This is a genomic window from Burkholderia sp. MSMB2157WGS (genome assembly GCF_001532755.1).
In the GTDB taxonomy this organism is placed as follows: domain Bacteria; phylum Pseudomonadota; class Gammaproteobacteria; order Burkholderiales; family Burkholderiaceae; genus Burkholderia.
In genome coordinates, this window is sequence record NZ_LPJG01000018.1 from 1 (window position 1) to 40,521 (window position 40,521).

Consider the following 40,521-nt stretch of genomic DNA (forward strand, 5'->3'; position numbering starts at 1 on the left):
GACCGTGAAACGACTCTACGCCGATGATAGTGCGGATTCCCGTGTGAAAGTAGGTAATCGTCAGGCTCCCTAAGCCAAGAACCCCCGCCCGATCAGGCGGGGGTTTTTGCATTGGCGCGGCGGAAGTGCACTTGTCCAGCGACGCGCTATCCGGCACGAGCCTGGGGCGTGGAAAACGTCTTCATGCCCCTGGTCCGACCGACCGAATTCCGATATTTCTCCGTCGCAACGCCCTCGTCAGACCGTGATCCGCAAGATCGGAAAAAATCTGCCCGGAATGGCGCTCGATTCCTGTTCGCCAATCTTTTCAGCTCCCAGCGCCAGATAGAACGGCGCAGCATTGGGATCCGCTTCGATCACGAAGCTTTTGATTCCTCTCGCAGCGGCTTCGGCCCGAACTGATTCCCACAGCGCACGGGCGATGCCCTGGCCCATGTGATCGGGATGAACGAACAACCATCCGGGCGTCGGTCTATCCGAATCCAATGACGCCCGGACCCAGAACCCGATGATCGACCCGCCCGATTCCGCGACGTAACCGATCGCTCCTTCGATCGTCTCCGGCGAAATCGCAAGATCGTTTTGCCACAAGTCGAGCCATTCCTTCGGATAGCCCCAATGTGCCTTCGAAAGGCGCGCCAATTGCGTGAGTTCGTCCGCGTCCGCGGCACGCGCAGGACGCACGGTAAATAGCTCGTTCATTTCGACTCTCGTCATGGCCGATACCACCATGGTCGGCGATTTCATCAGTGCAGCATCCGGATCGCGGCGTCTCACCGCTCGATCGACAACCGGCCCGCTCGCAGCAGCATTGCCTGACGCGGCTCATCCGCACACGCTCGCCGCAGCTACATGACCTGCGATGCATGCCCGGCGATGACGCGCCAGTTGGCGCCCGATCGACGCCACAGGCGCGTATAGGCAAACGTGCCGGCGAATGCCGTGCCATCGAAACGACCGGCGAGGGTCGCTCGCGTCGTGGTCAGGATCATCCCGTCGATCGCGCATGCGCGCATTTCGTGGACGTCGAGTGTGTCGAGACGCAGTAGCTTCGCGCGATGCGCGGCCAGGTCGTCCTCTTTCGAGATGACCTGGCCGGTCGGGACCGTGAACACCAGATCGTCGTCCAGCAGCGTGTCGAGCACATCGACGTCGTTGGCCAGCATCGCGGCGCGCAGCGCAGTTTCGCTGGGTTCGATGACGGTACGGATTGCATCCATGTCAGGCCTCGCATCATTTTCGGAAGGGAAGCGGTACGGCGGCGACGAACGCAGCCTACCGCGCATTCGACAACGACTGACGCCGGACGAGCATCACCAGGCAGATGCCGATCGACGCGATGAGGTTGACGGCCGGATAGAACGCGACCGCGACACTCCATGTGCTCAGCGCCAGCAACGCCAGCGCGTACTTGAGCACGCACAGCGCGAAATAGGCGAGGCTCTCGCTCCACGGATCGCGGATCGTCTTGCGCACGGTCGGGCCGAGGCCGGCAAGCTCGATCAGCGTAACCAGGCAGATCGACACAGTCGGATCGTCGGTCAGCATCCACAGCGGAATGGCCGATAGCGCCGCGCACAGGAACAACCAGTCGAGACCCGTCCAGCCGCGCTCGCCGCGAAACAGGCTGGCGATCAGCGTCAGAAAGCATGTGACGGCAATCGCCGCCGTGCACCATGCGGACGGTCCCGCGCCCGCGACGAACTGGCCGGCGGCCGCGATCGCCGTGACGACCGACCACACGAGCCACGTGAACAGATGCGGGCGAACGGTCCGCCGGTAGATCGCGAGCGCGTAAGGAATCGCTGCCAGCAACGACACGGCCGTTCCGATCACGCCGAAGATTGAAGCGGCGCTCTCAGCGGTATTCACCATCGACGCAACCTCGTTCGGACGGGCCGACCAGTATGTGGTCAGACGGAACGGGGTGCAACGTCATGCCACGCGCCGTGGTGCGGTGAGCGCTACGCATAATCTCACCGGAACGCAAGGGCGGCCACGTGCCGAAGACGCTCGAGAGCTATCTCGGCGAGCAGACCTTGCGCAAGGGGCTGGAAAAAGGCAGAGCCGGGCGTATCGACGGCACACGACGAGACGCTCGCGCCCACCGGCATTCACGACTCCGCTTCCGCCGCATGCACGTCGCGCCGATAGGCGCCGGGGCTCGTGCCGGTCCATTTCCGGAACGCGCGATGAAACGCGCTCGGCTCGGTGAAGCCGAGCTCGGCCGCGATCTCCGCGACGCTCAGCGCGTGCCCGCGCAGCAGCGACTGCGCGAGCGCGCCGCGCAACTCGTCCTTGATCGCCGCGAAGCTTTGCCCTTCGCTGCGCAAACGCCGTCGCAGCGTCGCCGGCGTCGTGTCGAGGTACACGGCCAGCGTGTCGAAGTCGGGCCACTCGGCGGCCGGCCGCGCCTTCAGGTGCGCGCGCGTCTTCGCGACCCAGCCCGTGTCGTGCCGGTAGCGCACGAGCAGATTGCCGGGCGCGCCGCGCAGGAAGGTCTTCAGCGCCTGCTCCGAACGGATCGTCGGCAGCGCGAGGTATGCGGCATTGAACGCGAGCCGGCTGTCGGGCCGCTCGAAATGCACGGGGACGCCGAAGAACTGGTGATAGTCGCTGCGCTGGCCGGGGCTCGGGCACGCGAAATCGATGCGCTGCAGCGGGATGCGCCGGCCGATCAGCCAGCACGCGACGCCGAGCAGGATCAGCCAGAACGTCCGGTACGCAAACGCCGGGTACGGCGCGCCCGATTGCGCCAGCACGATCTGCGCCTGCCCGTCAGCCACGACAAGCTCGCCGTGCGGCTCGTCGAGCACGACCCGCAGAAACTGCAGCGCGCGCCGCAGTGCCTTGTCGAGCGTGCCGGCATGTAGCACCGCATGGCACAGCAGCGTAAAGCTGCCGCGCCGCATCGGGCGCGCGGCGAGCCCGAAGAATTCGTCGTCGAGCGCGCCGGCGATCGCGAGCCATAGCCGGCCGTACTGTTGCGGCGTGACGGGCGCGTGCACGGCCGCCGGCAGCCCGGCGGTGCGCAGCACGGGCGCGGTCGGCAGACCATGCCGGCGCAGGCACGCGAGCGCATCGTCGACGAAATCCGGCGAAATCATCTGCGGCCCCATTTCCCAGCACCCTCCCGGCATGGCAAAAACGATCACGATTCTAGATTCCGTTTGTCATTGATTGCAATGTAGCGGCTGTCTACTATCGATGTATCCCCGTCGCGCCCTGGCTCGACGGCGGCCATAACGAACAGGAGACGCGCATGCCCGAAGGAGCTACCGCCCGGCCGGTGCCGGCCTATGCCGACGCCGTGGCCCGGTTCAGTATCGAGACCGCCGCCGCGCAACTGAACGGCGATCTGGAGCGCGGCCTGAACGCGTGTGTCGAATGCTGCGACCGCCACGCGAAGGCGGACGCGATCGCGCTCGACTGGATCGACGCCGCCGGGCAGCACCGCCGCTTCACGTTCGCGCAGATGCAGGCGTTGTCGGCCCGGGTCGCTAACCTGCTGGTCGCACAGGGCGTGAAGCCCGGCGACGTGGTGGCCGGCCTGCTGCCGCGCACACCGGAGCTCGTCGCGACGATCCTCGGCACGTGGCGCGCGGGCGCCGTGTACCAGCCGCTGTTCACCGCGTTCGGCCCGAAGGCGATCGAGCATCGGCTGCGCATGAGCGGTGCGCGGCTCGTCGTGACCAACGTCGCGAATCGCGCGAAGCTCGACGAAATCGCCGATTGCCCGCCGGTCGCGACGGTGCGCGAAGCGAGCGACACGCTGCCGGACGGCGACATCGATTTCCGGGCGGCGCTCGAGATGCAGTCCGACAGGTTCGAGCCTGTGCTGCGCAAGGGGTCCGACCTGTTCATGATGATGTCGACGTCGGGCACGACGGGTCTGCCGAAGGGCGTGCCGGTGCCGCTGTATGCGTTGCTCGCGTTCGGCGCGTACATGCGCGAAGCGGTGGATCTGCGCAGCACCGACCGGTTCTGGAATATCGCCGACCCGGGCTGGGCGTACGGGCTTTATTACGCGATCACGGGCCCGTTGCTGCTCGGTCATGCAACGACGCTCTACGAGGGCGGCTTCACGGTCGACAGCACGTACGACGTGATCGAACGGCTCGGCATCACGAGCCTCGCGGGTTCGCCGACCGCGTACCGGATGCTGATGGCGGCCGGCAACGAAGCGGCCGCGCGGCTGAAAGGCCAGCTGCGCGTGGTCAGCAGTGCCGGCGAACCGCTGAATCCGGAAGTCGTGCGCTGGTTCCACGCGGCGCTCGGCGCGCCGATCCACGATCACTACGGCCAGACTGAGCTCGGCATGGTCGTGAACAACCATCACGGCCTCACGCATGTCGTGCACGTCGGTTCGGCCGGCCTCGCGCTGCCCGGCTACCGTGTCGCGGTGCTCGACGAAGCCGGCCGCGAACTCGGCCCCGGCGAGCCCGGCACCCTCGCGATCGACATCGCGCGCTCGCCGCTGCTGTGGTTCTCCGGCTACTGGCAGCAGGACACGCCGGCGATCGCGGGCGGCTACTACCGGACCGGCGACAACGTCGAGCTGGAGCCGGACGGCACCGTGAGCTTCATCGGCCGCGCGGACGACGTGATCACGTCGTCGGGCTACCGGATCGGTCCGTTCGACGTGGAAAGCGCACTGATCGAGCATCCGGCCGTCAGCGAGGCCGCCGTGATCGGCGTGCCCGACCCCGAGCGCACTGAAATCGTGAAGGCGTTCGTCGTCCTGTCGAAAGGGTTCGACGGCACGCCGGAACTGGCCGAGGAATTGAGTCTGCACGTGAAGCGGCGGCTGTCCGCTCACGCTTATCCGCGCGCGATCGACTTCGTCGACGCGCTGCCGAAAACCCCGAGCGGCAAGATCCAGCGCTTCGTGTTGCGCAAGATGGAAGCCGAGAAGGCCGCTCAACCCTGATTATGGACTGCGAATGAATATCAACGATCGCGTTTTTCTGATTACGGGCGCAGGTTCCGGCCTCGGCGCCGCGGTGGCGCGCATGGTCGTCGCGCAAGGCGGCAAGGCCGTGCTGCTGGATGTCAACGAAGAGGCGGGCGCGAGCCTCGCGAACGAACTCGGCGCGGCCGCGCGGTTCGTGAAGACCGACGTGACGAGCGAAGCCGACGGTCAGGCGGCCGTCGCCGCCGCGCGCGACGCGTTCGGCCGTGTCGACGTGCTCGTCAATTGCGCGGGCGTCGCACCGGGCGAGAAGGTCGTGGGCCGCGACGGCCCGCATTCGCTCGACCGCTTCGCGCGCGCGGTGTCGATCAACCTGGTCGGCACGTTCAACATGATCCGGCTGGCAGCCGAAGCGATGTCGAAGCAGGACGCCGACGTGGAAGGCGAGCGCGGCGTGATCGTCAATACGGCGTCGGTCGCGGCGTTCGACGGGCAGATCGGACAGGCCGCGTATGCGGCGTCGAAGAGCGGCGTGGTGGGCATGACGCTGCCGATCGCACGCGAGCTCGCGCGCTTCGGCATTCGCGTCGTGACGGTCGCGCCCGGCATCTTCGCGACGCCGATGATGGCCGGCATGCCGCAGGACGTGCAGGACGCGCTCGGCAAGAGCGTGCCGTTCCCGCCGCGGCTCGGCCGCCCGGAAGAATTTGCGGCGCTGGTGCGCCACATCGTCGAGAACACGATGCTGAACGGCGAAGTCATCCGTCTCGATGGCGCGTTGCGCATGGCACCGCGCTGACACTGGAGGAAGCGAATCATGACGACTCAGGATCCGATCGTAATCGTGGGCGCGGCGCGCACGCCGATGGGTGGTTTTCAGGGCGACCTGGCGGTAGCCAGCGCGAGCGACCTCGGCGCGGTGGCGATTCGTGCCGCGCTCGAGCGCGCGAACGTGCCGGCCGAACGCATCGACGAAATCGTGTTCGGCTGCGTGTTGCCGGCCGGGCAGGGGCAGGCGCCCGCGCGACAGGCCGCGCTGAAGGCCGGCCTGCCGCTCGCGGCGGGCGCGACCACGGTCAACAAGATGTGCGGTTCGGGGATGAAGGCGGCGATGTTCGCGCACGACCTGCTGCTGGCGGGGTCGGCGAGCGTCGCCGTGGCGGGCGGGATGGAGAGCATGACGAATGCGCCGTACCTGCTGCCGAAGGCGCGCGCGGGCATGCGTATGGGGCATGGGCAAGTGCTCGACCACATGTTCCTCGACGGGCTCGAGGACGCCTATGAAAAGGGCCGCCTGATGGGCACGTTCGCCGAGGATTGCGCGCAGGCCTACCAGTTCACGCGCGACGCGCAGGACGCGTTTGCGATTGCATCGCTCACGCGGGCGCAGCGCGCGATCGCCGAAGGGCATTTCGCGTCGGAAATCGCGCCGGTGACCGTCAAGGCCGGCAAGACGGAAAGCATCGTGTCGATCGACGAGCAGCCGGGCAAGGCGAAACTCGACAAGATTCCGACGCTGAAGCCGGCGTTTCGCGACGGCGGCACGGTGACGGCCGCGAACGCGTCGTCGATCTCGGACGGCGCGGCCGCGCTCGTGATGATGCGCCGCTCGGAAGCCGAGCGCCTCGGCCTCACGCCGAAGGCCGTGATCGTCGGGCATTCGACTTATGCGGACAAGCCCGGCCTGTTCGCGACCGCGCCGATCGGCGCGCTGCGCAAGCTGTCGGAGAAAACCGGCTGGAACCTGCGCGACGTCGACCTGTTCGAGATCAACGAAGCGTTCGCGGTGGTGCCGATGGCCGCGATGCGCGATCTCGACCTGCCGCACGAGAAGGTCAACGTACACGGCGGCGCGTGCGCGCTCGGGCATCCGATCGGTGCATCGGGTGCGCGCGTGATGGTGACGCTGCTGGCCGCGCTCGAAACGTACGGCCTGACGCGCGGTATCGCATCGCTGTGCATCGGCGGCGGCGAAGCGACGGCCGTCGCGATCGAGCGCATCGCGTAACGCAGCGCATCGTTCGCACCCACCGCCGACACGGGAGCGGCGCGTATTGCACGGGACATCCCCCGTGTGGTGCGCGCCGCCCGTTTTTATTCGACGGATCGTCGCGTCGCGTTACGACTTCACATTCGGCGACACCGCGCCGCACGCGCGAATCACGAGCTGCACGACCTGCTCGGTCTTTTCGTCGAACGCCTTCTTCGTGAACGCGCGCTTGCCGCTCAGCGCGCGAATCTGCGCATCGAAATCCGCATAGTGCTGCGTGGTCGCCCAGATCAGGTACATCAGCGCATGCGGGTCGATCGGCGCGAGCAGGCCGCGCGCGATCCAGCCTTCGATCACCTTGATGCGCGTGTCGAACCACGGCTTCACGCGTTGCGACAGGATGTCCTGCATGTGCTCCGCGCCGTGGATGATCTCGTTGGCCCAGACCTTCGAGCCGAGCGGGCGCCGCTGCGACAGCGCCATCTTCGCGCGCACGTAGCCGCCGATCGCCTCCACCGGATCGTCGCCGGCCTCGAACGAGCCGGCCGCGCGATGCCAGTCCTCGAACAGGTCGTCGAGCACGCGGCGGTACAGCGCGAGCTTGGTCGGGAAGTAGTAGTGCACGTTCGCCTTCGGCAGGCCGGCGCGCTCCGCGATCATCGCGGTGCTGGCGCCGGCGAGCCCGCGTTCCGCGAATACGGCTTCCGCGCACGCGAGCAGATGCGCTTCGTTGGACTCGCGAATGTGCGCCTTGCGTCGCCGCAAAGGTGCCGGCGTTTCGTCCCGGTCGGTGGCTGCGATTGTCGCCTCGTCATGTCTCATCGTTACCCTCGCGCGGCGGGCATGCCGCGTTGGGCTTCATTCTAGCCGCTGATTCGCGTCGCGCACACGCGCGGAGATGCCGCCGCTCCACGACGATGCTGCGTTGCGATGGCACGTTTCTCGCTCAGGTGCGTCGCGCAAGAAAGACGTTGCGCTGGTCATTTTGATCGTCTAAAACCTGTCCAATCGGACAGGATTTAACGCGTTTCGCGAACCGGCGGAGCATGCACCGCGTCCGGGCGGCGTGCCCCGAAACAGGCCTCGCGTGCACCGGCACGGACCGGGCCGACGACATCACCGACCCCACAGGAGCGATACGAATGAACGCAGTATCGGAAACAGTGAAGCGGGCAGCTTTCGACACGTCGATCAAGGTCGACGGCAAGCGGTTGTGGGAAAGCCTGATGGAGGTCGCGAAAATCGGCGCGACACCGAAAGGCGGCGTGTGCCGACTCGCGCTGACCGATCTCGACAAGGCCGGCCGCGACCTGATCGTCGGCTGGGCGAAGGCCGCCGGCTGCACGGTGACGGTCGATACGATGGGCAACGTGTTCATGCGCCGCGCGGGCCGCGTGGCCGACGCGGCGCCGGTCGTCACGGGCTCGCACGCGGATTCGCAGCCGACCGGCGGGCGCTTCGACGGCATCTACGGCGTGCTCGGCGGCCTCGAGGTGATTCGCAGTCTCAACGATCACGGCATCGAAACCGAGCATCCGGTCGAGGTCGTGATCTGGACCAACGAGGAGGGCTCGCGCTTCGCGCCCGCGATGGTCGCGTCGGGCGTGTTCGCGGGCGTGTTCCCGCTCGAATACGGGCTGTCTCGCAAGGACGTCGACGGCAAGACGATCGGCGAGGAACTGGCGCGCATCGGCTACGCGGGCGACGTGCCGTGCGGCGGGCGCAAGCTGCATGCGGCATTCGAGCTGCATATCGAGCAGGGGCCGATTCTCGAAGCGGAATGCAAGACGATCGGCGTCGTGACCGACGCGCAGGGGCAGCGGTGGTACGAGATCACGTTCACCGGCCAGGAAGCGCACGCGGGACCGACGCCGATGCCGCGCCGCCGCGACGCGTTGCTCGGCGCGTCGCGCGTGGTCGATCTCGTCAACCGGATCGGCCTCGATCATGCGCCGTTCGGTTGCGCGACGGTCGGCATGATGCAGGTCCACCCGAACTCGCGCAACGTGATCCCCGGCCGCGTGTTCTTCACCGTCGATTTCCGTCATCCGGACGACGCCGTGCTCGCGAAGATGGATGCGGCGCTGCGCGACGGCGTCGCGCGCATCGCGGCCGACATCGGGCTCGACACCGAACTCGAGCAGATTTTCTATTACAAGCCGGTCGCGTTCGATCCGGCATGCGTGGCGGCCGTGCGCGACGCGGCCGATCGCTTCGGCTACTCGCATCGCGACATCGTGTCGGGCGCGGGCCACGATGCGTGCTATCTGGCGCAGGTCGCGCCGACGTCGATGGTGTTCGTGCCCTGCGTCGACGGCATCAGCCACAACGAGATCGAGGACGCGACGCCCGCATGGATCGAGGCCGGCGCGAACGTGTTGCTGCACGCGATGCTGTCGCGCGCATGCGAGCCGGCTTCATGACGGACCGACCGTAGCAGCCGCGAGGCTGCCTGTCGTTTGAAATTCGGCCTAAGCATGACCGCCCCGACTGTGCATTCGCAGCCGGCGGGGACGGCTTTGTCTCCACCCAGTCGAAGGAACGCGTATGACCACCAAGCCAACCGGCGATATCGCCGCGCATCGCCTGTCGTCCACGCAACTCTCGTGCGAGTTCGCCGATATCGCGCCGCTGCTCGATCCGACTGCCGCGGCGGCCGCCGCGAGCCGCTGCCATTACTGTTACGACGCGCCGTGCGTGCACGCGTGCCCGACGCAGATCGACATCCCCAGCTTCATCCGCAAGATCGGCAACGGCAACCTGAAAGGCGCGGCGATGGACATCCTGTCCGCGAATCCACTCGGCGGGATGTGCGCGCGCGTGTGCCCGACTGAAATCCTGTGCGAAGGTGCATGCGTGCGCAACCATCAGGATGCGCAGCCGGTCGCGATCGGCGCGCTGCAGCGGCACGCGACCGACTGGGCGATGCAGACCGGCGCCGTGCAGTTCCGGCGCGCGCCCGAGACGGGCCGTCAAGTGGCGGTGGTCGGCGCGGGGCCGGCCGGGCTCGCGTGCGCGCACCGGCTCGCACTCGCCGGGCACCGCGTCACGCTGTTCGACGCGCGCCCGAAGGCCGGGGGCCTCAACGAATACGGAATCGCCGCATACAAGACCGTGGACGATTTCGCGCAGCGCGAGGTCGAGTGGCTGCTGTCGGTGGGCGGCATCACGCTGGAGACGGGCGTGGCGCTCGGACGCGACGTGACGCTCGACGCGCTGCGCGAGCAGCACGACGCGGTATTCCTCGCGATGGGGCTCGGCGGCGTGCGTGCGCTCGCGATCGACGGCGAGCAACTGGGCGGCGTGATGAATGCGGTCGATTTCATCGAGCAGGTGCGGCAGGCCGACGAGCTCGCGAACGTGCCGGTCGGGCGGCGCGTGGTCGTGATCGGCGGCGGCAATACGGCGATCGATGCGGCGGTGCAGAGCCGCAAGCTCGGCGCCGAGCGCGTGACGATGGTGTACCGGCGCGGCGTGGACGCGATGAGCGCGACGTGGGCCGAGCGCGAGTTCGCGCAGAAGAGCGGCGTCGCGCTCGTCACGCACGCGAAGCCGGTGCGCATGGCGGGCGCGAACGGGCAGGTGACGGGCGTCGAATTCGAGGCCGCATCGGGCGAGCGCTTCACCGTCGACGCGGACATGGTGCTGAAGGCGATCGGCCAGACGCTCGTGCCGGACGGTATCGCGGCCATGTTGCTGACCGCGGACGGCGCGCGTATCGCGGTGGATGCGGACGGGCGCACGGCGCTGCCGGACGTATGGGCCGGCGGCGACTGCGCGGCGACCGACGGCGTCGACCTCACGGTACAGGCCGTGCAGGACGGCAAGCGCGCGGCTGCGTCGATCGACGCGACGCTCGCCGCGCGTGCCGCGAAGGCGGCCTGAACGCGCGGCGCACCGCCGGCACACCGAACACGACCCCCTTCTCACGGAGCCGAACATGGCCGATCTTCGCTGCACCCTCGCAGGCATCACTTCGCCGAACCCCTTCTGGCTGGCGTCCGCGCCACCGACCGACAAGGCCTACAACGTCAATCGCGCGTTCGAGGCCGGCTGGGGCGGCGTCGTCTGGAAGACGCTCGGGCTCGATCCGCACGTCGTCAACGTCAGTTCGCGCTATGGCGCGGTGCAGTGGAACGGCCAGCGCATCGCGGGGCTGAACAACATCGAGCTGATCACCGACCGTCCGCTCGGCGTGAACCTGGGAGAAATCGCGCAGGTGAAGCGCGACTGGCCGGACCGCGCGCTGATCGTGTCGCTGATGGTGCCGTGCAACGAGCGCGACTGGAAATGGATCCTGCCGCTCGTCGAGGATACCGGCGCCGATGCGGTCGAGCTGAACTTCGGCTGCCCGCACGGGATGAGCGAGCGCGGGATGGGCGCGGCGGTCGGGCAGGTGCCCGAATACGTCGAGATGGTCACGCGCTGGGTGAAGGAAGGCACGAAGCTGCCATGCCTCGTGAAACTCACGCCGAACATCAGCGACATCCGGATGGGATCGCGCGCCGCGTACAAGGGCGGCGCGGACGGGGTGTCGCTGATCAACACGATCAACTCGATCGTCGCGGTCGATCTCGACCAGATGGCGCCGGTGCCGACCGTCGACGGCAAGGGCACGCACGGCGGCTATTGCGGCCCGGCGGTCAAGCCGATCGCGCTGAACATGGTCGCGGAGATCGCACGCGATCCGGAAACGCCGAACCTGCCGATCTCGGGCATCGGCGGCATCTCGTCATGGCGCGACGCGGCCGAGTTCATGGTGCTCGGCGCCGGCAGCGTGCAGGTGTGCACCGCCGCGATGCATTACGGCTTCCGGATCGTGTCGGATCTCGCCGACGGGCTGTCGAACTGGATGGACGAGAAGGGCTACGCGACGCTCGACGACATCCGCGGCCGCGCGGTGCCGAACGTGACCGACTGGAAATACCTGAACCTGAAGTACGACATCAAGGCGCGCATCGACCAGGACCGCTGCATCCAGTGCGGGCTGTGCCATATCGCATGCGAGGACACGTCGCACCAGGCGATCACGGCGACGAAGGACGGCGTGCGGCATTTCGAAGTGATCGATTCGGAGTGCGTCGGGTGCAATCTTTGCATGCATGTGTGTCCGGTCGAGCAATGCATCACGATGGAGCGCGTCGATTCGGGCGACTACGCGAACTGGACCACGCATCCGAACAATCCGGCGAGCGCGGACGCCGGTGCGAGCGGCGGCCCGGCGGCCGCGCCCGAGAAGCACGCGAAGGCGGCCTGACCGGTGGCCGGTGGCGCGGGAGGTGCCGCGCCGCCGCTTTTCGTTTCATCGGGCCGGCATCGCACGATGCCGGCGCCGACGTTTTCGTGGAGTGCGATCGATGAAATACGCAGCGAATCCCGCCGATCCCGACAGCGCCGCGGCGCACGGCGGCAGCCTGTACAACGACGACCTCGCGCCGACGACGCCGGCGCAGCGCACGTGGAAGTGGTACCACTTCGCGGCGCTGTGGGTCGGGATGGTGATGAACATCGCGTCGTACATGCTCGCGGCCGGGCTGATCCAGGAAGGCATGTCGCCGTGGCAGGCGGTGACGACGGTGCTGCTCGGCAACCTGATCGTGCTCGTGCCGATGCTGCTGATCGGTCATGCGGGCGCGAAGCACGGAATTCCGTACGCGGTCCTCGTGCGCGCGTCGTTCGGCACGCAGGGCGCGAAGCTGCCGGCGCTGTTGCGCGCGATCGTCGCCTGCGGCTGGTACGGCATCCAGACCTGGCTCGGCGGCAGCGCGATCTACACGCTGCTGAACATCCTGACCGGCAATGCGCTGCACGGCGCGGCGCTGCCGCTCGTCGGCATCTCGTTCGGGCAGCTCGCGTGCTTCCTCGTGTTCTGGGCGCTGCAGCTGTACTTCATCCTGCACGGCACCGATTCTATCCGCTGGCTCGAAAGCTGGTCCGCGCCGATCAAGGTCGTGATGTGCGTGGCGCTCGTGTGGTGGGCGACGTCGAAGGCGGGCGGGTTCGGCTCGATGCTGTCGGCGCCGTCGCAGTTCGTCGCTGGCGGCAAGAAGGCCGGGCTCTTCTGGGCGACGTTCTGGCCGGGCCTGACCGCAATGGTCGGCTTCTGGGCGACGCTCGCGCTGAACATCCCCGATTTCACGCGCTTCGCGCATTCGCAGCGCGACCAGGTGATCGGGCAGTCGATCGGGCTGCCGCTGCCGATGGCGCTGCTGTCGGTGGTGTCGGTCGTCGTGACGTCGGCGACCGTCGTGATCTACGGCAACGCGATCTGGGATCCGATCGACCTGACGAGCCGGATGACCGGCATCGGTGTCGGCATCGCGCTCGTGATCCTCACGCTCGACACGATGTGCTGCAACCTCGCCGCGAATCTCGTTGGTCCTGCTTACGATTTTTCGAGTCTGTGGCCGAAGGCGATCTCGTATCGCGCGGGCGGGATGATCACCGCGACGATCGCGATCGTGATGATGCCGTGGAAGATCCTCGCGACGACGGACGGCTATATCTTCACCTGGCTCGTCGGCTATTCGGCGTTGCTCGGGCCGGTCGCGGGCATCCTGATGGTCGACTATTTCCTGATTCGCGGCACGCAGCTCGATACGCGCGCATTGTTCGACGAGGGCGGCGACTTCAGCTACGCGCGCGGCTGGAACCCGGCCGCGCTGGTCGCGCTCGCGGTCGGCGTGCTGCCGAACCTGCCGGGCTTCCTGCATACGGCGTTTCCGGCGTCGTTCCCGAACGTGCCGGCGTTCCTCAACACGCTTTACACGTACGCGTGGTTCGTCGGCCTCGTGCTGGCGTCCGGCGTGTACGGCACCTGGATGAAGCGGCGCGCCGGACAGCGCGCGCAGATCGCGAGCGCATGACGCGCGAGCCGGAGGCGACTCGCGCGCGGCATGCGGCACCCGACAGTCAACTAGGAGGCAACGAAATGGCAATCCTGATTCGTGGCGGCACCGTGGTCGATGCGGACCGTTCCTATCGTGCGGACGTACTCTGCGCGGACCCGCAGGACGGCGGCACGATCCTGCAGATTGCGGAGCGGATCGACGCACCGGCCGGCGCGACCGTCGTCGACGCGCACGACCAGTACGTGATGCCGGGCGGCATCGATCCGCATACGCACATGGAACTGCCGTTCATGGGCACGACCGCGAGCGACGATTTCTATTCGGGCACCGCTGCCGGGCTGTCGGGCGGCACGACGAGCATCATCGACTTCGTGATTCCGAGCCCGAAGCAGCCGCTGATGGATGCATTCCGCGAATGGCGCGGCTGGGCCGAGAAATCGGCGTCCGACTACGGGTTTCACGTCGCCGTGACGTGGTGGGACGACAGCGTGCACCGCGACATGGGCACGCTCGTGCGCGAGCACGGCGTGTCGAGCTTCAAGCATTTCATGGCGTACAAGAACGCGATCATGGCCGACGACGAGATTCTCGTGAACAGCTTCACGCGTTCGCTCGAACTCGGTGCGCTGCCGACCGTGCATGCGGAGAACGGCGAACTCGTGTTCCAACTGCAAAAGGCGCTGCTCGCGCGCGGCATGACGGGCCCGGAGGCGCATCCGTTGTCGCGGCCGCCGGAGGTGGAGGGCGAAGCCGCGAACCGCGCGATCCGTATCGCGCAGGTGCTCGGCGTGCCCGTGTATATCGTGCACGTGTCGGCGAAGGATGCGGTGGATGTGATCACGCGCGCGCGCAGCGAAGGGCTGCGCGTGTTCGGCGAAGTGTTGCCGGGCCATCTCGTGATCGACGAGGCCGTCTATCGCGATCCGGACTGGACGCGCGCGGCGGCCCACGTGATGAGCCCGCCGTTTCGCTCGGCCGAGCATCGCGAGGCGCTGTGGCGCGGGCTGCAGTCGGGGCAGCTGCATACGACGGCGACCGACCACTGCGTGTTCTGCGCGTCGCAGAAGGCGATGGGCCGCAACGATTTCACGAAGATTCCGAACGGCTGCGGCGGTGTCGAGGATCGCATGTCGGTGCTGTGGCATCACGGCGTGAATCATGGCCGAATCACGCCGAACGAATTCGTGCGGATCACATCGACGAACGCCGCGCAGATCTTCAACCTGTATCCGCGCAAGGGCGCCGTGCAGGTCGGCGCCGATGCCGACCTCGTCGTGTGGGACCCGACCGCGACGAAGACGATTTCGGTGAAGACGCATCACCAGCAGGTCGACTTCAACGTGTTCGAGGGGATGACCGTGCAGGGTGTCGCGACGCACACGCTCACGCGCGGCGCACTCGCGTGGGCCGACGGCGAATTGCGCGCGGTGCGCGGCGCGGGCCGTTACCTGAAGCGCCCGCCGGGGGCAGGCTACTACGAGGCGGCACGGATCGCGAACCGTCTGCGCGAGCCGCATCCGGTCGAACGCGCGGGTTGAACGACGCGTGTCGTGCGGGACGTGTCCGTTCGAACGGCACGTCCCGCGCGCATTTTAGGCAGGTAAATAGCATAACTGATCAAGCAGTCGAAGCACGAAAATAGAAACGATCGATGCCATTGATGTCGACGATTTTGGCGACGTTGCCGGCGCACGTATCGTGCGAGTAACATCCACCCACCCGATCACGCGGGTCGCGGGCACGGGTCGCCCGCCGAACAGTTCAAATAGTGAGAAAGGAGCACAAGGTGGATATTCTGCGCAGTCTCCTCGGTATGCTGTTTCTGTTGCTGGTCGCGTATCTGCTGTCGAACAACCGCCGCGCGGTCAGCGTGCGAACCATGATCGCCGCGCTGCTCACGCAGTTCGCGATCGGTGCGCTGGTGCTGTTCGTGCCGTCGGGGCGCGCGGCGCTGGCCGCGGCCGCGAACGGCGTCAATCGCGTGCTCGACATGGGCAATCACGGCATCGCGTTCGTGTTCGGCGGGCTGGTCGACGCGCGGATGTTCCAGTTGTTCGGCGATGGCGGATTCGTGTTCGGCCTGCGCGTGCTGCCGATGATCATCTTCGTCACCGCGCTGATCTCGGTGCTGTATTACATCGGCGTGATGAAGTGGATCGTCGCGATCCTCGGCGCGGGGCTCGCGAAAGTGCTCGGCGTGAGCCGCATCGAGGCGTGCTCGGCCGTCGCGACGATCTTCCTCGGGCAGAGCGAGATGCCCGCGCTCGTGAAGCCGTTCGTGCGCAACATGACGAGCGCCGAGATCTTCACGGTGATGGCGAGCGGCATGGCGTCGGTCGCGGGCTCGGTGCTGGTCGGCTACGCCGGCCTCGGCGTGAAGATGGAGTATCTGCTCGCCGCATCGTTCATGGCGGTGCCGGGCGGGCTGCTGTTCGGCAAGCTGCTGTTTCCGACCGTCGAGCCGAGCCGCGTGGTGGTCGACGGCCTCGATTTCGACGACAAGCGGGCCGCCAACGTGATCGAGGCGGCCGCATCCGGCGCATCGGTCGGCCTGCGGATCGCGATCAACGTCGGCGCGATGCTGATCGCGTTCGTCGGGCTCATCGCACTGATGAACCTGATCGTCGGCGGCGCGGCCGCGTTCGCGGGCTTTCCGCAGGTCACGCTGGTCGGCATCATCGGCCACCTGTTCGCGCCGCTCGCGTGGATCATCGGCGTGCCGTGGCACGATGCGGCGCTGGCCGGCAACTTCATCGGCGAGAAGCTGATCTTCAACGAATTCGTCGCGTACGGCGACCTGTCGCCGTACCTGAAGGGCAGTGCTCACGTGGCGGCGGCCGGCCTCCAGGTGCTCGACGCGAAGACGCTCGCGATCGTGTCGTTCGCGCTGTGCGGCTTCGCGAACTTCTCGTCGATCGCGATTCTCGCGGGCGGCTTCAGCGCGGTCGCGCCCGAGCGCCGCTCGGACGTCGCGCGGCTCGGCTTGCGCGCGCTGACGGCGGCGACGCTGTCGAACCTGATGAGCGCGGCGATTGCCGGCCTGTTTTTCTCGCTGCATTAGCGCCTGTTCACGCTGATAACAGGCTCCAAGCCATGCAGTGGACTCCGATCGATCGAAGCGAGGCAACGATGTTTCTACCGCAGGAATTCATTCGCAGGAAGCGCGACGGGCAGCCGCTCGATCGCGACGGCATGGCCGCGTTCGTGCGCGGCGTGACCGACGGCAGCGTGACCGAGGGCCAGGTGGCCGCGTTCGCGATGGCCGTGTATTTCAACGACCTCAGCACGGACGAACGCGTCGCGCTGACGCTCGCGCAGCGCGATTCGGGCGACGTGCTCGACTGGCGTGCGCTCGATCTCGGCGGGCCGGTGATCGACAAGCATTCGACGGGCGGCGTCGGCGACGTCGTGTCGCTGATGCTCGGGCCGATGGTAGCCGCGTGCGGCGGCTACGTGCCGATGATCTCGGGGCGCGGGCTCGGCCATACCGGCGGTACGCTCGACAAGCTCAGCGCGATTCCCGGTTACGACGTGATGCCCGATACGGACGCGTTTCGCCGCACGGTGCGCGAGGTCGGCGTCGCGATCATCGGGCAGACCGCGCGGCTCGCGCCGGCCGACAAGCGCATCTATGCGATCCGCGACGTGACGGCGACCGTCGAATCGGTCGCGATGATCACCGCGTCGATCCTGTCGAAGAAACTCGCGGCAGGGCTCGACGGGCTCGTGATGGACGTCAAGGTCGGCTCCGGCGCGTTCATGCCGACTCCGGAGAAATCGGCGGAACTGGCGCGCAGCATCGTCGACGTCGGCAACGGCGCCGGCATGAAGACGACCGCGATCCTCACCGACATGAACCAGTCGCTCGCGCCGTGCGCAGGCAACGCGCTCGAGGTGGCGTGCGCGATCGACTACCTGACGGGCAAGTCGCGCCCCGCGCGCTTGCACGACGTGACGATGGCGCTGTCGGCCGAACTGCTCGTCACCGGCGGGCTGGCGCGAGATGTCGCCCACGCGCGCGAGCAGCTCCAGCACGCGCTCGATTCAGGCGCGGCGGCCGAGCGTTTCGCGCGCATGGTCGTCGCGCTCGGCGGCCCCGCCGACCTGATCGACGCACCGGCGCGGCATCTGGCGCGGGCCGCGGTGATCGTGCCGGTTCCGGCGCCCGCGGGCGGCGTGGTGCAGCGCGTCGATTGCCGTGCGCTCGGGCTGGCGGTGGTCGCGCTCGGCGGCGGCCGCACGCGTGCGGAGGACGCGATCGACGTCAGCGTCGGCCTGTCGGCGCTCGCGGAGATCGGGCAGCGTATCGGGGCCGGCGAGCCGCTCGGCTTCGTGCATGCCCGCGACGAAGCGGCCGCGGCCCATGCGGCGGATGCGATTCGCCGCAGCTACGTGCTCGGCGAGACCGGCGAAGCGCCGCCGACCCTTTACCGGCAGATTGGCTGACCCTGCCCCGGAGACCTCGATGGAACGAGACGAACTGATCGAACAGGCGAAGGCGGCGCGCGACCGCGCGTATGCGCCGTATTCGCGCTTCAAGGTCGGCGCGGCGCTGCAGGCGCGCGACGGGACGGTTTTCCACGGCTGCAACGTCGAGAACGCGTCGTACGGACTGTGCAATTGCGCGGAACGCACGGCGTTGTTCGCGGCGATCGCTGCCGGTTATCGGCCGGGCGATTTCGCGCGGCTCGCGGTCGTCGGCGACACGGACGGACCGATCGCGCCGTGCGGCGCATGTCGTCAGGTGATCATCGAGATCGGCAAGCCCGACATCGAAGTGATTCTCGCCAACCTGAAAGGGGCCGTCGAGATCACGACGGCCCGCGCGTTGCTGCCGGGCGCGTTCACGCTGTAACGGCGCGCCGCAGGCGGCGCCTTACGCGCTGTCGCGGGCGTCGCGGATCGGGATCACGGTGCGTGCGCCGCACTGGCGCAGCAGGTCGCGCAACTCGTTGATGACCGGAAACACTTCGTGGTTCCAGTCGGCGCCCTGGCGATCGTGCGCTTCCTGTTCGCGTTCGACGATCCAGCGATCCTCGCGGAAGATGCGCTCGGTGAACCACACGAGCAGCGGCCATGCGAGATCGAGTGCGAACGGGATGCCGGGCTTGTGGATCGACAGCAGCCCGAACGTGCGGTTGGTGCGCTGCTCGGCGTCGAGCGGCACGTAGACGATCCACAGATCCATCACGAGCGTGCCTTCGCTCGAGCGAATCTGCAGCGTCTGGTACGGATAGCCGGTGCGCACCGTCATCACGCTCTTGTTGGCCTGGTCGCCGGGCTTCTTGCTCGAACCGAACACGAGCGCCTCGCCGACCGGCTGCTTGCCTTCCATCCGCGCGAACGTGTAGTCGACCTCGACCCAGTCGTCGCCGCGGCGGCGGCCCACCGAGCGCGCGCGCATCTGCCCCATCTGCTTGCGATGCAGGAACTGATGGTTCATGTCCATCAGGTTCTCGTGCATGAACGAGTAGTGGCACTTGACCTCGCGGCCGAAGCGGCGCGTCTTGTACGCGCGGTTGTCCGCGGATTCGAGCGTGGGGAACGGTCGTGCTTCGGCGAGCGTGGCATCGCCCGGGAACACGAAGATCAGCCCGTGCGCTTCGCGACACGGATACGCGCGCACGCCGTTGGGCAAGCGCTCGCGACCGAGGTAGGGTACGTCGACGCAGCGGCCGCTGTCGCACGCGTAGGTCCAGCCGTGGTAGCAGCAGCGCAGCGTCTCGCCGCTCACCACGCCCGCGTGCAGCGGCACCTGGCGGTGCGCGCAACGATCTTCGAGCGCATACACGGCGCCCGATTCGGTGCGCACGAGCACGATCGGGTCGCCGGCGAAGCGCACGCCGAGCGTCTTGCCGCGCTTGAGCTCGCGCGACCACGCGAGCGGGTACCAGTGATCCGGATGAATGGGCACGCGGCGCAGGTCGCGCACGACCGCGCCGGTGGACGGTTCTTCGAGGGTATTGCTGTCAGGCAAGGGCACTGCGCGCATGCGTGACGCCTCCTGGCTTGGCGGGTGGTCCGGACGCCGCGTCATGCGGCGAGGATCAGGAGAAGTCTACGCGAAGTTGCCGGCCGCGGCGGACGCGATGCGGGTTTGCCCCGCCATCGCGCGCACCGATTCGTTGATGCGGCGCAAAGAGGGCAGCCGCCGGTGCGTGGCGGGGCGGGCCGCCGCGGCCGTGCGGCGGGCGGCATCCCGTCACGCAGCCGGGCGGTGGTCGCGAGCGGCTCGCAAGCGGCTCACGAGCGCGCTTCGCGCCACAGTACCGCGTCGGCACGGTACAGCGCCGGGAAGCGCTGCTTCAGCCCGGCGACCTTCGGCAGGTCGTTGAACGCGATATACGGCGCATCCGGATGCAGTTCGAGGTAGTTCTGGTGATAGGCCTCGGCTGGATAGAACCCCTTGTACGCCTCGACGCGCGTGACCACGGGCGCCGGAAACACGTGCGCGGCGCCGAGCTGCGCGATGTACGCGGTCGCGACCGCGCGTTGCTGCGCGGTGGTCGGGAAGATCGCGGACCGGTACTGCGAGCCTTCGTCGGGGCCTTGCCGGTTCAGTTCGGTCGGATCGTGCGCGACCGAGAAGAATACCTGCAGCAGCCGGCCGTACGTGATCTGGGTCGGGTCGTAGACGATGCGCACCGATTCCGCGTGCCCCGTCAGCCCCGAGCCGACCAGCGCGTAGTGCGCGGTTTCGGACGCGCCGCCCGCATAGCCTGCGGTGACCTGCTTCACGCCCTTCACGTGCTCGAACACGCCCTGGACACCCCAGAAGCAGCCGCCGGCGAGCACGGCCGTCTCGTCGTGCGACGCGCCGGGCGTTTCGTCGAGCGCCGGCGCGGGCACGGTGCGCATCGGCTCGGCGGAATTGACGATGCGCTGGTAGCCGAACACGGCGGCTGCCGCGACGGCGATGGCGCCGATGCGGCGCAGCATGGCCGCACGCCGTCGTGCGGCGGCATCGCGAATAGGGATCGGGTTCATCTTTTGCTCCTTCGACATGCGTCGAGAAATGTGTCCAGAAATGCGGCAGCCGCGATCAACCGAAAGTGAATGCATACGCATCGACCCCCGGATCGAGGAACTCGATCGAGAACGTGCGATCGGCGATCGCGCCGGGCTGTCGGACGAGCTGGTACAGGCGCTGGCCGGTGACGGTGCCGTAGCCCTGCGCGTCGACGTCGGCGCCATGTGCGGCGCCGGGCGCCGCGCCGTCGAGCGTCACGCGAAAGCGGACGGGCCGGCCGTTCGTGCCGGGGCCGAGCACGAGATGCAGATCGCGCGCATGGAAGCGGTAGACGATCCGGCCATCCGGCGCGGCGAGCGACGCGCGTTCGGCGCCGACGTTCCACGTACCCGCGAGGCCCCAGCCGTTGAGATCCGGCCGGGCCGGCACGTCGTAGCGGTGCGCCGCGTCGCGCACGACGCCGCCCGGCGACGCGAAGCTTTCCGCGCGCGCATAGCCGACATAGGTTTCGGGCGAGCGGACGTCCACGCTGTCGGCGGCCGCGAGCGCACCCTTCGCGGGCGCGCCGGCGAGCCCGAGCGGCACGTTCAGCGCGTCCGGATGACCGGCTTCGGCGAGCAGCGACTGGATCGCGCGTTCCGATTGCGCGTATTCGCCTTCGCCGAAGTGGTGATGACGGATCCGTCCTTGCGCGTCGATGAAGTAGTGCGCGGGCCAGTATTCGTTGTTGAACGCGCGCCAGATCGAATAGCCGTTGTCGATCGCGACCGGGTAGTCGATGCCGAGGTCGTGCACGGCCTTCTTCACGTTGCCGATGTCGCGCTCGAACGCGAACTCCGGCGCTTGCACGCCGATCACGACGAGCCCGTACGGCGCATACTTGCGCGCCCACGCGGTCGTGTACGGCAGCGTGCGCAGGCAGTTGATGCACGAATACGTCCAGAAGTCGACCAGCACGACCTTGCCGCGCAGCCCGGCCGCCGTCAGCGGCGGCGAGTTCAGCCATTGCACGGCGCCGTCGAGCGACGGCAGCGTGCCTTCGACCGGCAGCGCGGCCGCGGGGGCGCCGGCCGCACGCATCATCGCGCCGCCGGCCTGCGCGCCATCGGTTGTTGCGGCGGCCATCATTGCACTGCCCGTCGCGTTGTCGTCTGCACCGGCCGCGGCCGGTGCCGCCGGCGCGCCGTTCGAGCGTCCGCCGAGGCGGTCGACGAGTTTCGTTTCGAGCCCGCCGGTGGTGACGGTCGACAGTTGCGCGAGGGCGCCCGTGTCGAGACCGAGCGCGATCGCGCCGACACCGGCCAGGAGCGCCGCGCCGATCCCGCGCCGGATCCATTCGCCGGCGCCGAGCGAGCGCTTCATCGCGGCGAACACCTTGCCGCCGATCACGAGCGCAACGCCGAGCGACGTCGCCGCGCCGGCCGCATACGCGACGAGCAACAGCGTCGTGCCGACGCTCGCGCCGCGCAGCGCGGCGCCGGTCAGCACGAGGCCGAGGATCGGGCCGGCGCACGGCGCCCACAGCAGGCCCGTCGCGACGCCGAGCAGCAGCGACGACGCCGGGCCGGCCGGGCGGCCGTCGCGTTGCGCGAACCCGGTGAGCCGGTTGCCGGCGGCGACGAGCGGGCGCGTCAGGTGTTCCGCGAAGCGCGGCATCAGCAACGTCAGGCCGAACACCGCGAGCAGCACGATCGCGATCCAGCGGCCGGCCTGGTTGGCCTGCGCGACCCAGCCGCCGCCGACGGCGGCGAGCGTCGCGACGACGGCGAACGTGAGCGCCATGCCGGCGAGCAGCGGCAGGCCGGTGCGCACGAACGGCTGGTCGGCGCGCGCGAACACGAACGGCAGCACGGGCAGGATGCACGGGCTCAGGATCGTGAGCACGCCGCCGAGATAGGCAAGGACGATGAGCAGCATGGTGCGTTCTCCAGTCGGACGGGAGTGGGGCCTGGTCAGGCGGCGGCCGGGTGGAAGGCGAGCGCGACGCCGTTCATGCAGTAGCGCAGGCCGGTCGGCGCCGGGCCGTCGTCGAACACGTGGCCGAGATGGCCGCCGCAGCGGCGGCAGTGCACCTCGGTGCGGACCATCCCGAACGACGCGTCGGTGTCGGTGCCGACTGCGTGGTCGAGCGGTTTCCAGAAGCTCGGCCAGCCCGTATGACTGTCGAACTTGGTGGCCGACGAGAACAGCGCGAGGTCGCAGCCGGCGCACGCGAACGTGCCGTGCCGGTGCTCGTCGTTCAGCGGGCTGCTGAACGGCCGTTCGGTGCCGGCTTCGCGCAGGACCGTGTATTGGGCGGGCGTGAGCCGGCGATGCCATTCGGCGTCGCTGTGCGTGATCTCGAAAGGAGCGGCTTTGGGCGAGCCGGCCGGCGGCGCGGCGAACGCGCGGCCGACCAGCGCGCGGCGGCCGGCGGACGACAGCGCCGCGAGCGCGGCGAGGCCGGTGGCGCCGGCGAACAGCAGGTGTCTGCGGGTGGGCATGATGGGCTCCTGGAAGCGGGTCCTGAAAACATGCGCCCATCGTAGGTGGCGGCCGGTGTCGAAGTCCTCACGGAAAGTTAAATGAATCGTGATGATTGGCCGGCGTTCCGGTCAGGGCGGCTGAAATCCGTTCGAGCCATGTCCGGGAAGGGTTTGCGGGGAATCGACGGTCCGGCAACTTCCACGGAAATCCTGAGCGAACCGCAACTTTTTAGTGTCTTTTCAATGTTCGCGGTGTGGGTCGGCCCCTGCTTGGGATACGCGGGCCTGGGCGACAAGATCTCGATGTCCGGCAAGCAAACTCGTCAAGGAGAATTTCGTCACGTTCCCGGCGGGTTACGGTTCCGCGCTGAATGCGGCGCTCGAGGATCTGTGCGCCCAGGAGGGCGTTGCGCCGCAGATAGGGCCTACCGCATCGCAGATGACGACGCTGGTGTCGCTGGTGGCAGCGGAACGCGGCGTCGCCATCGTGCCCGGCTTCACGTCGACGCTACGACGCTCGGGCGTCGCCTACGTGCCGCTGGCGACGCCGCATGTTCTCGAGTTGGTCGTCACATGGTCCGAGCCGTTCTCGTCGACCTGCGTCGGGCAGTTCATCGAGTTCGTCAGGTCGGCCGCGGCCGGCTAGGTGCGGCCGGCTAGGCTTCCAGGCCCTTCTGCACGTACCACGACAACGGCAGTGTCAACAGCAGGATCGAGGCCAGCGCGAGCAGCGCGGTCGGGACGCCCGCGATGTCGCCGAGACGGCCGAAAAGCATCGGCGACAGCGCGCCGCCGCCGATCGTACCCGTATAGAACAACGCGAACGCCTGCTCGCGCTTGCCGACACCGGCCAGTTCCGGCACGACGCCATAGAGCACGGACGATGTTCCGTTCAGCGCCAGTCCAAGCAGCGGCAGCATCGCCATCATCGCGAAGAGCGGCGAGAACACGGCGAGCACGATCAGCAGCGACGTGGCGGACTCCGTGAGCCACACCGTCTTCATCATCCCGATGCGTGCGCCCAGATAGCCGCAGAACAGCTTGCCGAACGCACCGCCCACGAACAGCAACGTGAGCGCTAGACCGATACCGGCCGTGCCGGCCCCCTTGCTTTTGAGCAGGAACGGCAGAAACGTCAGAAAGCCCATCCGCACGGCACTGTCGAGGGTGCCGGTCGCGAGCAGCGCACGCAAGCCGCCGGACGAACCGCTACCGGAGGCCGCTTTCGGCGTCTTGTCGCGTGCCGTGCGTGACGAGTCGCGCGACGGAATCAGCCACCACATCAGGCCCGCCGAAACCACGCCCAGCAGGCCGATCAGCGTGGCGCCGGTGCGCCACGTCACGACCGTCAACAGAAGGCCGATCAGGCCTGGTATCAGCGTCTTGCCGATGTCTCCGGAGAAGTTGTATTGGGCCAGCGCCTCCTTCACGCCTCCGCCTGCCTCGTAGGAATCGGTGACCATCGACGATGCCAGGGGATGCTGCGTGCTGGCGCCCAGGCCGCCCAGCGCCAGCGCGATCAGCAGTACCGTCAGCCCACCGGCCTGACCGGCGATCAGGTAGGCAATGCCCGCGAGGGCGGTCCCGGCCACCAGCATGCGCTCGCGCCCCCATCGTCGCGCTGCCTGGCTCGCAAGCAACTGAAAACTCGCCATCACGCCGGAATAGAGCCCGCGTAACAAGCCGATTTGAGCGTAATTGAGCGCGAACTGGGCCTGCCAGATCGGAAGCAGTACGTAAATGACGTCGGTCAGCCCGTCGTGTACGGCGTGCGCGCCGCAGGCGGCGATCAGCGAGCGACGACGGGACGGATCGGGGACATGCAGTGCCTCACGAGAGACTTCGCTTTTCAAATCGCTCATTTTGTTGATTATGTGCCGGATGTTGGTCGCGGTTCGCGATCATTCCCGGAGACCAAGCGGCGGCGGAGTAGCGAGTTCGTCGAGATGGAAGTATCGCGAATTTGCCGCGGGCGATCGGCAAGTCAGACACGCCGATCCGTCCTTCCGGCTATCGACGATATCGACGTGCTCGCCGATTGCGGGCAGTGCTGGCTACGCGTAGGAACGCGTCGATGATAAACCAGAACGTCCTCCGGTCGGCCTCGCGTGATTGGCCGGCGAGGCCGAGCCGTCGATCCGCTTCCACGAAGCGGAGGGAATGGTCCACCGCTGGCCTGGCGACGGCACCGCGCTGCTGCCCCGGCCCTCGCGTCATCCGGCCTCGTCCGAGAGCGACACGGGCGCAGCATGCCGACCGTCGCGCTCTGCCGCCGCCTCCTGGCTGCGGCGGAAACCGGTATCGGCTCCGAGCGCGTGGAGGATCGATCGGCCCTTCTTCGTCAGATATGCGCGCCGACGGCCGGGAGCGGCATGTTCGAGCATGACGAGTTGTCGTTCGAGCAACGCATCGAGTTCGGCGCGATTCATGTCGAGCTGATCCGGCGCCTCGTACACCAGCATCAGCGTCGCGAATTCGTGCGGGCTCAGCATGGCCGCCTCCCGTCGCGCACGGCACCGCCGCTGGCAGGCGTCGCGAAGAAAAACGAAATATGGTGCAGCGCGCGTCCACGGGTGGCGACTCGACGGCGCGGCAGCTTCGGTCGACCGATCGCGGCGGGTGGGTCGATGCGACGTAACGCGAGCGGCTTGCGCGCGGCGCGTACTCGGGCACCGATCGGCGCGAAGCGACCGTTGCCGTTGCGCGCGACCCGCAGGCCGGCCGACAGACCCGCGACGACGCGGACGACGCGTCGTGGCCGGCGGCCGCCTTCCGTCAGTCGATCGGAGGTGAGGAAAGGATCGTTCATGATTCGCTCCCGGTTGGACCTCGCACGGAGGACGAACCGGACCACGCGCTCCAGTTCGTCGATCCGCGAGAGGCCTCGCTGACAAACAAATCGAAACACGCAGCGCGTAAGCCGCGGCTGCTTGAGCGATACCAAAATAGGATGGCAAGCGCGGATTTCAAGCGCCGTTTTGCGACGATTCGCGCGGCCCGGCGCGGCGACCGTCGAGGCCGCACAGGCGCTCGTCGCGCGGCATCGCGAGACGCGCGGCGGCCGGACGAGCGCGGTTTTCGGCTTGAAACATTTTGTTACATATGCGCTTTCGTCGCCCTCTTGAAGCGCGCTTGCCGCGCCACTATTTCGCTTTTCGCCAATCGATGGCACGCCGGCGCGCCGCAGCCTTCGCGCGTGCAGGTGCTGGCGGATTCCCTTTTCCAGGTGATCTCATCGCTCAGGAGATGAAAATGCAGATTCGTCCCCTCTACGACCGGGTTATCGTCAAGCGAATCGAACAGCAACGGACGACAGCCTCCGGCATCGTGATTCCCGATTCGGCGGCCGAACGGCCCGAGCAGGGTGAAGTGATTGCGGTCGGCAGCGGCCGGCTGCTCCAGGACGGCTCGCAGCGCCCGCTGCAGCTCCAGGTCGGCGACCAGGTTCTCTTCGGCAAATATGCAGGCCAGACCGTGAAGGTGAACGGCGAGGAACTGCTCGTGATGCGCGAAGAGGACGTCATGGGCGTACTCGAACCCGAATCTCAGGCTGCCAGGAAAGCGGCCTGAATACCGATTCGACCGCGTCGCACGGGTAGGTGCCCGATGCGCGCGGCATCTCGTTCAACGACTGTATCCGGAGCAAGAAAATGACCGTAAAAGACGTGAAATTCCGCGATGGCGCCCGCCAGCAGATCGTCAAGGGCGTGAACGTGCTGGCCGACGCGGTGAAGGTGACGCTCGGCCCGAAGGGCCGCAACGTCGTGATCGAACGCAGCTTCGGCGCGCCCGTGATCACGAAGGACGGCGTGTCGGTCGCGAAGGAAATCGAGCTGAAGGACCGCTTCGAGAACATGGGCGCGCAGATCGTCAAGCAGGTCGCGTCCAAGACGGCCGACGTGGCCGGCGACGGGACGACCACCGCCACCGTGCTCGCGCAGGCGATCGTACAGGAAGGCATGAAGCACGTCGCGGCCGGCATGAACCCGATGGATCTGAAGCGCGGCATCGACAAGGCCGTCGGCGCGGTGCTCGACGAGCTGCGCAAGCTGTCCCGGCCGATTTCGACGCACAAGGAAATCGCGCAGGTCGGCGCGATTTCCGCGAACTCGGACGATGCGATCGGCAAGATCATCGCCGACGCGATGGAGAAAGTGGGCAAGGACGGCGTGATCACCGTCGAGGACGGCAAGTCGCTGGAGAACGAACTCGACGTGGTCGAAGGCATGCAGTTCGATCGCGGTTACGTGAGCCCGTATTTCATCAACGATCCGGCGAAGCAGGCGGCCTATCTCGACGATGCGCTGATTCTGCTGCACGACAAGAAGATTTCCAGTGTCCGCGACCTGCTGCCGATTCTCGAAGCGGCGTCCAAGGCCGGCAAGCCGCTGCTGATCGTCGCCGAGGATGTCGAGGCCGAAGCGCTCGCGACGCTCGTCGTGAATTCGATGCGCGGCATCCTGAAGGTCGCCGCCGTCAAGGCGCCGGGTTTCGGCGACCGGCGCAAGGCCATGCTGGAGGATCTCGCGATCCTGACCGGTGCGACTGTCATCTCGGAGGAAACCGGCAAGCAGCTCGACAAGGCCACGCTCGAGGATCTTGGCAGTGCGAAGCGTGTGGAGGTGCGCAAGGACGATACGATCATCATCGACGGCGCGGGCGACGCAGCGCGCATCGACGCGCGCGTGAAGTCGATTCGCGTGCAGATCGACGAAGCGACGAGCGACTACGATCGCGAGAAGCTGCAGGAGCGTGTCGCGAAACTCGCGGGCGGCGTGGCGGTGATCAAGGTCGGCGCGGTCACCGAGGTCGAAATGAAGGAGAAGAAGGATCGCGTCGACGATGCGCTGCATGCGACGCGCGCCGCGGTCGAGGAGGGCATCGTGCCGGGCGGCGGCGTCGCGCTGCTGCGTGCGCGCGCGGCGCTGTCGGACATCCGGGGCGCGAATGCGGATCAGGACGCCGGCATCCGGATCGTGCTGCGCGCGCTGGAGGCGCCGCTGCGCATCATCGCGGCCAATGCGGGCGACGAACCGTCGGTCGTGGTCTCGAAGGTGCTCGAAGGCACCGGGAACTTCGGCTACAACGCGGCGACCGGCGAGTACGGCGATCTGGTGGACGCGGGCGTGGTCGACCCGACCAAGGTCACGCGTACCGCGCTGCAGAACGCCGCGTCGATCGCGAGCCTCGTGCTGACGACCGATGCGACCGTCGCGCAAGCGCCGAAAGAAGACGGCGCCGAGCCGGCTCCCGCGCCCGAACTCGGCTACTGACCCGCATCGCAGGCTTGCCTGCGATCGTCGCACAGCCGCTGGCCGGAGCGGCTTTTCCCGGCGCGCGCGACAACGGGGGGCGCCGCGCCGCCTTTTCATGTTTGCGAAACCGACCATGAAGCTCGAACTTTCGATCGATTCCAGGCCGCTGCACGTCGAACTCGACGACGTCATCGCCGGCCTGCTCGCCGCGCGGCTCGGCCTGCCGCCGGAAGGCGATCATCGCGTCGCGATCGGCCGCTATCTGGGCGACGCGGCCGGGCCGTGGACGCTGGATGACGATCATATGCGCAAGCGCGTGATGCGCCGCCTGATCCTCGACATCGCCGATCCGACGCTGGTCATCCAGTACCTGATGGCCGATCAGACGGACCAGACCGGGCCCGGCGAAGCAGGCGAGTGACGTACGCCGAACGCGCGTTCGCCCGTCCGCCCGTCCGACGACGCATCCGGCGCGCCTCCTGTCGCTGCGCCGGCGCGTCGGCATCGCCGTCTCGCGCCGGGAAGCCGCGACTCAGGCGCCGTCCGGCTTGCCCGGCTTGCGGCCCTGGGGAGCCGGCGGACCCGCGCCGAGCTCGGCACCCGTCACCGGGTCGCTGTCCGGATCGGATGCGAGTCGCTGCGCCATCGCCTCGATGGCGTCCGCTTGCTGCGCGTCGAGCATGCCTTCCGCAATGCCGCTGCCGCCGTCGACCGCGGGTTCGGCGGGGCGGATTTCGAGTTCGCCGCCGTGGTTCCATGGTCCGACCAGCGGCGCCGCGTCCGGCTGCATCCGGAAGTACACGTGATCGTACGGCGCCTTCGGCGGCAGCTTGCCCGGCGGGAAGTTCGCGGTGATCGCGTACAGCGCTTTCTCGAACGACATCTGGTGCGACACCTCGCGCGTCATCAGGAAGCCGAGCGCGTCGCGGATATCCGGATCGTCGGTCACGTTGATGAGCCGCTCGTAGATGATCTTCGCGCGTGCTTCGGCCGCGATGTTCGAGCGCAGGTCCGCCGTCGGTTCGCCGATCGTGTCGATGTACGCGGCCGACCACGGCACGCCGCCCGAATTGGTCAACGGTGCGCCCGCGCCGTACAGCACCTGCGTCACGTGGCTGTCGTTGCCCGCGCCGTGCAGCTTGCGGTACAGCTCGGCCTGTTCGTCGACCGCTTCCGCCAGCTCGCCCTTGGCGCCGCGATTCAGCATCGCGGCCATCGAGCCGATCACTTCGAGGTGGCTCAGCTCCTCGGTGGCGATGTCGAGCAGCATGTCCTTGCGGCCGGGATCCTCTTCGGTGATCGCCTGCGTGAAATAGCGCATCGCGGCGGCGAGCTCGCCCTGCGGGCCGCCGAACTGCTCGAGCAGCAGGTTGGCGAGTCCGGGATTCGGCGCGCCCACGCGCACCGTGTACTGAAGCCGTGTGTTGTGGATGAACATGGCATCTCCGTTGAAAGGGTTGCGCGACATTCGCCCGGTGGAAACAGCATGAATCGATCCCATGGTCGGCCGACGATACCGGGCATGCGCGATGCCGGCCGATGGGGGCCGCGACAGGTGTGGCTTTTCGTGGGTGCTGGTGCGGTTCGTCGTGCGGCACGCGTGCATCGTGCCGACTGGCGAGAGTCGGCGCGGACATGGACCCGCGCCGGGCGACGAAGCAGCGATCGTGCGATCGGCTCGCGACGGGCAGCGTCTCGCGGGCGACGCTGCCTGCCCCCGATGCAAGGCGCCGCATGCGAACACGGCAGTGATGGCGGCGACCCGGGCGCGCGTCGCGTGACCCGCGGTCGGCGTCGCCGGATTTTCAAGCGGTTGTCATTTCGGCTGCATAGGCCGTGTCACGCCGGCGCGTGACGTGCGTTTCGTGAATGGCGACGCGCGGCGACGGACATGCCGTGTTGCTGGCCGGGCCGATCGGCGCGATGGCGTTGCGGTTGGGCTGCACCTGAATGGCCGGAGCGTCAGCGTCCGGACGATCGTGGCAGGCCATGTTCTCCGCGATGACGCGCGAACCGGATGACGCCAGGCGCGCGCCGGCCGGCATGCCGGTCATCTTGCTTTCAGCATTTCGTCGGCGAGCCGATAGGCGCTGACCGCGCGCTTCAATTCGTAGTCGGCGATCGTCGACACGTTGCGCCCGGCGTCACGCGACAGCAGGCCCTGCAGCGCGGCGGCGGCGAAGAAATCGCGCAGGTCCGGCGTCGCGGATTTCGGCTCGGGCGGAGCGGCTTCGACGATCGGCCCCGCTTGCCAGAAAACGGGCGACGGCGTGGCTGCCTTGGAGACGGCGGCGGTTTGCTTGATGCTCACATCCTGGGAAAACGGCGTCATTTCTTCCCCTTCGATCAAGTATCTGTTGGCGAAGCAGCGTAACGTCCCCGATTGCGCAGGCGAGCATCGTTTCGTGTAGTTCCTGAGCGGTACTAACCGCTTGATCGACGCGAATATTCGCCGGTAATACGGCATCCGTCAAAGGAAATAAATTGAATTCGACGGGCCGACGCACGAGCATGATTCGTTCCCGCTGGCGATCGATGGGAAGCATCGCGTTTCGCCAACCGATGTGGATGGTATGTCGGCACGAATGACGCCCCGGTGACACACCCGTGTGCGGGCGTGACGCTCCCTGCACGAGGATTGCAAGCCTTCCGTCAGGCGCTCGGTCGCGCTTGCCGGTGCCGTACAATTGCAGATGAAAGCTCAGGGGGAAGTATCACGCGCGGGATCGTGGCGCGACCGGACGAGCGCGACGCGACCCGGCACCGATCGGCGCCAGGCACACGATGTTCCGCAACACCATCAGGAGAATTCAATGGCACGGCAAGCGCCTGCGCACAAGGAGCGGCCTCTGTCGCCCGCGACGTTGAAGAGCGATCTGTCGTTTCCGGTCGTGGGCATCGGTGCGTCGGCAGGCGGTACGATGGCCTTGCAGACCTTTTTCGAGAGCGCGCCGACGGGCATGGACATGGCGTTCGTCGTCGTCGTCCATCTCGCGCCGGAACAGGTCAGTCATATGGACACGGTCCTGCAGCGCACGACGGGCATGTCGGTGCATCAGGTGACGTCCACGGTACCGATCGAGAAAAACCACATCTATGTGATCGCACCGGGCATGCAGCTCGAGATGTCGGACGGTTGCCTTCGTTGCCGCAGCCGGGACCCGTCCGACGAGATTCCGTTCACGATCGATCACTTCTTTCGGACGCTGGCGGACGCGCACGACTGGCGCGCGATCGGCATCGTGATGTCCGGCACCGGCTCCGACGGCGCAGCGGGCTTGAGCCGCATCAAGGAGGCGGGCGGCATTACGCTCGCGCAGACGCCGGACGACGCCGAGCACGCGGAGATGCCGCAGCACGCGATTGCGATGGCCCGCGTCGATATCGTGCTGCCGGCGGCCGAGATGCCGCAACGGTTGCTCGAACTCTGGTCGAATGCGCGCCGCATCGAACAGCAGAGCCTCGAATTCGCGCAATCGCTGCACCACGTCGATCGGCCGACGATCAACGATCCCGAACGCGCGCTCTCCGACATTCTGATGCACCTGAGGGTACGCACGGGCCACGATTTCAGGCTGTACAAGCGGGCGACCGTGCTGCGGCGTATCGAGCGGCGTATGCAGGTCAACGGCCAGCGCGATCTCCTCGCGTACCGGGATTTCCTGCGGGCCACGCCGGAAGAAGCGAACGCGCTGCTGGCTGACATGCTGATCGGCGTGACCCAGTTCTTCCGCGATCGAGAAGCCTTCGATTTCCTCGAACGGGAAGTGATCGGCTCGTTGTTCGCGTCGGAGTCCGGCGAGGAGCAGGTACGCGTGTGGGTGGCCGGATGCGCGACGGGCGAGGAGGCGTACTCGATCTCGCTGCTGCTGGCGCGGGCGCGCGAGGCCGCGATGTCGAGCCAGGCCATCCAGGTCTTCGCGACCGATATCGACGAAGCGGCGATCGTCCGCGCGCGGACCGGTTCCTACCCGCTGTCGATCGCGAGCGATGTGCCCGCCCCGCTGCTGCAGCGGTATTTCACGCGGGAAGGCGCGCACTACGTGATCGCGAAGGCGGTGCGCGAACGCATCCTGTTCGCGGCGCACAGCCTGCTGCGCGATCCACCGTTCTCGCATCTCGACCTGATCTCGTGCCGCAACGTGCTGATCTATCTCGAGCGGGCGGTGCAGCGGCAAATCCTGGAGCTGTTCCATTTCGCGTTGCGCCCCAACGGCTACCTGTTTCTCGGCACCGCGGAATCGGCCGATGCGGCGGACGATCTGTTTGCCGTCGTGGACAAGAAACGCCGGATCTACCGCGCACGCGTCGTCACGCATCGCGCGAAGCCGGCCACGGGCTTTCCGCCGCTGTTCCAGGTCGAATCCGGCGCATCCGACGAGCGGGCCGCGCCGCAGCCGCCGTTGCGGGTGCCGGCCAGCCCGGCACAGCGCAACTTCTCCTATTCGGAGCTCCATCAGCGCGCGCTCGAAACGTATTCGCCGCCGAGCGTCATCATCGACAAGGAATCGAACGTCGTTCATCTGTCGGATAACGCCGGCCGGTTCCTGCGGCACGTCGGCGGCGAACTGTCGAGCAACATCATGACGCTGGTGCTGCCGGATCTGCGGCTCGATCTGCGCACCGCGATTTTCCGTGCGCTGCAAACGGGCACGAGCGTGGAGGCGCGCCGGGTGAAGTGGGCGCACGACGCCCGCGTGTCGTGGATCAACATGACGGTCAGGCCGTTTCACGACAAGGTCGCGAATGCGGAATTCCTGCTCATCGTGTTCGACGAGGTGGCCGGCCGCATGACCGAGGAGGATCAGGTCGAGACGAGCGGGCAGGATCCGGTTCTGGCCCAGCTCGAACAGGAACTGCAGCACAGCCGCGAGCAACTTGCGACGATCATCGAGCAGTACGAAACGTCCGTCGAGGAATTGAAGGCGTCGAACGAGGAGCTGCAGGCGATCAACGAAGAGCTGCGCTCCACGAGCGAGGAACTGGAAAGCAGCAAGGAGGAACTGCAGTCGGTCAACGAGGAGTTGACGACGGCCAACGCCGAAATGCAGGCAAGGATCGAAGACACCGCGAAAGCGAACGACGACCTCCACAACATCATCGCGTCGAGCGAGATCGCGACCGTGTTCGTCGACAAGGAAATCCGGGTCAAGCGGTTTACGCCCAACGCCACCGCGATTTTCAACCTGATCGATACGGACCTGGGCAGATCGCTATTTCACATTACTCACGCACTGCGGTATCCGACGCTGGCCGACGATGTCCGGCAGTCGTTTCAGTCGCTGCGGTTGATCGAGCGCGAGATCGAGAGCGAGGCCGGCCGGTGGTATCTGATGCGGTTGCTGCCCTACCGGACGGCGGACGATCACATCGACGGCGCGGTGATCACGCTGATCGACATCACCGACCGGCATCACGCGGAAGAGGCGGCGCGGGCGGGCGAGCAGCGCCTGCGTCTGGTCGCGCAATCGACCAAGGACTACGCGATCATCATCCAGGACGGCAACGGGTCCATCGTGAGCTGGAACGCCGGTGCGGAGCGCATATTCGGCTATACGGAAGAAGAGATGATCGGCCAGGACGTCGAGCTGATCTACGAGCCGAGCGACCGGCAGGCGCTCGTGCCGATGCGCGAGCGCGACATCGCGACCCGCGAAGGGCGCGCGGACGACGAACGCTGGCACCGGACCAAGGACGGGCGACGGATTTTCTGTAGCGGCGTCGTCACGCCGATTTCGGATACGTCGTTCAACGGCTTCGCGAAGATCGTGCGCGACATGACGCTGCGCAAGCAGAGCGACGACGCGAACCGCGAAGCGCTCGCGCGGGAACAGGCGGCCCGCGAGCAGGCGCTCAGTTCGAATCAGCTGAAGGACGAGTTCATTGCGGTGCTGTCCCACGAGCTGAGGCATCCGCTCAACCTGATCGGCGTCAAGTCGGAAATGCTGCCGCGCCTGCCGGAGACGCGCGACATTCCCGCCGTGCGCGAAGCCGCGGATTCGATTCGGCAGGCCGTGCGCGCACAGGCGCAGATCATCGACGACCTGCTCGATCTGTCGCGCATCCAGACCGGCAAGCTCGCGCTCGAGCTGGGCCGGGTCGACCTGACGGCGATGTTGCGCAGCATCACGGATACCTGCGAGGTCGACGTGCACGCACGCGGCCTGGTCTTGCAAACGGAGCTGCCGACGGAGCCGGCCATCGCGCTGGCCGATCCGGTGCGATGCGAGCAGATTTTCTGGAACCTGATGTCCAACGCGCTCAAGTACACGCAACCGCACGGCCAGATCATCGTGCGTCTCGTGCATGAGGGCAAGATGCTGCGCGTCGACGTGATCGACGACGGGCAGGGGATCGACGGAGATACGCTTCCGCATGTCTTCGACATGTTCCGGCAGGCGCCGCGGGACAGGACGCGGGGCGGTCTCGGCATCGGGCTGGCGCTGGTTCGGCAACTCGTCGAAATGCACGGCGGCCGGATCGCCGCGATGTCCGATGGCCCGGGGGCCGGCACCACGATGACGGTATGGCTGCCAGCCGCATCGACCGAGCGCGCGGCGTCTGCGGGCAGCGGCGTGCCGGACGGGAATATCGCCGGCCTGCGCGTGCTGCTGGTCGAGGACGATCAGGAGACGGCGATGTCGCTCACCGCGCTGCTGGAGCTGGCGGGGGCGGAGGTCCAGGCCGCGAAAAGCGGAGCCGCGGCGTTGACGATGCTGCAGGAGGCGCCCGTCGACGCGATCGTGTCCGACATCGGGCTTCCCGACATGGATGGCTACGAGTTGCTTCGGCGGATCAAGGCCGATCCCCGGTGGGCCACGCTCCGGACCGTTGCGCTGACCGGCCGCAATCGCCTGGACGATGTCCGGGCCGCGACGGAGGCCGGTTTCGACAGCCATCTGTCGAAACCGCTCGATTTCGGGATGTTGCTCGCGGTACTCGGCGACACGCGTCGCGATACCCGATGACGGCCGACGGCCCGAGCGTGCGTCGCGGGTCGTTCGGGCGTGGCTCGCCGCCGCGGCATGTGCGGCAATCGCCATTCGACCCGCATTGCGCCGGCTGCGTTCGCCAGTGACGGAATCGCGGTTCAGGCACCCGATTTGCGGCTGTGTCCGCAAAGGGGGGTCTATGGATCGTCGAGATATCGTCGTAGTCGCATCGTCCAGGGGCGGGCTCCCGGTTCTCCGGACCCTCGTGGCGGGCATCGCCGCGGACTTTCCGGTGCCGATTTGCATCGTGCAGCACATTGGTCGACATCGGACGATTCTGCCCGAGCTGTTGTCGCGATGGAGCGCGCTGGATGCACGCGAGGCGCGACACGGGCAACCGCCACAGGCCGGCAGAATTTACGTGGCCCCGCCCGACAGACACATGATCGTGCGCGGCGGCAATCTTTGGCTGCTCGATACGGCCGCCGAGAACTTCACCCGGCCGGCTGCCGATCCGCTGTTCCGGTCTGCCGCCCGCGAATACGGGCCCGGTGCGATCGGCGTGGTGCTCAGCGGCGACCTCGATGATGGCGCGGCCGGCCTGGCGGCGATTCGCGCCCGGGGCGGGTACGGTATCGTTCAGGATCCCGACGAATGTGAAGCGCCGTCGATGCCGCGCAGCGCACTGGCCGCGGCGGGCGCCGATATGGTCGCAAGGGCCGGAGAACTGACGCAGGCCATTCATGCAGCGGTCTACGGCGCACGTGTGAAGGAGCGGCGAAAGATGGCAGACTTGCGCGACTTGGACCACCTGGACCACGAGAGCCGGATTGCTGAGGAGGGCCTCGTCGAGCCCGGGCGGCTTGACGAAATCGGCACGCGTTCGGCGCTCACGTGCCCTACTTGTCACGGCGTGCTCTGGCGCATGCGCGACGATCGTCCGTTGCGATACCGATGCCACACCGGGCATGCGTTCTCCGCGCTTTCTCTCGACGACGCGGAAGCCCAGAAAGCGGAGGATGCGATCTGGGGGGCGATCCGTGCGGTTCACGAGCGCATGATCTTTGCGCGCGAGCGCCAGGAATGGGCGCGCCGAACCGGCAACGCCGAGGACGTCGCGATCGAACAGATCCGCATCGACGAGAACCAGCGGCTCGCGGACGTGCTGCGCGATGCGGTCGGCGCCGCGCTGGGCGGGGGCGAGCCGGACTGAGCAGCGGCTCGCGGCCTCCGCGCCGCGGCTTTTATCCGGGCACGAACACGCCCAGCGCCGCGATCGCCATCGCGAGCGTCGCGATCCATCCTCCCCACGCAAGCGGGCCTCTGACGGCAAACTCGCCCATGACTCGCTTGCTTCCCGCCATCAGCATCATCACGACCATGATCGGAACGGCGCTCACCCCATTGATGACAGCGCTCCAGTAAAGCGCGCGGATCGGGTCGAAATGCATGAACGTGAACGCGATTCCGCCGACGATCGCCAACACGATCACCGCATAGAATTCGGGCGCGACGCCCAACTGCAGCGCGAGACTGTTGCGCCAGCGAAACGTGCCGGCCGCCGCATAGGCGGCCGATCCCGCGAGCACCGGCAGCGCGAGCAGGCCGGTGCCGACGATGCCGAGCGCGAACAGCACGTACGCGAAGTGACCGGCAAGCGGCTCGAGCGCCCGCGCGGCGTCCGCCGACGTCTTGACGTCGATGTGATGCGCGTTGAGCGTGGCCGCTGCCGTCAGCACGATGAAGAATGCGATCACGTTCGACACGCCCATGCCGAACCACGTATCGAAGCTGATCCGGCGCAACTGCGCGGGCGCCTGGCCCGGCATGCGTCGCAGCGGCCGCTGGTTCGGCGCGGCGCGCAATTCCTCGACCTCCTGGGACGCCTGCCAGAAAAACAGATACGGGCTGATGGTCGTGCCGAGCACGGCGACGACCGTGGTCAGATAGGCGGCGCTCAGTTGCGCATGCGGCATCACGATCGCGCGACCGACCTCGGCCCAGTCGACGGGCACGATGAGGGCGACCGCGACATAGGCCAGCAGCGTCAGCGCCGTCCATTTGAGCAATCGCGCGTAGCGGTCGTACGGGACGAAAACCTGCAGCACGACCGACACGCCGCCGAGGCACACGATGTAGAGCTGTTGCGGGCCGGGCAGCAACAAATTGACTGCCGCGCCCATGGCCGACAAGTCGGCCGCGATGTTGATCACGTTGGCCGTGATCAGCAGCACGACCGTCGCGTACAGCAGCCATTGCGGGTAGTGCGTGCGCATGTTGGATGCGAGACCCTTGCCCGTCACGCGGCCGATGCGTGCGCTGACCAACTGGATGGCCGTCATCAGCGGGTACGTCAACAACAACGCCCACAGCAGTTCGAAGGCGAACTGCGCGCCCGCCTGCGAGTACGTGCCGATGCCGGAAGGATCGTCGTCGGCGGCGCCGGTGATCAGGCCGGGGCCGAGGCGGCGGACCCACGTGACGGCGTTCGGGTCCGGCTCCGTCGGCTCGGGCTGAAGCAAATCGTTGTCGTTCATGATGGCGCGCCTCCCGAGGAGTGCAGCAGGCGCAATCGCCGTGCCCGCTTCACAGGTGTCTCGCGCGGGCGGCGCAGGCGGGCGTTACGGTCCGTTCGGCGTCGCCGTGTTGCCCGCGTCGACCTTGATTGTCTGTTCCTTCGATACCAGCCGGCCGCCGACCATGCTTCCGCCGCCGAGGCGCAACTTCAGGAGCGCCGGTTCGTTTGCATCGAGTCCCGACAGATAATCCAGACCGTACAATCCCGCGCGATCATGGAACGGGATGAACCAGGAAGAGCAGAACGCCGACGTGGGAATCGGGCACCGGGTGTGGATGTCGAGCCGCCGGGCAGAGAACGGATAGTCGTCGATATCGGTTGCGCTCACATCGAATCGCTTTTGGATGGTGAGCGGCGTGACGGTGTAGCGGAGGTAGACGTGGTGGGCCCACAGCGTATTGTCGAACGACGCCAGATCTTCGGCGGTGTACGCAACGATCGTGAGGCCGTTCCGGTCCCGGTGCTGGATTTCGTATCGGCTGACATCTATCGACTTGCAGCCGGCACACGCGATTGCCGCACCCAGCGCGAAACTGATCAAACGCATCCGGTCATGCATGTCGTCCTCCCGCGCCTCGCGGTTTCGGTTCGCCTGCAATACGATGGTGCGCGACGTGGCGTTACGTCCGGCTACCTGCACCGTCGGCGGCCGAGACCGTTGCGTGCATCGCCTGGTCGAGAAGGGCGTGCGCGGCTTGCCACGCGCGCGCGGGCGGCGCAGGCGGGCGTTACGGTCCGTTCGGCGTCGCCGTGTTGCCCGCGTCGACCTTGATTGTCTGTTCCTTCGATACCAGCCGGCCGCCGACCATGCTTCCGCCGCCGAGGCGCAACTTCAGGAGCGCCGGTTCGTTTGCATCGAGTCCCGACAGATAATCCAGACCGTACAATCCCGCGCGATCATGGAACGGGATGAACCAGGAAGAGCAGAACGCCGACGTGGGAATCGGGCACCGGGTGTGGATGTCGAGCCGCCGGGCAGAGAACGGATAGTCGTCGATATCGGTTGCGCTCACATCGAATCGCTTTTGGATGGTGAGCGGCGTGACGGTGTAGCGGAGGTAGACGTGGTGGGCCCACAGCGTATTGTCGAACGACGCCAGATCTTCGGCGGTGTACGCAACGATCGTGAGGCCGTTCCGGTCCCGGTGCTGGATTTCGTATCGGCTGACATCTATCGACTTGCAGCCGGCACACGCGATTGCCGCACCCAGCGCGAAACTGATCAAACGCATCCGGTCATGCATGTCGTCCTCCCGCGCCTCGCGGTTTCGGTTCGCCTGCAATACGATGGTGCGCGACGTGGCGTTACGTCCGGCTACCTGCACCGTCGGCGGCCGAGACCGTTGCGTGCATCGCCTGGTCGAGAAGGGCGTGCGCGGCTTGCCACGCGCGCGCGGCCGCCGCGGAGTCGTTGAACGCCCGCGCTTCGACCGTGGCGCCGTCCAGCAGCATCATGAAGACGGTCGCCAGCCGGTTTGCGGTTTCGGCCGGCACGAGCGCTCCGATCAGTTCGGCGATCCATTTGACCATTTTGCGACGATAGCGGATCGCGACATCCGAGATCGGTGTATAAGCGGTGCCGAATTCGGCCAGCGCACGCTCGAACAGGCAGCCGGCAAATTCAGGTGTCCTGAACCAGGCTGCGTACCAGTCGAAGATGGTCTTGACGCGCTCGACCGGATCGACGACGTGCTGCAATTGCGCGGCGATGCTGCCGACGATCAGGTCGTAGCGCTGCACCAGCACTTCGCGGATCAGCTCGTCCTTGCTCGCGAAATGCCGGTACAGCGTCATTCGGGCGACACCGGAATCGTCGATGATCCAGTCGACGCCCACCGGGTGGAATCCGTGCCTGGAGAACAGTTCGGTCGCTTTGTCTACCACCAGTTGGCGTTTGTTGGCTCGCACGAACGGCTTCCTCCTCGATATTTCAACGGCATAGACCGATTATTCTAGCATCATGCCGGTCGATGAAATCGGCTTCCCGGATCTGTTTGACGGCAGTTCTGCCCCGCCAGTCTTCGCTGACGAGGCGGTTATCGAGTCGTCTTGACTATTGGATAGACCGATATGTATCATTTGAGCCCAGAAAGCAGCGATCGATATTGAGTGGATTAAAGAGACAGAACGGGGGCAGGTTCCCGCGAGCAGTTTTCCGCCGTATCAGCCGCTGCAACGATGTTTCAAGACGAAAAGAGAACCTGAGAGAACCTTGGTACGCGGGCCCGCGGACGATGTTCGCCGCACCCCGCACCGGCCGGGGCATGCTCGCGGGCGAGCGCGCGAAGCAATACGGCGCCAATGAAACGTGAGGAAAATACCCATGTATCGCCGTTTACTCGCACCGGGGCTGCTGTTGCTGTTGGCCGCGTGCGCGCAGGATCCGTCGGTCACCGCCGGCACGGTACGGATCTGCGACGACACCGGGTGTTCCGATCGCCCTAAAGATCAGGTGTCCTATAAAAAGGACGACGCGGAAGACCGCGAGGACCCGCGCATCGCCGCGCTCAAGCAAACCGCGAAAACCCAGCCGAAGGCCGCCTACGATCTCGGCCTGCGCTACTTCCG

Annotated in this window: 35 protein-coding genes and 2 pseudogenes; 18 read left to right on the forward strand and 19 right to left on the reverse strand. The window is 67.1% G+C overall.

What is annotated here, in order from left to right; genetic code table 11:
• Positions 1-237 precede the first annotated feature (237 nt).
• The 4 genes from WT53_RS12830 to WT53_RS12845 form a co-directional block, all read right to left on the reverse strand.
• Positions 238-702 (reverse strand): GNAT family N-acetyltransferase, encoded by a 465-nt coding sequence (locus WT53_RS12830; RefSeq protein WP_179949018.1) that lies wholly within the window; start codon positions 700-702, stop codon positions 238-240.
• Between the two features lie 146 nt (positions 703-848).
• Positions 849-1,220 (reverse strand): nuclear transport factor 2 family protein, encoded by a 372-nt coding sequence (locus tag WT53_RS12835; protein WP_034209434.1) that lies wholly within the window; start codon positions 1,218-1,220, stop codon positions 849-851.
• A gap of 55 nt (positions 1,221-1,275) precedes the next feature.
• Positions 1,276-1,875 carry a hypothetical protein gene (locus tag WT53_RS12840; RefSeq protein ID WP_034209433.1) on the reverse strand — a complete coding sequence of 200 codons (600 nt, stop codon included), beginning with the start codon at positions 1,873-1,875 and terminating at the stop codon, positions 1,276-1,278.
• Between the two features lie 239 nt (positions 1,876-2,114).
• Complete coding sequence (locus WT53_RS12845; RefSeq protein WP_034209432.1) at positions 2,115-3,119, reverse strand: AraC family transcriptional regulator; 1,005 nt, start codon at positions 3,117-3,119, stop codon at positions 2,115-2,117.
• 143 nt (positions 3,120-3,262) lie between these two features.
• Between WT53_RS12845 and WT53_RS12850 the strand changes: the two genes are divergently transcribed.
• Genes WT53_RS12850 through WT53_RS12860 form a run of 3 tightly spaced genes read left to right on the forward strand, consistent with a single transcriptional unit; the run spans position 3,263 to position 6,920 of the window.
• Positions 3,263-4,930, forward strand: coding sequence for an acyl-CoA synthetase (locus tag WT53_RS12850; RefSeq protein ID WP_034209431.1), 1,668 nt, complete (start codon positions 3,263-3,265; stop codon positions 4,928-4,930).
• Positions 4,931-4,943: 13 nt separating this feature from the next.
• The gene (locus tag WT53_RS12855) at positions 4,944-5,711 is read left to right on the forward strand and encodes a 3-hydroxyacyl-CoA dehydrogenase (RefSeq protein WP_034209430.1); all 768 of its coding nucleotides are present in this window, start codon (positions 4,944-4,946) and stop codon (positions 5,709-5,711) included.
• An 18-nt stretch (positions 5,712-5,729) separates the two neighbouring features.
• Positions 5,730-6,920, forward strand: a complete 1,191-nt coding sequence (locus WT53_RS12860; protein WP_034209429.1) for an acetyl-CoA C-acetyltransferase — start codon at positions 5,730-5,732, stop codon at positions 6,918-6,920.
• A 111-nt stretch (positions 6,921-7,031) separates the two neighbouring features.
• Here the strand turns inward: WT53_RS12860 and WT53_RS12865 are convergent, their stop codons facing one another.
• Positions 7,032-7,724 carry a TetR/AcrR family transcriptional regulator gene (locus WT53_RS12865; RefSeq protein ID WP_034209428.1) on the reverse strand — a complete coding sequence of 231 codons (693 nt, stop codon included), beginning with the start codon at positions 7,722-7,724 and terminating at the stop codon, positions 7,032-7,034.
• Between the two features lie 320 nt (positions 7,725-8,044).
• Here WT53_RS12865 and WT53_RS12870 point away from each other — a divergent pair, with 320 nt between their 5' ends.
• From WT53_RS12870 to WT53_RS12905, 8 genes are all read left to right on the forward strand, one after another.
• Positions 8,045-9,325: a Zn-dependent hydrolase gene (locus tag WT53_RS12870; RefSeq protein ID WP_034209427.1), complete on the forward strand. Its 1,281-nt coding sequence runs from the start codon at positions 8,045-8,047 to the stop codon at positions 9,323-9,325.
• Between the two features lie 124 nt (positions 9,326-9,449).
• Positions 9,450-10,787: an NAD(P)-dependent oxidoreductase gene (locus WT53_RS12875; protein WP_034209426.1), complete on the forward strand. Its 1,338-nt coding sequence runs from the start codon at positions 9,450-9,452 to the stop codon at positions 10,785-10,787.
• A 55-nt stretch (positions 10,788-10,842) separates the two neighbouring features.
• Positions 10,843-12,159 carry an NAD-dependent dihydropyrimidine dehydrogenase subunit PreA gene (gene preA, locus WT53_RS12880; protein WP_034209425.1) on the forward strand — a complete coding sequence of 439 codons (1,317 nt, stop codon included), beginning with the start codon at positions 10,843-10,845 and terminating at the stop codon, positions 12,157-12,159.
• A 100-nt stretch (positions 12,160-12,259) separates the two neighbouring features.
• Positions 12,260-13,768, forward strand: coding sequence for an NCS1 family nucleobase:cation symporter-1 (locus WT53_RS12885; RefSeq protein WP_034209424.1), 1,509 nt, complete (start codon positions 12,260-12,262; stop codon positions 13,766-13,768).
• Positions 13,769-13,833: 65 nt separating this feature from the next.
• Entirely contained in the window at positions 13,834-15,291 is a 1,458-nt protein-coding gene (gene hydA / locus WT53_RS12890) for a dihydropyrimidinase (protein ID WP_034209423.1), read from the forward strand.
• 248 nt (positions 15,292-15,539) lie between these two features.
• On the forward strand, positions 15,540-16,814 hold the full coding sequence (locus WT53_RS12895; protein WP_034209422.1) for a NupC/NupG family nucleoside CNT transporter: 1,275 nt from the start codon (positions 15,540-15,542) through the stop codon (positions 16,812-16,814).
• A gap of 68 nt (positions 16,815-16,882) precedes the next feature.
• A complete protein-coding gene (deoA, locus tag WT53_RS12900; RefSeq protein ID WP_034209421.1) occupies positions 16,883-18,199 on the forward strand; it encodes a thymidine phosphorylase in 1,317 nt (438 codons plus the stop codon).
• Between the two features lie 19 nt (positions 18,200-18,218).
• Positions 18,219-18,608 (forward strand): cytidine deaminase, encoded by a 390-nt coding sequence (locus WT53_RS12905; RefSeq protein WP_027786232.1) that lies wholly within the window; start codon positions 18,219-18,221, stop codon positions 18,606-18,608.
• A gap of 21 nt (positions 18,609-18,629) precedes the next feature.
• Here WT53_RS12905 and WT53_RS12910 read toward each other — a convergent pair whose 3' ends face one another.
• The 4 genes from WT53_RS12910 to msrB form a co-directional block, all read right to left on the reverse strand.
• On the reverse strand, positions 18,630-19,745 hold the full coding sequence (locus tag WT53_RS12910) for an aromatic ring-hydroxylating dioxygenase subunit alpha (RefSeq protein WP_034209420.1): 1,116 nt from the start codon (positions 19,743-19,745) through the stop codon (positions 18,630-18,632).
• A 251-nt stretch (positions 19,746-19,996) separates the two neighbouring features.
• Positions 19,997-20,740 (reverse strand): peptide-methionine (S)-S-oxide reductase MsrA, encoded by a 744-nt coding sequence (msrA, locus tag WT53_RS12915; RefSeq protein ID WP_034209518.1) that lies wholly within the window; start codon positions 20,738-20,740, stop codon positions 19,997-19,999.
• Positions 20,741-20,795: 55 nt separating this feature from the next.
• The gene (locus WT53_RS12920; RefSeq protein WP_034209419.1) at positions 20,796-22,640 is read right to left on the reverse strand and encodes a cytochrome c biogenesis protein DipZ; all 1,845 of its coding nucleotides are present in this window, start codon (positions 22,638-22,640) and stop codon (positions 20,796-20,798) included.
• A gap of 35 nt (positions 22,641-22,675) precedes the next feature.
• The gene (gene msrB / locus WT53_RS12925; protein WP_034209418.1) at positions 22,676-23,206 is read right to left on the reverse strand and encodes a peptide-methionine (R)-S-oxide reductase MsrB; all 531 of its coding nucleotides are present in this window, start codon (positions 23,204-23,206) and stop codon (positions 22,676-22,678) included.
• 271 nt (positions 23,207-23,477) lie between these two features.
• Between msrB and WT53_RS12930 the strand changes: the two are divergent.
• Positions 23,478-23,834 (forward strand): annotated as a pseudogene (locus tag WT53_RS12930) (LysR family substrate-binding domain-containing protein); the annotation flags it as partial.
• Positions 23,835-23,844: 10 nt separating this feature from the next.
• Here the strand turns inward: WT53_RS12930 and WT53_RS12935 are convergent.
• The 3 genes from WT53_RS12935 to WT53_RS34070 all read right to left on the reverse strand — a co-directional run bounded on the left by WT53_RS12935 (position 23,845) and on the right by WT53_RS34070 (position 26,360).
• Positions 23,845-25,050: an MFS transporter gene (locus tag WT53_RS12935; protein ID WP_060260160.1), complete on the reverse strand. Its 1,206-nt coding sequence runs from the start codon at positions 25,048-25,050 to the stop codon at positions 23,845-23,847.
• Between the two features lie 351 nt (positions 25,051-25,401).
• Entirely contained in the window at positions 25,402-25,680 is a 279-nt protein-coding gene (locus tag WT53_RS12940; protein ID WP_034209416.1) for a hypothetical protein, read from the reverse strand.
• Entirely contained in the window at positions 25,674-26,360 is a 687-nt protein-coding gene (locus WT53_RS34070; protein ID WP_230624972.1) for a hypothetical protein, read from the reverse strand. Before WT53_RS34070 ends, WT53_RS12940 begins: the two co-directional genes overlap by 7 nt.
• Before the next feature lie 80 nt (positions 26,361-26,440).
• Here WT53_RS34070 and groES point away from each other — a divergent pair, with 80 nt between their 5' ends.
• The 3 genes from groES to WT53_RS12960 all read left to right on the forward strand — a co-directional run bounded on the left by groES (position 26,441) and on the right by WT53_RS12960 (position 28,864).
• Positions 26,441-26,758, forward strand: a complete 318-nt coding sequence (gene groES, locus WT53_RS12950; protein WP_034209415.1) for a co-chaperone GroES — start codon at positions 26,441-26,443, stop codon at positions 26,756-26,758.
• An 80-nt stretch (positions 26,759-26,838) separates the two neighbouring features.
• Positions 26,839-28,461 (forward strand): chaperonin GroEL, encoded by a 1,623-nt coding sequence (groL, locus tag WT53_RS12955; protein WP_034209516.1) that lies wholly within the window; start codon positions 26,839-26,841, stop codon positions 28,459-28,461.
• A gap of 115 nt (positions 28,462-28,576) precedes the next feature.
• Positions 28,577-28,864 carry a hypothetical protein gene (locus WT53_RS12960; RefSeq protein WP_034209414.1) on the forward strand — a complete coding sequence of 96 codons (288 nt, stop codon included), beginning with the start codon at positions 28,577-28,579 and terminating at the stop codon, positions 28,862-28,864.
• A 111-nt stretch (positions 28,865-28,975) separates the two neighbouring features.
• Here WT53_RS12960 and WT53_RS12965 read toward each other — a convergent pair whose 3' ends face one another.
• From WT53_RS12965 to WT53_RS12975, 3 genes are all read right to left on the reverse strand, one after another.
• On the reverse strand, positions 28,976-29,881 hold the full coding sequence (locus WT53_RS12965) for a manganese catalase family protein (protein ID WP_034209413.1): 906 nt from the start codon (positions 29,879-29,881) through the stop codon (positions 28,976-28,978).
• A 367-nt stretch (positions 29,882-30,248) separates the two neighbouring features.
• Positions 30,249-30,497 carry a hypothetical protein gene (locus WT53_RS12970; protein ID WP_060260163.1) on the reverse strand — a complete coding sequence of 83 codons (249 nt, stop codon included), beginning with the start codon at positions 30,495-30,497 and terminating at the stop codon, positions 30,249-30,251.
• Positions 30,494-30,775, reverse strand: a complete 282-nt coding sequence (locus tag WT53_RS12975; protein ID WP_060260178.1) for a hypothetical protein — start codon at positions 30,773-30,775, stop codon at positions 30,494-30,496. Before WT53_RS12975 ends, WT53_RS12970 begins: the two co-directional genes overlap by 4 nt.
• 481 nt (positions 30,776-31,256) lie before the next feature.
• Between WT53_RS12975 and WT53_RS12980 the strand changes: the two genes are divergently transcribed.
• Both WT53_RS12980 and WT53_RS12985 read left to right on the forward strand, forming a co-directional pair.
• Positions 31,257-35,411 (forward strand): CheR family methyltransferase, encoded by a 4,155-nt coding sequence (locus WT53_RS12980; protein ID WP_059782498.1) that lies wholly within the window; start codon positions 31,257-31,259, stop codon positions 35,409-35,411.
• Between the two features lie 163 nt (positions 35,412-35,574).
• Positions 35,575-36,588, forward strand: coding sequence for a chemotaxis protein CheB (locus WT53_RS12985; RefSeq protein WP_060260167.1), 1,014 nt, complete (start codon positions 35,575-35,577; stop codon positions 36,586-36,588).
• A gap of 31 nt (positions 36,589-36,619) precedes the next feature.
• Here WT53_RS12985 and WT53_RS12990 read toward each other — a convergent pair whose 3' ends face one another.
• The 4 genes from WT53_RS12990 to WT53_RS13005 form a co-directional block, all read right to left on the reverse strand.
• Complete coding sequence (locus WT53_RS12990) at positions 36,620-37,912, reverse strand: NRAMP family divalent metal transporter (RefSeq protein ID WP_060260171.1); 1,293 nt, start codon at positions 37,910-37,912, stop codon at positions 36,620-36,622.
• Positions 37,913-37,996: 84 nt separating this feature from the next.
• On the reverse strand, positions 37,997-38,593 hold the full coding sequence (locus tag WT53_RS12995; RefSeq protein ID WP_257127836.1) for a hypothetical protein: 597 nt from the start codon (positions 38,591-38,593) through the stop codon (positions 37,997-37,999).
• Between the two features lie 88 nt (positions 38,594-38,681).
• Positions 38,682-39,278 (reverse strand): hypothetical protein, encoded by a 597-nt coding sequence (locus WT53_RS13000; protein ID WP_257127836.1) that lies wholly within the window; start codon positions 39,276-39,278, stop codon positions 38,682-38,684.
• Positions 39,259-39,861: a TetR/AcrR family transcriptional regulator gene (locus tag WT53_RS13005; protein WP_060260174.1), complete on the reverse strand. Its 603-nt coding sequence runs from the start codon at positions 39,859-39,861 to the stop codon at positions 39,259-39,261. Before WT53_RS13005 ends, WT53_RS13000 begins: the two co-directional genes overlap by 20 nt.
• 415 nt (positions 39,862-40,276) lie before the next feature.
• On the opposite strand from WT53_RS13005, the pseudogene WT53_RS13010 reads away from it, so the two are divergent.
• A pseudogene (locus tag WT53_RS13010) lies at positions 40,277-40,521 on the forward strand (sel1 repeat family protein); the annotation flags it as partial.

Excerpts from the sequence above, each read along its gene's own strand:
- msrB (WP_034209418.1), bottom strand. The coding sequence starts at position 23,206 with ATGCCCACCCGCAGACACCTGCTGTTCGCCGGCGCCACCGGCCTCGCC.
- WT53_RS12985 (WP_060260167.1), top strand. The coding sequence starts at position 35,575 with ATGGATCGTCGAGATATCGTCGTAGTCGCATCGTCCAGGGGCGGGCTC.
- WT53_RS12905 (WP_027786232.1), top strand. The coding sequence starts at position 18,219 with ATGGAACGAGACGAACTGATCGAACAGGCGAAGGCGGCGCGCGACCGC.
- WT53_RS12975 (WP_060260178.1), bottom strand. The coding sequence starts at position 30,775 with ATGACGCCGTTTTCCCAGGATGTGAGCATCAAGCAAACCGCCGCCGTC.
- WT53_RS12855 (WP_034209430.1), top strand. The coding sequence starts at position 4,944 with ATGAATATCAACGATCGCGTTTTTCTGATTACGGGCGCAGGTTCCGGC.
- preA (WP_034209425.1), top strand. The coding sequence starts at position 10,843 with ATGGCCGATCTTCGCTGCACCCTCGCAGGCATCACTTCGCCGAACCCC.
- WT53_RS12850 (WP_034209431.1), top strand. The coding sequence starts at position 3,263 with ATGCCCGAAGGAGCTACCGCCCGGCCGGTGCCGGCCTATGCCGACGCC.
- deoA (WP_034209421.1), top strand. The coding sequence starts at position 16,883 with ATGTTTCTACCGCAGGAATTCATTCGCAGGAAGCGCGACGGGCAGCCG.
- WT53_RS12875 (WP_034209426.1), top strand. The coding sequence starts at position 9,450 with ATGACCACCAAGCCAACCGGCGATATCGCCGCGCATCGCCTGTCGTCC.
- WT53_RS12910 (WP_034209420.1), bottom strand. The coding sequence starts at position 19,745 with ATGCGCGCAGTGCCCTTGCCTGACAGCAATACCCTCGAAGAACCGTCC.
- msrA (WP_034209518.1), bottom strand. The coding sequence starts at position 20,740 with ATGAACCCGATCCCTATTCGCGATGCCGCCGCACGACGGCGTGCGGCC.
- WT53_RS12990 (WP_060260171.1), bottom strand. The coding sequence starts at position 37,912 with ATGAACGACAACGATTTGCTTCAGCCCGAGCCGACGGAGCCGGACCCG.
- WT53_RS12885 (WP_034209424.1), top strand. The coding sequence starts at position 12,260 with ATGAAATACGCAGCGAATCCCGCCGATCCCGACAGCGCCGCGGCGCAC.
- WT53_RS12860 (WP_034209429.1), top strand. The coding sequence starts at position 5,730 with ATGACGACTCAGGATCCGATCGTAATCGTGGGCGCGGCGCGCACGCCG.
- WT53_RS12970 (WP_060260163.1), bottom strand. The coding sequence starts at position 30,497 with ATGACCGGCATGCCGGCCGGCGCGCGCCTGGCGTCATCCGGTTCGCGC.
- groES (WP_034209415.1), top strand. The coding sequence starts at position 26,441 with ATGCAGATTCGTCCCCTCTACGACCGGGTTATCGTCAAGCGAATCGAA.
- WT53_RS12960 (WP_034209414.1), top strand. The coding sequence starts at position 28,577 with ATGAAGCTCGAACTTTCGATCGATTCCAGGCCGCTGCACGTCGAACTC.
- WT53_RS12845 (WP_034209432.1), bottom strand. The coding sequence starts at position 3,119 with ATGGGGCCGCAGATGATTTCGCCGGATTTCGTCGACGATGCGCTCGCG.
- WT53_RS12835 (WP_034209434.1), bottom strand. The coding sequence starts at position 1,220 with ATGGATGCAATCCGTACCGTCATCGAACCCAGCGAAACTGCGCTGCGC.
- WT53_RS12935 (WP_060260160.1), bottom strand. The coding sequence starts at position 25,050 with ATGAGCGATTTGAAAAGCGAAGTCTCTCGTGAGGCACTGCATGTCCCC.
- WT53_RS12965 (WP_034209413.1), bottom strand. The coding sequence starts at position 29,881 with ATGTTCATCCACAACACACGGCTTCAGTACACGGTGCGCGTGGGCGCG.
- WT53_RS12940 (WP_034209416.1), bottom strand. The coding sequence starts at position 25,680 with ATGCTGAGCCCGCACGAATTCGCGACGCTGATGCTGGTGTACGAGGCG.
- WT53_RS12980 (WP_059782498.1), top strand. The coding sequence starts at position 31,257 with ATGGCACGGCAAGCGCCTGCGCACAAGGAGCGGCCTCTGTCGCCCGCG.
- WT53_RS12920 (WP_034209419.1), bottom strand. The coding sequence starts at position 22,640 with ATGCTGCTCATCGTCCTTGCCTATCTCGGCGGCGTGCTCACGATCCTG.
- WT53_RS12830 (WP_179949018.1), bottom strand. The coding sequence starts at position 702 with ATGAACGAGCTATTTACCGTGCGTCCTGCGCGTGCCGCGGACGCGGAC.
- WT53_RS12840 (WP_034209433.1), bottom strand. The coding sequence starts at position 1,875 with ATGGTGAATACCGCTGAGAGCGCCGCTTCAATCTTCGGCGTGATCGGA.
- groL (WP_034209516.1), top strand. The coding sequence starts at position 26,839 with ATGACCGTAAAAGACGTGAAATTCCGCGATGGCGCCCGCCAGCAGATC.
- hydA (WP_034209423.1), top strand. The coding sequence starts at position 13,834 with ATGGCAATCCTGATTCGTGGCGGCACCGTGGTCGATGCGGACCGTTCC.
- WT53_RS12865 (WP_034209428.1), bottom strand. The coding sequence starts at position 7,724 with ATGAGACATGACGAGGCGACAATCGCAGCCACCGACCGGGACGAAACG.
- WT53_RS12870 (WP_034209427.1), top strand. The coding sequence starts at position 8,045 with ATGAACGCAGTATCGGAAACAGTGAAGCGGGCAGCTTTCGACACGTCG.